The organism is Lacipirellula parvula, assembly GCF_009177095.1.
Classification (GTDB): domain Bacteria; phylum Planctomycetota; class Planctomycetia; order Pirellulales; family Lacipirellulaceae; genus Lacipirellula; species Lacipirellula parvula.
Window position 1 is genome coordinate 3,514,528 of sequence record NZ_AP021861.1, and the last position, 57,671, is coordinate 3,572,198.

The window sequence follows — 57,671 nt, forward strand, 5'->3', positions numbered from 1 at the left end:
GCAAACTCTCGATCGCTGCTACTCGCGCCTCGCTCTAAATATCACCGGGCGCCGCTTCCGTGCTAGTGAGAAGTGCCGCCCCTCCGCGGCCCTCCAACCTCCCCTTCTCCCCCTGGGAGAAGGGCCGGGGATGAAGCGAGCCCTCTCACACGCCCCTCACGACGCATGCATTCACACGCCCCGCAACGCGATCCCCCCGCCACGCTATAATCACTTCCCGCCCAATCCCCTCACTCCACGGAGCCCCTCCCATGAAACCTTTCGCACTTGTTCTCGTTGGCATCGTCCTCGGTTGGGCCGCATCGGGCGTCGACTGGCCCCGCAACGCCGTCGGCCAAGAAGCCTCAATTATCACCGAGCGCTTGGCGCCCCCCGAAGCCGTCGCCACCGCCCCGGCCGAGCCGATGATGATGGCCCCATTCCTCCCCCAAATGTCCGGTCGCTTCCAAATCGCCTCGGAAGCGGGCGCTTGCTACCGCCTCGACACCGTCACGGGCCGCGTGTGGCACATCACCCTCCACATGAAGCCCCGCGTCGTCGCCGAAGCGGTCGAAATGCCCATCATGCAGTAAGCCGGCATGCTTGCCGCCACTCGCTACGCGTTGGCGGCGATCTGCCTCGCGGCTCTGGTGCGCGGTAATTGTCTAAGCACGCCTCGTTTATGTACAATACGGCCCGTCGCTCCGACTGCGCGCTTCTCGCGCCGACTCCTCAGGGGATCACCTCATGACCGCCGAACGCCTCTTGGCAATCGCCGCTCTGACGCTCGTTTCCGCTGTCCCCGCCCACGCAGCGGAAAGCCAAGGCTGGAACCGCACGGTTCGCATCGCCGACCACCTGGAACCAGCGCTGCCGCACCCCGAACAGCAGCAGGCCGTGCTCAAGAAGCTGCAACAGCTCGCCGCGAAGACCGGCCGCAAACCGAACATCCTGATCATCCTCGTCGATGACATGGGCTACGGCGATGTCGGCTGCAACGGCGGCGGCGCGATGGCCGGAGCCCCGACGCCGAACATCGACGCGCTAGCGCAAGGCGGCCTGCGGCTCACTTCCGCCTATGCGACGCCCCTTTGCACGCCGACGCGCGCGGCGCTCAACACCGGCCGCATCCCCGCGCGCAGCGGCCTCACCCGTCCGCTCCTAGCGAGCGATCGCCCAACGAAGAACCCTTGGGCGGACGAAGTCAGCGCCGCGAAGCTGCTCAGCGACAGCGGCTACGTCACGGCGCTCTCCGGCAAGTGGCACGTCGGCGAGGGCGAAGGAATGCAGCCCCATCAGGTCGGCTACGACGAGTTCCACGGGTTCCTCTCCGTCGTGAGCGAGTACACGCAGTACATGATGCCGCGCAAGTACGAGCAGCTCGTCAAAGCCCCCGAGAAGCTCAAAACTTACAAGTCGCTCAGCGAATACAACGCCGTCGTCAGCGGCAAGAAGGGCGAAAAGCTCACGATCGACTACCCGCTCGAAACGTCGAAGCAGATGGGCAACTGCGACCAAGACTTCGCCAATTGGTCCGTCGACTTCATCAAGCGTTCCGCCGAAGCAAAGAAGCCGTTCTACTTGGTCCACGCCTTTGCGAAAGTTCACTTCGACAACTTCGCGGGCGATGGCTACGAAGGTCGCAGCCCCGCCAAGCTGCCGTATAAGGACGCGGTCGTCGAAGTCGACGACATCGTCGGCCGACTCATCGCCACGCTGAAGGAAACCGGGCAGCTTGAAAACACGCTCGTGTTCTTCACGTCCGACAATGGACCGGAAGAAGACAGCTACCCCGACTGCGGCTACACCCCGTTCCGCGGCAGCAAGGGCACCACTTGGGAAGGCGGCGTGCGCGTTCCCGGCGTCGCCTACTGGCCCGGCGTCATCAAGCCCGGACGCGTTAGCGACGGGCTGTTCGACCTGATGGATCTGTTCAACACGTCGCTCGCGCTCGGCGGCATCGTCGACAAGATCCCCACGGAGCGCTACATCGACGGCATCGATCAAACGTCGTTCCTGCTGAACGATGACGGCGAGTCGAACCGGCAAGCAGTGTTCTGCTACAACCAAGCCGACTTCTCAGGACTCCGCTGGGACTCGTTCAAGGCCTACTTCAAGGTGCAGCTGTCCGAACAGCCGTTCACGAACATCAGCATGTCGACCTACGTCCCCGTCGGCGTCTCGCCGTGGGTGTTCGACATTTATCGCGACCCGAAGGAACGTCGCACCATGAGCAACAGCGACTACGAATGGGCCTACGGTCCGGTCCTGCAAATGCAGTCGGAACATGCGAAGACGTTCGTCAAGTATCCTGCAAAAGATATCGGCCTTGGGATTGGTGCGCCTGATACGCATTAACCTACCGACCGCCAACCTGCCCCCTTCTCCCCCCGGGAGAAGGGCTGGGGATGAGGGCGAACCCGCCGTCCAGCCCAACCCTCGCACGCGCCGGTCGACGCTTCGCGACGACTCACCCTCCGTAAGAACGGTCAAAGAACTCCTTGGCCGGCATCACGTTCGTATACCCAGGCCACGTCGCGTTGATCTGGCTGGCTAAACCATAGGCAGGCGATTCCGGCGAGCAAGTGAAGTCGAAGTCGCAGCACGCATCGCGATAGTCGGGCTCCGAATCCTCGATGCAGTACCGCAACAGCCAGTCGTGGGAACTCGGGAAGATCGCCACCCGCACATGCTCGTCCTGATGGCGACTGTCGTACAGAGCGCGCGGGCTGGCGAACCTCTCGAGCAACTCTTCCCACGCAATCGGCGACGGCTCCGTCAGAAAGCCGTCATGCTCGTGCCAATCGTCGCTGACGTAAACGTCCGGAAAGGCGCCCTGCAATCGACCGGCCGCCAGCAGCAGCATTTCTTGCAGGATGCTCGGCCCATGTTCGTCGCACGTCGTCACGACCATGCCGTCGAACGGTGCTGAAGCGGCCTGCCAACGGCGTTGCAGTTCTGGCGTCACGATAGTTCCTTGGCTCCATACGCAGTGCAAAGTGCCAATATACGGCCGCGAAGCCGCTTCCGCTGGGTGCAATGCTCTTGCCCTTCTAGGCATGAGCATGCTGAACTCGGAGCAGACTCCAACTCTCACATCAACATGTCGACGCTCCGCGACGATATGCCACCCGCACGTTACTGGAAATGGTTGTGGCGAATTAAATGATGGAAAAGCCTTTCAGAGACGTTACAACGCATGCTGGGGCTCCCGACTAGGCGACTACCTTTGCGCACTTTCTCCACGCTCGTTTCCACAGTCCTGCTCGTACTGAATTCTGCCCATGCTGCAGACCGCTACCATGTGAGCGTTGTGCCCGACACGCTTGGGATTGGCGTCACCAACCCAATCAACTTCGTGCAATTCCAGGGCGAACTTTACTTTCGCGGGCAGACATCCGCCCATGGTGCCGAACTGTTCAAGTATGACGGGAGCACGCTGCGGCTAGTTGCGGACAACGTGCCTGGTCCACGGGGTGGGAATATTTTTGACCCTATCGTCTTTCAGGACAGCTTGTACTTCACTTCATGGAATGGCTTCTCCGGGTACGAGCTATTCAAATTCGACGGGTCTTCAGCGACTATGGTCGCCGATATCTACCCTGGTGAAATCGGCTCGGCCCCAGACGGAATGCTTGAATATCAAGGCAAGCTTCTGTTCAGTGCGCTCGATCCATCTGGCCGTAGCATGTATTCTTATGACGGTTTGACCCTTACGCCAATTAGAGGCGCAAGTCCCGTTGAAAATTGGTTTAACTTCAGCGGGATTCGGTTTGGTGGAAGGCTACTTGTGACTGCGCAGGGCGATGCCTCAACTGGGGTTGAGCTGTACGAATATAATGACGACTCTATCACGTTAGTAGATGATGTTTGGCCCGGAAATGGTTCCAGTGAGCCGCGATCGTTCTTAGAACTAAATGGCAAAGTGGTTTTCGCGGCTACTTATGGTGTTTCCGGTGACGGCCAATTCGAATACGGCTTATTCGATTACGACGGCGTCTCCGTTGAGCAAGTTCCGCACGATGCGGGATTGTCTTGGTCTGGCGCGAACTGGCCGACTGAGTTCAACAATAACGTGTATTTCACTGCTGACGGCGGGCCCTCGGTAGGATTTGAACTGTTCAAGTATGATGGCAATGTCGTCACCCTAGTTGCGGACATCGCTTCTGGATTTCAAAGTTCAAATCCTTCAGACTTTACAGTATTTGACGGCAACCTATTCTTCACGGCCTCAAGATCCGATGTCGGGAGCGAACTGTTCATGTTCGATGGGCAGACTGTAAGTCTCGTCAAGGACATTCGGACCGGTCGACAGGGTTCGATGCCATCCTTTCTATTCGAGTTTGACGGCGAGCTTTACTTCAAGGCTAATAATGTACTCATGCGAGTTAGCGTCATTCCCGAACCTCGCAGTGCGGCGCTCGGAACGGTGCTGTTGGCTTGCATCGCATTTAGCAGCCGCCGATGCATTAAGGCTGCACGGTTTAAAGCGTATTAAACATCGCCGGGTGCCACTGGCGTGTCGCCAGTGCGAATCGCCGTTGAAGAGTGGTTGCCGCTTCGCCAGCAAGCAGCCTGGAAGATCAGGCAACCAAAACCAGTGGGGCGACAGGAAACTCACCTGTAACGGCGACCAGCGTGGCCGGCAACGTCTCGCAGCAATTCCAGAAAATACCATCTAGAAAATGGCCACTCAATCGTTTATAGTGGTCGCATGTCCACGTTTCGCGCGATCGCTGCGCCCACGCGTTATCCGCCGGGAGAGGGCGATGCTCAACCCGCACTTGCGCCGCGCGTGACGCAGGCAGTCGCCAGCCGGGTTGCCGTCGGTGGGGCAGGGAAGCGAGCCGCACAATCCCCGGCGACGCCTACGCTCCCTCCACGACGCCCCATTCTGTCACTTTTGGCATTTCTGTCGCCGACGGCTTCGCCGCAAACCCAACGAAGCAAACAACTTCCGAATTGTGTCGCCAAAAACGCGTTTGGCGACACAATTCGCCCCGCGACAAAACTCACGCCCCGGCAACAAGAAGTCTCTCGCGTCGACGCGCATCGCCGTGGCCACTGGGCGGAAACAGACGTTCTCTCTGTGCCTCAACATCTACCGCGACGCACAATCTCCGGTCGGCCAGCCGCGGCCAAAATTGCCACCCCCTCGCCGCGCCGCGCATCAAGCGGCAAACTTTCTCGCCCTTCTCCTGTGACATCGCCCCCGCCCGCGCATTATTAGGGGTATGACGCACGATGTCCCCCACTCGCCGAGCGACGACGACGCCTTGCTGGCTCGGGCTCGGACCGATCGCGAGGCCTTTGGCGAGTTGTGCGATCGCTGCTATCCGCCGATTTTTCGCTACTGCCGGCGGCGGCTGTTTCGTTGGGACGACGCCGAGGAAGTAACCGCGGAAGTTTTTCTGAACGTCGCGCGGTCGATGCACGGTTTTTGCGACGGCGGGCATCGCGACTTCATGCGGTGGGTGTACGCCATCGCCGCGAATCAAGTGAACGCCCATTTGCGGAAGAGCGAGCGACGCGACCGGCTGCTGCTGGCGGCGGCCCAAAATGGCGCCGTCAATTCGTCGCCTGAGGCAAAGAACGTCGGCAGCTTCGCGGCGCTCGAGTGGCCGAGCGTCTATCAGTCGCTCCTGCGACTGAGTTTGCGAGATCAATCGATCGTGGTGCTCCGCTACTTCGAAAGTATGCCGCACCGCCAGATTGCTGAAATTTTGAGGATGCGGCCGGGCGCCGTGCGGACGGCGGAGATGCGGGCCATCGAAAAACTGCGACGCGATTTAGGAGTCATCACATGAACGAAGCCAACGACAACTTTGGCGAACTGCTGCAAGGCTGTGCGTTTGACGATTCGATTCGCGAGCAGCATCGTCGCGAGGTCCGCGAACGGGCGATGCAAGCCTTCGACGAAGCGGCGGCGGCGGCGCGGACTTCTGCCGTCGTCGTTGAACGCCCCGCATCAAAGGATTGGACGCAGCGCTGGACGAAGCGGCAACTCGTACGGCGGTCGCTGGCGATGGCCGTGGCGGCGAGCCTCTTGTGGGGACTGAACATGTGGCGGCTGGCGCCGGGCCCCTCGGCTGAGCCGAGCGAGCAACTCATGCAATTGGCTGCCGCGCGATCGAGCGCTCGCGACGCGGCTGATGAGCGGCTGGCGACCGCGATTGATTTGCTGAGCACGTTCAACGACGAGCACGCAGCGCAGGCGTTCGCCCAAGGGATCGACGTCTGCGTGAGCGAACACAACGGCCGGCTGACGGCGATCGAACACTCGTTAGCGGGAGTGGGGAGCTAGCGGGACTGGGGAGTCAGTCGAGCGCTTCACTGCGTGCGGCTGCGAGTTTTTTCACTTACGTAACGGATGAGTAGTCACGGAATTTCATTTGAAGGAGTTGGTTGCCATGAAGTTTGGATTTTTACTGGCTGTGTTGTTGCTTTCGCGTCTGGCGTCGGCCGAGGCCTGGACGCCGCCGAAAGATCCCGATCCGATGCAGATCTTGCAGGAAGTCGACGTCGACACGCAAGCGAAGCGCTACGAAGAGTCGCTCGCGAAGCTGGAATGGTTCTACGAGCACGCGCTGGAGTATCAGCCGTCGCTGACGGGCGTCCGGTTGTCGTTTGCCCTCAGCAACTGGGGTAAGTTGGGCCAATCTTACCCGCCCGCGCTGGTGAAGCTGCGCGAGGTTCGCGACGCCGCCAAGCAGCGCATCACCCCCGAGGAGGGACGGAAGATCGCGTTCGAGGACTTCCAGGAGTTTACGAGCATCAACCGCGAGCTAGGCGACGAGGAGCAGACAGTGGACGCCTTCCGCGCCATCGACGCCACCGATACTGACGCGGCGCAACGGGTCTTCGCGTTGGCTGAACCTGCGCTCATTCGAGCGAAGGATTATGAACTGTGCGGGAAGTACATCGACGCCGATGAATCGCTTGAGCAGATTCTCAACAGCTACAAGATGGCCGAGAAGTTGGCGAAGAACCCAAAAATAGGTGATTCGTATATTAAATATGCCAACAAGAAGTTTCTCAATGACTCGGCGACGCTGGTGGCTTTGCTCGTGGTCAACGATCGGACCGCCGAAGCCGAAGAAGTGATGCACGAACTGAAGAAGGTCGAAGGCGACGGCAAGCTGCACGCCAAGCTAACGAAGGAGCTGGATACGGCGATTCAGGGCGTCGTGCCGAAGCCTTGGCCCTAACAGCGTCTGGCCCGCTGCCTGGGCGTCGCGTGGAAGCTGTGGCTATTCGCCGCCGCTAGCCTCCGCGACGCCCGACGCTCCGCCTTCGACCGCCACTGGCGCGGCCGAAGGCGCCGTCGTTGGGGCAGGGGAGGGCGCCGCCGCTGGAGCAGTAGCGCCGGCAAAGCCAACGCCGCCGCTCCCGCCGAAGTCGATCCCCTCCTCGCCGCGGATGAAGTTCCGGGGATCGCTCCGCGGCAAGTCGCCCGGCAAGCTCGCCGCCCCCGCGATCTTCGGCGGCGGAGTCATTGGATCGAGCGTTGGATAAAACGGATTGAATCGCAATCGCTTTGCGTCGAGCGCCGAGGCAATCTCCGCCCGCCGCCCCTGTTGCCGCTCTTGCGTGAGGAACCGCTCGACGTCGAACCGCGATTGCAGCCACTCGGCGCTACGGCCTTGCCACTGACGGACGCTTTGCCGCGCGGCCTCTTGCTCGCGCAGCAGGGCGAGCGCCTCCTCTCGCTGTGCCTCGCGCGCTTCGTCCTCGACGGCCCGTTGCACCGCGATGCCGCGCCGCTGCGCCTGCAACCGCTGCAGCCACGTGGTCATCTGCTCCGCCGAAAGGGCGCTCAGGCGGTTCAAGAACGCCTGCGCCTCGCGCTCGCTCGACCGCGCGGAGCGCTTGCCGACCTCGAGCACATACCGCCGCGCTTCGAGCATCTCCTCGCTGTTCCAGACGGCGAACCGCGCGGCTTCTTCGCGCTCCGCATCGGTTGGACCGCCGTTGGCAGTCGCATCGGGTTGCCGATACTGTGCGTCGATTCTGCTCCCCGGCTGACTCGCCGCCCGGGCCAGCGCCGCCACCGCCGCAGCCTGCCGATCATCGTTGGGCGACGCCCCCGTCGCCCGAGTAAGTGCCGGGACCATCGCATGCGGAACTTCATCCGGCGGCGCGGCCGTAGCTTGGCCGCACAGAACTCCGCAGAAGATTGCCAGTCGAGTTGCGATTCGATCCATGCGATCTCCCCAGTCCTGTTACCGCGCGAGCGTGGCCGCCTCCCCCCACCGCAGTGTAAGCGAAACGACAAGCTTCCGCCCGCAGGCAGCAAACCTCTGCGGATATCGAGTCGCCGAACGGGCCAGCATTGCCTCGCGTTCTAGGCGTTGACGCCGCAGGCGGCAGCATCTTCTTATTCGACAGTGCTGCCACGCTTCGCCTAATCCCCCACACTCCCAGCGATCACCGGGCATATCATCGCTTCGCCGGCCAATTAGGCTTACCGCCTCTTGTAACTATTTCTTCGCCTACGCACAATCAGCTCTGATAGTCGCCGACATCTGCAAAAGCTCTCGTCAACGCTTCCTGGCGGCACGGCATGTTGCTCTCTAAAGGCCGGACACATTGGACGCATCGCTCTTTTCTCGCCCTCCGCTTCGTTCCACTTTCGAAGTGACGGCCGACCGACTCAAGCCGGCAGGCAACGACGAGGAATTCGCGTTGCACCGCGCGGCGCTCGAGTGGAGCCTGGCCGATCCGATCGTTATTCACAGCATTGAGGACGTCAAATCGCGAACCGAGTGGCGTGAAGGATTCGCCCCCTTCGAGCATCAGGTTCAAAACCTTATTACGTTCTGCCGATGCTTGCCGGTGACGCTGCTCGCCGACGACGTCGGCCTCGGCAAAACGATCAGCGCCGCACTGATTTTGTGCGAGTTGATGAAGCGCCATCGCATCTCGCGGACGCTGGTGCTGTGCCCCAGCATTCTTTGCGAGCAGTGGGGCGAGGAACTCGAGACGAAGGTCGGCATCTTTGCGCGCACGGCGAAAGGGGCGGACCTCGATCGTGAACTGCGGGGGCAATGTCCCGTCGTGGTCACCACGTACGAATCGGGCGTACGGCGCCTCGCCTCTGTCCCCGCGGGTGCGTTCGACATGCTCATCCTCGACGAAGCCCACAAGCTGCGGAACCTCCACGGTACGGCGCAACCGCCCAAGATGGCGCAGAAGCTTCACAAGGCGCTTGAGCAACGGCTGTTCAAATACGTGCTGATGCTGACAGCCACGCCCATTCACAACCGGCTCTGGGATCTCTACTCGCTAATTTCGTGTCTGACGATCGCTAAAGGGCACAAAAACCCGCTGGGTGAACCGGCCCAATTCTCTGCTCGCTACATTGCCGACGCCCCGGCGGCGCGGCGCCTACGCGACGGAACGCAGGAGCCGTTCAAGGAAATCTTGCGACAGTACGTCGTCCGCACCCGCCGCCAAGACGCCGGTTTGGTGTTTCCAGATCGACGAGTCGATCTCCAGTCGGTAGCCGCGACGTCCGAAGAGATCGAGATGCAGCGACTTGTCGCGGAGCACCTCGACGGGATGAACGGCCTGCTGCAAACATCGATCCTGACCGCGCTAATGAGCAGTCCGCAGGCGCTGCTCGCTCAGCTGAACAATATGGCGGAGCGAAACCCCTTCTTCGCGGAACTCAGGGATGCAATTCGTAGGCTCGTCGATCCCAACAGGAACTTCGCGAAGGCTGAAGGCCTGCGGTTGATCATTCAGGAACTGCGCGAAAAGCGTCCCGACGACTGGCGCGTCCTGGTGTTCACCGGCCGCAAAGAAACGCAAGCCGCGATTGGCCGCATGCTGGAGCGCGAAGGCGTGAAGTTCGGCTTCATCTCCGGCGGCGAAGCGAACGCCAACATGCGGACGATTAAACAGTTCATGAACGATCGGCCCGAAGTTTCGGTCGTCGTCTCGACGGACTCAGGCGCCGAGGGCGTCAACCTGCAAAAATGCAATGTGCTGGTCAACTACGATCTGCCGTGGAACCCGATGGTCGTCGAACAGCGCATCGGTCGTATTCAGCGTCTGTCTTCGGTCCACCGCTTTGTGACCGTATTCAATTTGTGCCTGGCAGGCAGCCCCGAGCAGCGCGTCGTCGCGCGGCTGATGGAGAAGCTGCAAACAATCTCCGCGACCGTCGGCGATATCGAAGCCATTCTTGAAACGACCTACGGCGAATCGAAAGACACGGCTGAATCGTTCGCCGTCCAGGTGCGGAGGCTCGTCGTCGAGTCGCTATCAGGGCAGGACGTCGAGCTAGCGATGAAGAAGACTGAAGCTAGCCTAGAAAAGGGCAAGCAGTTGCTTAAAAAACGCGCCGGCGAACTCGATCGCACGTTAGGCAGATTGGACGCGCTTCACAAAACCGGCCCAGCAGCCCCCAAGGTCGCTCGCACCGAACCGCGGCTACCCCATCGCCAATTTGTCGAGCGAGCGCTCGCTGCACGGGGCGCCACGCTATCCAGCGCTAGCAACGGCGTTTTCTTAGCGTCCTACGCTGATCGTCCAAACGAAGAGTTGACCTTCGATGAAGAGATTTGGCGGTCGCGCGCCACCGACGGCGTGTTTCAGGGTCGCGCGCCAAAGCTTTACTTGCCCGGCAAGCCCGATTTCGAGCGTCTAGTCCAGCACTGGATCGACCACGCCAGTCATCGCGTGAAACCGGCCGACAGCGCCTGCAAGGCGGAGGCCGAGCAGCTCGCAACTAACTGGCTAACGCGAATTCCGCAGGCCCAGCTAACAGGGGTTGAGTACACGCCCAGCGCCCGGCAGTTCGCCGGCACGGCCACCGTAAAAGCCGCCGTCCACAATGCGGTCGATAGCTACGAGAAGCTTATCGACGCGCCCATCATGGCTAACGACGGGTTGGTGAGCGAAACTTTTCGCACCGATCAGGCGGGGTACGTGAACGACGCCCTCGAACCCGCCGGCGTGGCCGCCGATATCCGCAGCGTCGTGAGATCGTCGATCGAGACCGATCAAGACGTCATTGCGTTCAGCGACTTTTACGAGCGACGGCTGCGGGAAGAGCTAGCCAAAACTGCCGGCGATGCGCCGATGGAAAAGAAGATCATCGGCGACTTCCAGCCGACGATCCATGGCTATGTTTTGAGTTTGGAAGGCAACTTCCGCACCAGCGGCCAACTCGTCGTGAAGTTCTCGATCGACGGCCAAGGCGACTACGAAGCGATGCTCGAGGGGCGTCCCGCGACGGGCGAGGTCGTCACGGCGCCGGCGTTCGCGAATTGCCAAGAGACGGGAGCCGCCGTGCCAGAGAACTGCCTCACGCGGTGCCAACTGACGCGCAAGTTGGTCCTCAAGCATTTGCTCGTCGAGTCGGCGGAATCTGGAAAGCTCGGGCTTAAAAAGCTCTGCCAGGCATGCCAAGAAACCGGCCGCCTCGTTTTCCCGGACGAACTCGCCCGTTGCGAGATCACCGGCAACCGCGTCGCGCGCAGCACCGTGCAACTATCGGCCATGTCTGGCCGCCTTGGCTTGCAGCGGTTAATGGAGACGTGCGACTTCACAGGCGCGCGGGTGCTTCCGGCAGAAATCCTCGCTAGTCAAATCAGCGGCAAGAGATATCGCGCAGACGAAGGAGCCGAATCGAGCGTTTCGAATCAGCGCGGACATCGCAGCGAGTTCATTCAATGCGAACTGACGCGAGAACCAATCCTGGCAAGCGAGTCGGTCGTCAGCGACGTCAGCGGTCGCAACGTTCGATACGATGCGACCGTCGTTTCCGAAAAACCGCCTCACCGGCAAGGCGCCAGCGACGAAGCGGTTCAATGCGACGCCACCGGCCGGCGCCTGCTCGTTGACGAGGCAAAACAGTCGGCGGCGTCGGGTCGAATGGTCGACGTCGAATTGCTAGTCCCTTCGGAGGAAAGCGGCCGCCTGGCGCTGGCTGATGAGATGGTCGTCTGCGAGCAGTCCGGCAAGCGAATCTTGCCCGACGAAGCCGGCCAATCAGACGTCTCCGGGCAAACGATCTGCCAATCGCTCCTGTTTCGCTCGCCGATTGACGGACGCCGGGGACGCGGAAGCGAAACGGCAGTCTGCGAGTTTTCCTCAGACCGCATCCTCGCCGACGAGTTGGTCGTCAGCGACTATTCCGGCAAGCGGCTACGGAAGGATCGCGCCGTCGCGTCGCAGCTTTCGGAGCGCATCGGCGATCGCTCCGAAGCGGTGCAGTGCGAGTACACCGGCGTCATCGTTCTTCCCGACGAGGCGGGGCGATCCGCGCTCACTCAGAAACGCGCCGCGCTGAGGGCCTTAACGCCTTCCGAAAAATCGGGACGCGTCGGCGTCGCCTCGGCCGGGGAACTCGTTCGTTGCGAACTCACGGGCAAGCTGCTTCTGCGCGATGAGACAGCCGCCTCGGTCATCTCCCACAAAGTCGTCGATCGAGAACTGCTCACCCCCTCCGACGAAAGCGGCCGGCTGGCGCTGGCGGAAGAAATGTTCGTGTGCACCGCCACGGGCAAGCCCATCCTTCCCGCCGAAGCGGCCCGTTCCGAGGTTTCGGGCGCCATCGTTCGGCGTCGTTTGCTGCAAGCGTCAGCCATCGGCGGACGCCTCGGCCTCGCAGAAGAAACCGTCGCGTGCGAGCTGACGGGCGCCAGCGTCCTCCGCGACGAGCTGTCCGTAAGCGAAGTTTCCGGAGCCCGTTATAGAAATGATCAATCGGTGGTTTCCGAAGTCTCCGGCCGCCGCGGACATGCTTCCGAGGGCGTCGAATGCGGCTACACCGGTCGCCTGCTCTTGCGCGACGAGGCGGCTCAGTCCGCAGTGAGCGGCAAGTGGGCGCTGCTTGCCGAACTAACGCCGTCGGAGAAATCTCAACGCTTGGGACGCGCGGCCTCAGGCGAATTCACGCACTGTGAAACGACGGGACGCCAGTTGCTCAGCGACGAGATCGCCGCCTGCGAAGTCACCGGCAAGCAAGTCGACGTCGATTTGCTGGTCGCCTCCGCGGCAAGCGGCCGCCGAGCCCTGGCCGAATGCTTGCGCTCGTGCGAAGCCACGGGCCAGCGGGTTCTGCCCGACGAACTGGCGCTATCAGACGCATCGGGCAAGTCGGTCCTCGCTACGCATCTACGCAAGTCTGCCGCCAGCGACCGTCGCTGCCTGCAAGCGGAGATGAAGCAGTGCGCGTTCACCGACGCCTGGGTGTTGCCCGATGAAATTCAAGTCAGTCAGTATTCCGCGAAACCGTTTCGCAGCGACGAAGCGATCGCTTCGGCGATTTCCAGCAGAACGGGCCATGCGTCGGAGTTTGTGACGTGCGACTACTCGCGCCGCAAATTGCTGCCCGATGAGACGAGCCCGTCGGATGCAACGGGCCGGCTTGCCGGCGTCGATCTACTCGCCCAATCCGAACACTCGAAACGAAAGGGAGTGCAACTGGCAGGCGAAGTCTGCCAGTGCGAATCGACCGGCAAGAGAGTGCTATGGGATGAAACTGCGATCTGCGCCGCGACGGGTAAGCGAGTCGTCTCGGAATTGCTCGTTTCGTCTGAAGCATCAGGCTTGAAAGGCCTCCCTGAAGCGATGGTCCGCTGTGAAAAGTCGGGAGCCCGTTTGCTCCCCAGCGAAACATCGCACTGCGAAGTTTCTCAACAGCGGGTCGATTCGCGACTGACGATCGCCAGCGGTATTTCAGGACGGCACTGCTTGAAAGAGTACGCGATCACCTGCAGCGTGACGCGGAAAACGGGATTGCCCGATGAGGTCCGTATCTGCGAAAGCTCTCAACTGCCGGTCGTCGTTTCCAAGCTGAAGCAATGTTTTGCGACTGGCAAGGTCACCAACGAAGACCTCATGTTACGCAGCAACGAATCAGGAAATTGGCTGCTGAAACAGCACGCCCGGCAATCAAAGATTGTGCCCGGGTATTACGCCGCCCACGAACTCGTGCAATGCCAATGGCTGGAGGAAGAAATTCCGCTCAGCCACACCGCCGAATGCCAATGGACCGGATTGAGATTTGCCGCGAGCCAACTTGAAGCATCGCACCACTTGTCTGCCCTGAGCGATTTGATGTCGGGCAAACTCGCCTACAGCGGCGGTGCGCACCTCGGGGACTGGCTGAAGCAGTTGCATCCCGAGCTGTTCAGCGGGCTCCACTCAGTGCAAATCGCCGGCTCACCCAAGAAAGGCGTCTACGCTTTCGTGTGCGAGATGCATCGCGCGTTCGGCTTTAAGAAACGCGTTGCCGCGTTCCTGGCCTCAAACCACGATCCGAAACGGATCATCGGCAAGATCGCCCTGTTCCGCCTGGAGCGGAAGGAGCTGACGTTCCAAGAGGCGGTCGCTGCCTCACAGTGAACGCCGCAACCCATTCAGTGCAAGGGAGTTACATTGTTAGGCGGGCGTAGCTTTCGGCGATGGGTGATGGTCTTTCTCCGTACTGTGGGCGATCTTTCCCGTTCGAATGATCCGCTCCTACACACCGCCCAAACGCCCATTTCCCCCGTTGCGGTCTGACGTAACTTCCGTATACTAAGCCGTTTACCCTACAACGACCGATCAATACTGGTCGCCCACGGGCACGCTTCTGCGAGCCTCAGCCAGCGGTCATCGGATGGCCCGGCCTCACTCGCGGCGATCAGACACATAGCGTTTTTTGAGAAGTACACAGGATCGATCATGGCCAGAAAGTGCGAAGTCTGCGGCAAGGGCCCTCAGGTTGGTAACCAGGTCACCATCCGCGGTAAGAAGAAGTACCTCGGCGGCGTCGGTACTAAGATTACCGGCATCACCAAGCGGACGTTCAAGCCGAATCTGCAGCGGGTCAACGTCGTGACCGCCGGCGGCGCCAACAAGAGCCAGCTCGTTTGCACCCAGTGCATCCGCTCGGGCGGCGTGAAGAAGATCGTCCGCGTCGCTCCGTTCAAGCTGCCCGTCGGCGCTGCGAAGGCCTAAGCCCGATGGCGCTCACGCGTGCCGACGTTGAAAAGGTCGCGCTCCTCGCCCGGCTCCGGCTCACCGAACCCGAGCTGGGGACCATGACGGAGCAGCTTACCCAAATCGTCGGCTACGTCGACCAGCTTGCCGAAGTCGACACCGAAGGCGTTGAGCCGATGGCTCATGCGGTCGAGGTGACGAACGTTTTTGCCGACGATGTCGTCGCACCAAGCTTGCCGCGCGAGGCGGCTCTCGCTAACGCACCGCGGCAAAATGGCCGCGGCTATTTGGTGCCGCCGGTGTTGGGCGAGTAGCGAGTCAGCGTTCAGCCGTCAGCGTTCAGCAGTCAGCCCGACGGCGTCGCGTGCATGTCTGGCTGACTGCTGAACGCTGAAGCTGAGAGCTTGCCGCCCATGTCTATCGTCGATCGACCTGCCAGTGAGCTTCGCAAATCGCTGGCTTCCGGCGAACTCACGTCCGTCGAACTGACGCAGGCGTGCCTCGATCGCATCGTCGCGCATGATCAGTCGATCGGCGCCTTTCTTCGCGTCGATGGCGAGCGCGCCCTGGAGCAAGCGAAGTCCGTCGACAAGCGGCGCGCTGCGGGCGAAAAGCTCGGCCCGCTCGCCGGGATTCCAGTCGCGGTGAAGGACGTGCTGTGCGACTCGCAGGCGATCACCACGTGCGCGTCGCGGATGCTGGCCGAGTTCCGCCCGCCGTATGATTCGACGGTCGTGGCGCGGTTGAAGCAGGCCGATGCGGTGCTGCTCGGCCGCACGAACATGGACGAGTTTGCCATGGGCGGCTCGACCGAGAACTCGGCGTTCCAACCGACGCGCAACCCGTGGGACACGACGCGGACGCCGGGCGGTTCGAGCGGCGGTTCGGCGGCGGCCGTCGCGGCGCGATTCGCTCCGCTGGCGATCGGCACTGACACCGGCGGCTCGATTCGTCAACCAGCCGGACTCTGCGGCATCGTCGGGATGAAGCCCACCTACGGCCGCGTCAGTCGTTACGGACTCGTCGCGTTTGCGAGCAGTCTCGACCAAGTCGGCCCGTTCGCGACGACGACTGAAGACGCCGCACTGTTGCTCGAAGCCGTCGCCGGTCACGATCCGCGCGATTCGACGTCGATCAATCGCCCGACGCCGGCCTACACAGAATCGATCAACAAGCCGCTCGCCGGTTTAAAACTTGGCATCGTGCCAGAGCATTTTGGCGCGGGACTCGATCCCGAAGTTTCTACCGCGGTGAAGTCGGCGATCGAAGTCTACAAGTCGCTCGGCGCCGAAGTGAAAGAGGTCGCCCTGCCGCACGGCAAGTATGGCGTGGCCGCTTACTATGTGATCGCTCCGAGCGAAGCTTCAAGTAACCTCGCTCGCTACGATGGCGTGCACTACGGCTTCCGTGCGGATCAATCGTCGGCGCTCGCGGATCTCGCCGCCGAACGCCAAGCCTTCGTTGCCGCGGGCAACGCCGCCGCGGCCGACAACGTCGACTCGCCGCTGGTGCGGATGTATCGCAGCACCCGCGAAGCAGGCTTCGGGCCTGAAGTAAAACGCCGCATCATGCTCGGCGCCTACGCCCTGAGCGCCGGCTACTATGACGCTTACTACCTGAAGGCGCTGAAGGTGCGTCGGCTCATTCGCCGCGACTTCGACGAAGCGTTCAAGCAAGTCGATCTCATTGTCGGCCCCGTCACCGCGGGCCCGGCGTTCAAGCTCGGCGAGATGGTTGACGATCCGCTGGCGATGTACTTGGTCGACCTCTACACCGTGAGCGCGAACCTCGCCGGCATCCCCGCGATCAGCCTCCCGTGCGGGATGACTAAAGCAGGTCTTCCCATCGGCTTGCAACTCCAAGGCCCGCCGCTGGAAGAAGACCGCCTCCTCCGTGGGGCGCGGATGTTTGAAGCGGCAACTGATTGGCACACGAAGCAACCCACGCTTGCGGGGGCGAAATGAGCGACGTTCCCTACACCACCGTCATCGGCCTTGAAGTTCACGTCCAGCTGGCGACGCAGAGCAAGCTGTTTTGCCGCTGCAGCACGCAGTTTGGCGCCGAGCCGAATACGCAGACGTGCCCCGTTTGCATTGGCATGCCAGGTTCGCTGCCGGTGATGAATCGCCGCGCGTTCGAGCTCTCGCTGAAGACGGCCGTCGCGCTCAACTGCAACATCCCCGAGTTCACCAAGTGGGATCGCAAGCAGTACTACTACCCCGACCTGCCGAAGGGTTATCAGATCAGCCAGTTCGATTTGCCGATGTCGGCCGACGGCTATCTGGAAATCAGCGATCCGAAGGACAAGTTCGAGCCCAAACGCATCGGCATCATCCGCGCGCACCTCGAAGAAGACGCTGGCAAAAGCGTCCATGACGAAGCGCACGGCAAAGCCGACAGCGAGATCGATCTCAACCGCACCGGCACGCCGCTGCTGGAGATCGTCTCGCAGCCCGACATGCGCAGCTCCGCCGAGGCGCGAGCCTTTCTCGACGAACTGAAACTGCTGCTGACCTACATCGCGGTCTCCGATTGCAACATGCAGGAGGGAAGCCTCCGCGTCGACGCGAACGTCAATCTTCATCTTGAGAAGGATGGAAAGAAGATCGCGACACCGATCGTCGAAATCAAGAACATGAACAGCTTCCGCGCCGTCGAACGGGCGCTGGAGTACGAGGCGCCGCGGCAGTATCGCGAGTGGCAAGAGACGGGCCGGCAACTCGGCGAGGCGCCGAAGCAGACCCGCGGTTGGGACGACGTCGCCGGCGTCACGCGCGGCCAGCGGAGCAAGGAAGAGTCGAGCGACTATCGCTACTTCCCCGATCCTGACTTGGCGCCGGTGATCACCTCTGCCGCCGAGGTGGAAGCGGTGCGTGAGTCACTCGGCGAACTCCCCGACGATCTGCGCACGCGGCTCACCGAAGGTTACAACCTCTCACCCTACGACGCCGACGTGCTCGTGAACCAAGGTCGCGCGGTAATCGACTACTACCTCGCCGTTGCCGGCGAGTCGGGAGACCCGAAGCTCGCCTGCAATTGGGTCACCCAGCAGGTGCTCCGCGAATTGAAAGAACGCGAGCAAGCGATCGATGCGTTCGGCATTAGCGCCACGAAGCTGGCGGGATTGATCACTGCCGTGAATGACGGCCTGCTTCCTTCGACGCGCGCTCCGGAAGCGTTCCAATTGATGCTCGCCCAAGGCTGCGACATCACCGCCGCGCTCGCGGAGTTGAAAATCGAGCGGGTCGACGAGTCGGCCCTCGTCGAGTTGGTAAAAGAGTTGCTGGCTGCCAACCCGAAGACGGTCGCCGACATTCAGGGGGGCAAACTCCAAGCCGCCGCCTCGCTGATCGGTCAGGCGAAGAAAAAGAACCCCAACGTCGACCCGAACCGGGTCCGCGAGCTGGCGATCGAGTTGGCCACGGCCGGCAACTAGCCCCGGGCTCCGCCCGGGGGTCGGTTTCCGTCACAGCAGACGTCGCCTCACGTAACGCCACCCCCGGGCGGAGCCCGGGGCTAGAGCGCGAAACGCCCACTTTTCTCGGCTATTCTCACAATTTCCCGAATTCCAAAATTCTTCCCGTAACCGCCGTCGCGCCGCCGTTAAGTAACTGAGGCTCATCAGGCGCGAGTTCTTCCCGGCGGCACTTTTCTGGGGAAACGGCCCGCCTGCAGTCGCGATCAGACATGCGGAGAATCCAGGCGTTGCGGCATTGCCCGTAGCGCCTGGGTTCGACCGCCAGCGGCGTGCGGACTCCTGTTCAGGCGTCCCGAAACATCAGCTTTGCAACACTCGTCTCGACATCTGGGAGTAACGCTACTGTGAACATCCGCAATCGATTCTCGCGCCTGCTCGGCGCGGGGGCGGCCCTCTGCCTGGTCGCCGCTCCGCTTCATGGAGCCAACATCTACTGGCAGGGGACGAACGTCTCGGGCAACCTCATGGGGCCCAATTACACCGACGGCGTCACCAACAATCTCACGCCCACCGCGAGCGACGTCGTTCACGTCGGCGGCGGCGGAACGGCTTCTTACTCGACGCCAGGCACGGTGAGCCTGCAGAAGCTGCGCGTCGGCCACAATACGGTGGCGCCTGCCAATCCAGGCACGGGCATCGTCAATCTCAGCAACGGCGCCAAGATCGATCTGACCGTTGGCGGCGCCGGCGGCGCCAACGCCTCGTTGTGGGTCGGCAACGTGCAGAACGGCACGCTCAATATCGACGGCGCCGGCACCAGTGTCACCGCGGCCCGCTTCATCGCGATCGGCTACGGCAACAACGTCGCCCGTATGGGTACGGTGAACATCACCAACGGCGGCTCCCTGATCGCCACGCTGGGGAACATCAATCTCGGCGAATCGAACAACGCCATGAACGGCGTGCAGGGGCACGTCAACGTCGACGGTACGGTCTCGGCGATGAGCGCCGGCGCCGACCTGGTCGTCGGCGTCTACGGCGCCAAGTCGACGTTCACGCAAACGGGCGGCCTGGTCTCGATCGACGATTCGATCGAAGTCGGCGCCAGCACGAGCCTTATCGCCAACGTCGGTTCCAGCTACAGCATCTCCGGCGGCACGACGACCCACAGCGGCAACTTCTTCCTCGGCCGCGGCGCCTCGGTAAACGCCACCGCCAACATTTCTGGCACGGCGATCCTCAACACCGGCAACCGCTTCCTGATGGGCGCCGGCACGGCGACCGGCGTCGTCACCAACCACTCGGGCGGCACGCTCAACACGACGCTTGATCTCCGCGTCGGCGACTCGGGCAGCGGCGACACGACCTACAACCTGAGTGGCACAGGCGTCATTAACTCGACCACCGGCGGCATCGTCGGTCGGCAAGGAGCCGCCAAGTTCTTCCAAACTGGCGGCGTCGCCAACTTCAACGGCACGCTGTCGATCGGCAACCGCGAAACGGCCACCGGCGCCAACAGCGGCTTGTACAAGATCTCGGCCGGCGATCTGAACATTGCCACCGCGCTCAACGTCGCCAACAACGGCGTCGGCGAGTTCCGCGTCGTCGGCGACGACGCCACGATCGACGTCACCGGCAACATGCTCGTCGGCAACACGGCCAACGGCCTCGGCACGCTCGCCTTCGAACTCGAAACGGGCGACATCCTCTCGCAACTGGCCGTCACCGGCACGGCGACGTTTAGCTCCGGCGCCGCGCTGGTGTTCGATGCGACGAATGCCGCACCGACGCAGAACGTGTATAATCTGCTCACCGCGGCGAGCATCGTCGACAGCGGCATCGCCTTCACCGCCCCAACGGGTTGGAGCTACCAGATCGTCAGCGGCGGCAACGGGCAGATCCTGCAGGCCGTGATGGCCGTGCCGGAACCGAGCACGATTGGCTTGGCGCTGCTGGCGGGCATTGGGTTGGTTCGTCGTCGTCGCTAACGACGACGAATCGCGGCAATCGCCGCGACTAGTTGACTCTTCATCACTAGCCCCCGGTCGCTGACCGGGGGCTAGTTTTTTGCGCCGACGTCGCCGCATACTCACGCCGCTACGCCAAACTCCCGGGTCACTGCCGCCATGTGTTAAACTTCAACTATTCACTTCGATAGATTCCCTCCCGCCGCCCCTGCAGTTCGCCTCGCCGCTCACATGCCCACCGAAACAGAAGTCCTCATCGTCGGCGCCGGGCCGACTGGTTTGCTCCTAGCCGCCGAACTCCAGCGCCGCGGCGTTGCTTGCCGGCTGATCGACGCCAATCCCGAACCGCTCCACTGGGATCGCGCCACCGTCGTGCACCCTCGCTCGCTCGAAATTTTCGAGTCGCTCGGCATCGTCGAGCCGCTGCTCGCTGCGGGCGTGAAGCAGCGCCGCGCCCTCATCCACTCGGCCGGCAGCGTGCTTGGCGATATTGATCTTGCCATCTGCGGTAGCCGCTATGGATTTAATATTGGCATCTCGGAGGAAGTGACCGAGACAATCCTCACCGGGTATTTGGAGCAGCTCGGCGGCCATGTGCAGCGTGCGTCGCGGTTGATTAATCTCGAACAACATGCCGACGGCGTGCTGGCGACCGTCGATCACAACGGCGCGACGGAGCAAATCACCGCCAAGTGGGCCGTCGGCTGCGACGGCGTTCGCAGCGTCACGCGGCAGCTGAGCGGCATCGAACTCACTGGCCACGATCAGCCCGATCCCTGGGCCGTGTTCGACACGACGATCGCCGGCTGGCCTCACTCCTACGAGGCGAACTACGCCTACCTCGACCAACCGCCAGTGATTCTCACGGCGCTGGCCGGCCGGCGATGGCGCGTTTACTTGCGGCCGACTTCCGAGCAGTCGGACCTCGAAACCGATGCGGCGGCGACGTTGCAGCAATACTTGCCGCAGATTTCGTTCACAGACGTTTCGCACCCGACGCGATTCCACTGCCACACGAAGGTCGCATCGCACTACCGATCGGGCCGCGTCTTCCTCGCCGGTGATTCGGCCCATGTCTGCTCGCCTTCGCAAGGCCACGGCATGAACAGCGGCCTGCAAGACGCTTTTAATTTAGCGTGGAAATTGGCACTCGTTTGCCAAGGCCGCGCGGCCGAGAGCATCCTCGACAGTTACGAAGCCGAACGCCGCCCGGTCGCCGAGATGATCACCGCTTCCGGCTACGCCTTTGAGCAAGCCCAGTCGATCACCGACCCCGCCGAACGCCGCGCGCGCGACGAGGAACTCCGCAATATCTTCTCAAACCCGACCACTCGCCACCATGAATCGATTGCCGAGGCGGAACTCGACATCGAATACTGCGCCTCGCCGATCGTGATGGGCGACCGGCACGACGCGCTCGCGCCGGGCCACCGCCTCCCCGACACAATCAAAATCCGACACGGGAACGGCGCCGCGGCCCTGCTGCACGAGTTGGCCCATCGCCCCGGCCACACGGCGATCGTCATCGCTGCATCGCCGACAGCCGCTGAACGTGCAGTGCAACTCGCCGCGACGATCGAGAGCAACGGCGGAAGTTTACTAGTCGAATCGACGGCAACGTTCATCGCCAGCGACACAGACTTGCACTCGCACGCGCAACTCACTGCCGCTGCCGCCAGCCAACTCGGCGTGAACGACCTCACCCTGCTGCTCATCCGCCCCGACGGCCACGTCGGCCTGCGGGCCAATCGCGATCATCTTGAGGCGTTACGCGCCTACATCGAGCTACTTGGGTCGGGACGCGACAGTCCGGCGCCAGCGCGGCGCGACCGCCCACGCCGCCGCTAACCACAACACAGCGGGCTCCGGCACCAACGTTACCGAAACATTATCAATCGCCGGCCCGCGCGTGGAATTGAATGGATCGAGGCTCGCAAAGAGAAGCCGCTCCGTGGCGTTCGTTGCGACGAATATCATGTTTTCGGTCCGCCATCCCATGTTCGGAACCAACGCCGGCGTAGGCCAATGGTAGGGTGCGACGTCGAACTCAAGATCTGTACTTACGCCAGCAATCGAGACGCGCAGATTTTTCACGTTGTCCGCCGTTCCTACTGGGTCGCCATTAACATACGGGTTGCCGCTCAACGCGAAGCTCAACAGGTAGGAGCTGCCAACGTTCAGACCGCCGACGTCTTGATACATCGAAGCATTCGTCACCCCGTTCAGGTCGATGCTCCGACTCCCGTCCGCAGCCGGCCATTCGACGTTAGTGACGATCTCAAGATCGTTGCTGGCCACGGTCCAGCCTGGCAGAGTCGATCCGTCGGGTGCATTGATTGTGAGCAGTCGACCTGGGATGGGAGGTCCTTGCTCGAAGCTGCCGTTCGTCACCAGATTCGCTCCCAATGCATTTCCGGTTGCAAGGACCGCCGTGAACAGCAGTGATCGTATCGCCGTCTTCATGAGCGTACTCCTGTGAGAAGCCAACAATCTGATCGCCGCGCGAAGACGTCGATCAATTTTGGGAAGTAGCAACCACGGCAAGCCCCTCAGCCGGAAGATAAAACGGTTCCTCGAGAGAGTGCATCGCCGTCGCTATTTTTACTTCACCAATCACTTAGTCAAGTAACCCGACTTTTAACTCGCCTATTGTCACAACAATAATTTCTGAGACTGCTAAAGCTATAAAGGAATCGCACTAGCGTCATCACCCCTCAGTGAATGGTTACGGCTAACGCTGAGACAAGTCAGCACTTAGTACCTGTCGGCTGCTTCGATCGCGCGCCGCTGCGCGAGATGCGATTAGGGAAATAGGCAGCATGGGTACAACGGCCAAATTGCAGTCTGTCGCAAAATACGCCACCACACACTGTCGATCCGATCGACACGCAACCATTCTCCGTCGGCTCCTTGCTCATTAGATATGCGCAGCAAGGCCTGAACTCTGCGCAACGCTTGCGCATCCGCTCGTTGCGACTTCTTTACAACATCGCGCGACGCCTTCATCGTGCGCCACTCCGCTTTCAGCTCACGTCGCTGACTCGCGGCCAACAGACCATCGGCGCCGCTGGCGACGCAGCGTCACAATCGTCGCCGCTGCCGCTCAGCATATAATTGGCGCCGGATATCTCTTATACGCGCATACCCGCAATCGACGATAGCTCGCTTCGCGTAACGGCGAGCGTACTGTTAGGGCATCGCCAAGCTATTGAGCTGCGATTCAATTCACTGTTCGCCGTGGCAATCCATCGATTGCCCGGTTCGCTCGCGGCGTGCGCTTGCGACGGCGAACGGTAAACGGAGGATGCGATGCAAGACGACTATTCGGCCGCAGAGTTGGATTTGGCCCGAGAAAACGGGCAGTTTTTAACTTTTACCCTTCAGAGCGAGGAATACGGGATTGAGATCCTACAGGTGCAGGAAATCAAGGGCTTCTCGAAGATCACGCCGATTCCGAACGCTCCGCCGTTCGTGCGCGGCGTGATGAATCTACGCGGCACCGTGGTGCCGATCATCGATCTTCGCGCTCGGTTCGCGATGACGGCGAAGGAGTACGACCAGTTCACCTGCATCATCGTGGTGAACGTCGGTGCGCGCGTCGTCGGCCTGGTGGTCGACACCGTTTCCGACGTGTTAAACATCCCCCATGGTTCCATCTCCGATCCGCCGGAGTTGACCGCCGTCGGCGATGCGTCTTGCATCACCGGTATGGGGAAGTTGGGCGATCGCATCGTGATGTTGCTCGACACTGGGCGACTCGTTGGAGTCGAAGAAGCCGGGTTGCCGGCGCTTGAGGCCGCATAGCGTTTGCGTTGCAAATTTTTCGGTTTTTTTCTCTCACTCGATACAGGATTATTGTCATGAGTTGGTTTAAACGGTTGAGCGTCGGCGCCAAGCTGTTCTCCGCGTTTCTGGCGCTCTTGCTGCTCATGGGCGTCATGGGCTCAGTTTCCATTTGGAAGATGGGCGCTCTCAACGGCAATTGCACGGAACTTTCGACGAACTGGATGCCTGGCATCAGCGCGGCCAACGCTCTAAACACGGCGACCTCCGACTTCCGCATTCAAGAGTATCGCCACCTTGCCGCTGCGACCCCGGAAGCAACGGCTCAGGTCGACAAGAATCTCGGCGAACTCCAAGCCACCTGCGAGAAGAGCATGGAGAACCTCGTCGCTGCTTGCACGCTGGAGGCGGAGCGAAAAATCCTCGACGAACTGAAAGGCGTGTTGAACGCCTACTTCGCCGAAAGCGCTCGCATCATGAGCCTCTCGCGCGAAGACAAGAAGGAAGAAGCAGGGGCCGCTCTCGACGGGCAGTCGCAGCAGCTGGTGGCCAAGCTGAACACGCTCATCGCCGACGACATCAAATTCAATCAGCAAGGGGGCGATGAAGAAGTCGTCAAAGCGCAGGCCGGTTACACCGTCGGCCGCAACGTGACGTTGATCGTCTTGGCGGTCAACGTCGTTCTTGGGCTGGGCCTCGCGATCTGTATCAGCCGCTGGTTCACCAAAGCGATCGTCGAGGTCGACGACATCTCGAACAGCGTCGCCTCCGCCTCGCAGCAACTGGCCGCGGCGAGCGAACAGCTGAGCTCTGGCGCCCAGCAATCGGCTTCGAGCCTGGAAGAAACCGCTTCGTCGCTGGAAGAAATTACCGCGACCGTCCGCCAAAACGCCGACAACGCCGACCAGGCCAACCAACTCGCGAACAGCTCGCGTGAAACGGCCGAAAAGGGTGGCGCCGTCGTCGCTCAGGCCGTCGACGCCATGAGTGAAATCAACCGCTCGTCGCGGAAGATTGCCGACATCATCACGACGATCGACGAGATCGCGTTCCAAACGAACCTGCTCGCTCTCAACGCCGCGGTCGAGGCCGCTCGTGCCGGCGAACAAGGTCGTGGCTTCGCGGTCGTCGCCGGCGAAGTTCGCAACCTGGCTCAGCGTTCGGCGACTGCCGCCCGCGAGATCAAGGGACTCATCGAAGACTCGGTGCAGAAGGTTGAAACTGGTTCGGAACTGGTCAACAAGTCGGGCGAGACCTTGGGCATGATCGTTACGAGCGTGAAGCGCGTGACCGACATCGTCGCCGAGATTGCCGCTGCCAGCCGTGAGCAAACGGTCGGCATCGAGCAGATCAACAAGGCGGTCGCTCAGATGGACCAAGTGACGCAGTCGAACGCCTCGCAAACCGAAGAGATGAGCGGCACCGCCGTAGCTCTGTCGGGGCAAGCGGAGCAGCTGCAAATGGTCGTGGCTCAGTTCAACCTGAACCGCGATGCGAAGCAGACGACGAAGCCCAGCTACGCCCCGCAGGCGACCGCTGCCAAGCCAAAAGCCCCAAGCTATTCGACGCCGAGCAAGCCGGCCAAGCGGAAGGCTGTCAAGGCGACCAGCAGTCGGGCGGAAGAGTTCGAACTGGTCGGCGCCGGCGCTGGGCACGGCGGGTTTGAAGAGTTCTGAGCCGAGTAAGTTCTTCCTCAGCAACGTCGACCCTCGGTCCGCTCGCTCGCGGGCCGAGGGTTTTTTATTCGCCGTTCGATGGAAGTCACTGTCTCCGCCGGCAGACGGCGAGAAATACGGCCAACCTGCATTTCGTCCACCGGCAGAGCTGGTGGTTTTATGGGGACAGTCCCGATCGTGAACATTTCCTGCATTACCAGCCGCCCCGCCGCGACAGCCGCCATCGATGCGATGTTGTCGAAGGCGCGTACCAGCTACTTCACCACGTTCAATCTATCAACCGCGGCTTCACACGCGAATCAGCGAGCACGCCAATCCGGGCCGCCCACTACCGCGGTTTCGCAAGGACTAGGGAAATCTTGTTGACTCCTCCGTTGAGCAGTTCGCCCCTTCGATAGCGGCGGCCGCTCGTCGAAATTACCCGGCGCCGGCATCTCCATTTCCGCCGTCGGCTGCTGGCGAAGGAAACGCCGGCCACGCCGGTGCGCGCCGGCGTGCTCGTTTCTGCAGGCGTGTGAACTAGCACCGCATGCTGCCAGCGGTCGCGCCTCCGGGTGATGGTTAGCCCCAGTTGCCGCCCTGGTAGGCGAGTACGCCGACTTGAGCCACCCGCCGCCCGCATACTCTCCCCAGCTTCGCATCCGCGTCTGCAGCCACTCAGTCGCCGGCCAAACCGCAACGTTTCCCCCATTTTCTGCTGGCGACCCCCGATTCCCGCCTGTTAGGTTATAGGAACCGCCGTCGCCTCGCTCGCGCTGCTAATTCCCATGCGGCCGCGGGGCGCACCACCTCCCATGCTCCCTCGGGAACATCGCCTGTGCTCACCAACCTTCTGAATGGCGCCGCCGGGATTTCGAATCATCTGGCCGTCGTCATTGGCGTCAGCATGGTCTTCTTTGCCGTTCAAACGATTCTCAGCATGAAGCTCTACGCTCAGGCGTGGGATCAGAACCGGATGCTTCGCCAGTTGCTACGCGAGCTCGACAATGGCGAGAGCGGCCGGCCGCTGGCGAATGAGGCGGTCGTCGACTTCGCCTGGCTCGACTGGGTGCTGCGGGTCTTCCCGGCGAGCGGCGAACAACGGCCGACGAACTTCACGCGCGAAAACGCCCTCGAAGAACTCGACACCCGCGTCGGAAGCGAGTGGGCCTACCTGCTGCTCCAGCGGATGGGCATCATGGCGCCGCTGCTCGGCGTGGTGCTCACCGTCATCGGGTTCTACTGGCTCGAAGTCGACAACGCTGGCGACCAATCGCTGCAGACGATTCTTGCCGCCGTGACGCCGCTCATTTGCGGCGTTGGCGCCGGGGCCATTCTCGCGTTGATCAATCAAGTGCTGCTGCAAGGCGTCGGCGGACGGATCGAGCGGCTCCGCATGTCGGCCCGCACCTGGTTCGACGCCGTCATTTGGCGGAACGTCGCCCACGGAGCGCCGAGCGAGGCGATGCGGGCGATCGGCGAGATGGAAACGTTTGCCAGCATCCTCGTCGGCACGGCCAAGCGGCATGCCGAGAGTTCGGAGCAAATCGGCCACTCGACCGCGCTGCTCCAACAGGCGGCGGCGCAGTTCGAGCGAATCATCGGCGGCATGAAGGGCGAGATGCAAGGCATCCCCGCCGCGCTCGGCGTCATTCGCGACGCAACGGCCGCGTCGGCTCAAGCGTTGCAAGATTTGGCGCCTGCCGGCGAACGGGCCGTCGCCAACCTCGACGTGTCGGTCGCCGCGTTCCGCACGACGATCGACCAGCAATTCAACGAAGCGGCGAAACTCCACCACGCGGCAAGTCAGTCGCTCGCCGCGTCGGTGGCTCACATTCACTCGTCGAGCGAAGCCCTCGCCGCTCGCACCGAGCAGTTCAACGGTTCTGCGGCGGAAACAGCCCGCTCACTCGCACAGATCGATGCGTCGCTCACCAGCGCTGCGACGATGCTCGCCGCCGCGAGCAATCGCATTCAGTATGCGATCGAGCACGACGCCGGCCCGGCACAGTCCGCGCTGCATGGCGCCGCGAGTTCCGTTGCCCAGTCGGCAGAGAAGCTGTCGGGCTTCGTCGAGCATGGCATTCAGCCCGCCGCGCACGATTTGGCGACGCTCCACCGCTCACTGCAGCAACTGCAGGGAACGCTCGCGTCGATCGAACGGTTCAGCGCGTCGCGCGAAGACGTCGACAAGCTGATCGCCGCTCTCGGCCAAGCGGGCAGCATCGCCGACGCGATCGCCGCGCTGCCCGAGCAGATTCGCGAGCTGATGGAACAGAACGTCGAACACCACGGCAGTCTCACCGTCGCTCGTCACAAGAAGACCTGGCTCTACAGCCGTCCCCGCTGATCATTTAACTGTGGGAGGCGTCTCCGACGCCGATTTCGCTTACCACTCGATACCATTCCGATTTACGCACGCCGCTTCGGGGTCGGAGACCCCTCCCACAAATATTCAGGTCGTACGCCTGGAGCACTAAGCATGCATCTTGAACGAGTCACCTCGCGATCGAGCGAAGCCGGCCTGGCTGGTTGGATCGCGAGCAACGACGTGACGCTTTTCACCATGGTGTTGGTCATGGTGATCGCCATCTTTTTGCATTCGAAGCTCAACAAGGGCGCCGCCGAACAGAACGCACTCGCGAATCAGAATACCGCGATCTCCGCAACCCTCGCCGCAACGGCCCGCGAACTCGAATCGGCTCGGCAACTGCTCGCCGAAAGCAAAGACCGGCTGACACTCACCCAAGCGGAGCGCGACCAGTTGCAGGCGAAGCTGGTTGAAAAGCTCACCGCCTTGGCGGAACTCAACGCCAAGCTCGACGCCCTGGTCGCCGAGAAGAGCGAACTCTCCCGCCAGCAGAAGACGCTCCTCGCCCAGAAGGAAGCGCTCGCCAAAGAAAAGCTAGCGATCGAAGGCGCCCGTGATACGGCGAGCGCCACGAACGTTTCGCTGCAGTCCGAACTCGAATCGCTCACCGCGAAACTCGCCGAGAAAATCGCCGCCCTGGAAGAAGTCGAAGCCCAGCGCGACCGGCTCACCAAGCAAGCCACCGAGTTGACGACGCTCGTCACGGCGCTCAAGACGCGCCTCGAAGAGATGAACGTCGACGTAAGCGCTGCAAAGCAACTCGCCGACAAAACAGCTGAGGACCTGCGGGCCCAAGCCGCCGCAGCCGACAAGAAGGCCGAGGACTATCTCGCCGATTTGAAGCGGGCCACCGAGATGCTCGCCACGCTCAAACTGGAAAAGCAGCAACTGCAAACCGAACTCACCGCCGCGGAACGCAAGCGTCAGGCCGAACTCCTCGCCGAAGCGGAAAACAACCGCGCCCTCGTCGGCCTCCGCGGGCCGATGCGGAAAGTGGCGATCCTCTTCGACGCCTCCGGCAGCATGCGGCAAGAGGGCGCCGGCGGCAGCGACCGCTGGAGCGAAGCGCAAGAAATTACCGCCACGTGGCTCAAGCATCTCAACGTTCAAGAGTGCGTGCTGATCGTTTACTCGACCGACGTCCGCACGTTCCCGCAAGACGGCAAGCTCGCTAGCCTTATGGGCGAGCAGGGGGCGCTGATGCGCGACCTGCTGCTGCAACAACTCTCAACCGTCTCTCCCGGCGGCTGGACCGACACGCACGCCGCCTTCCAAAAGGCATACGAATACGACGTCGACACGATCCTGCTCCTCTCCGACGGAGCGCCGAGCAAAGTTGCGTCGGGCGTCTACCAGGACGAACTCGCTCAGCAGATCTACCAACTCTGCCGCCAGCACGCCGGCATCCCGGTCAACACGATCGGCCTCGGCAACTATTTTGACAAAGACATGTCGAACTTCTTGCGAACCGTCGCCAGCCTCACCGGCGGCGCCTTCCGCGGCGAATAGCGGCAACGCCCATCAAAGCCACCGGCTCTTACCAACGCAGCTTCAGTCAAACGCCTTAGCAAGCTCCGCCTCCATCGCACTCCACTCGGTCGTCGACGCCAGCAGCGTTCCGTCGGGCCCAATGAGGTAGTACGTCGGTACGGAGCTGAGCGCCAACTGCTTCGCGAGATCGGACTGGTCCCCGAGATAGTTCTGGGCCCAACTCATCCCTTCGCGCTCAGCGATCCGCTTTCCAGCTTCGGGGTCGCGATCGAGGTTAAGCCCAACCGCCGTAATCGGCTGCTGCGCCAACCGATCGACCGTCGCCTTTAGTTGCGGCATACTCTCCAAGCAGGGCCCGCACCAACTCGCCCACGCATGCATTAACACGTGCCGCCCCTTGAGATCGTTGACGTGCAGCTCTCTCCCGTTCGCATCGACGAACTTGAACGCCGCCATCGATTGCCCAATGCGCGGCCCGCTACGGCAGGGAACTTCGATCTCGCCGATCTCTTTGAGGCCCGCCGCCGCGTCGGCCTCGGTCACCTCCACGGTCACGACCTTCTCGCCAATCGTCTCGACCAAGCACCCGGCGGGCTGCTCGTAGAGCCGCAGCACAAGGTCGTACGTTCCGGGCGGCACGCCGTTGACGCGGAACGCCCCGTCGGGCGTCAGCTTCACAAAATAGCTGCGACGAGTCGACTGCCAGTCGTTGCTGGCGGGGTCGAGAAACCAGCTCGCTTCGACCGGCTTTGTCGGATCGAAACTAGGCCGCGGCAACGCTTCCGGAAACTCGATGCCGTGGTCGCGGCTGATGAGGTAGCTGAGCGACCAATTCTTGTCGAGCTTGTCGTTCTCACGCCCTGTCGCCACGACGCGGCCGGAAATCGCCCCCCCCTCGCCGCCAAGTGCCACCGTGCGGCGTTCGCCTGGTTGCAAATCGAGCGGCTCCGACTGACTGGAGGCAAGCGGCGATTCTCGCCATGGCCCCAGCAGCGCACTGATAGAACTCGGCGCCGGCGCCACTCGCTCAAATTCGAATCGACCATCGCCATCGGTCAGCGCTTGGTAGTTTCCTTGGATACGCGGCTCGCCAAGCGGCGGCTCCCCGATTGCGTACAGGAGGACCCGCTCGTTGGCCACCGGCTTGCCTGCTTGCAGGAGTTGCCCCGAGACGTTCGCCCAAGGTTGTAGGGCGATGGTCCCGATCGGCTCGTCGGGTTCACGGGCGATCTCTGCGAACCCTAGCGAGTCGTGAAATATTCGAAGCAGGTACTTCTCGCTAGTTGCACGCAGCTGAAAGCGTCCTTCGCCATCCGTTTCAATTTGTCGACTGCCGAAATCAACCTTGTTCCGATAGATCGACGGGACGATACTCACCGTTGCTTCGACGACCGTGGCTCCCGCGACCGGCTTGCCCGCTGCGTCGACAACCTCTCCTTGCCGATCTGGTGCAGGCTCCAAGGCGAAGTCCTGCGAGACTTGGCCGTCCTTCACGCCGTAACTCTGCTCGCTCACTTTGGAGCGGTAGCCGTCGGCCTCGACGCGGACGCGGTAACGGTACGAATCGGAACCTCCGCCTTCCAACGGCAACTCGTAGGCGCCGTTGCTTGCCGACTTGAGATGATCGAGTCGCGAACTCAGATGGCCAGGCTGGAACTCAATAACCGGAGCGACCGAGAACTTCTGAATCGGTTCTCCCGTGCCGGCGTCTGTCACCTTTCCCGCAGCGAGTAGCTGCTTTGCCAACTCGACGACGTGCGGTGCGCCCTCCGGCTTGGCGACCAGCGTTGCCGACGTGGCTGTATAACCCTTCGCGGAGACATTGTACGTCACCGCATCCTCCGGCGCCCAATCCCAAACGTAGAGGCCATGTTCGTCCGCGTGCCGCGGGATGTGCGATTCCGGCACGTTCGGATGCTTTTCGTTGTAGATGGCATCGACGCCACGCCACGGACCGATGCCGACGTAGGCATTGGGGATCGGCTTGCCATGCTGATCGACGACCTTAAGCGTCACGCGGTGTCCGGGATTCAGTGTGAAGTGCAAGGGCGGCAACCCCGGGCGTACGCGGACTTGGCGTCGCTGCGGAGCATAACCAGGTGCGAGAACGGTAAGCCATCGTTTTCCCAACTCGAACGGCTCCGTTTCAAACTGACCCTCCTGGCCGATCTGGCATTCGTTCACGCCATCCGCGAAGTAAGTATTATCGCTCCAAATGACCAGTCCCTTGGTCACTGCCCGGCCCTCGAGATCAGTAATCGTTCCCACAACGGGCACGCCGCGCCGCATGACGACCTTCGCCGTCGCGTCTCGCAGCTGAGCAACTGTCACGCCATTAGTTCGCTGCAGCTCGCCCCAGTTTTCGTCGCTGATGTAGTCGTCATGAAGGAATTTCAGTTGGAAATCGAAGTCATCGCCTGGCGTCGCTGCCGGCGCGCAATTGATCGACCAGCGTCCCTCCTGATCGGTCTGAGCGGGCCCGCCGCTAAAGTCCTCATCCGTCAGCCAGGTACAAGTCGTTGCGCGTGGGTTTGGTCCCCAATTTGGTTCGTCGTCTTGAACACTGACGTCAATGCGCACCCCAGCAATCGGCTTGCCATCCACGTCGACGACTTGCCCTCCTAATTTCGTCCCGCGTTGCAGTTTGAAATGGTATTTAGCGGGGATCAGCTTGCCGTCCTCGTGCGTTCCCTCAGCAAAATTCGTAAACGCCGGCACATAGCCGGGCGCTGAAGGGAAAAACCGCAGAATATTCAACTGTTGTGGAACGGCCACTTTCATGACGCCGTCTTTGTCAGCGACATACGTCTTGGTTGGATAGGCTCGCTTCCCTTCCAACTCCCAGATCGATGCCACCATCCTCGCGTCAGGCAACGGCGCCCCCGCTTCATCGGTGATAAGCACCTCCATGATCCGGCCTTCGGGATCGGGGGCTTCGCTCGTTGGCGTTTCTTTCGAATCCGCCGCTGGCGGAGCAGCTGCTGGCGCGTCGTCTTTAGCCGACGACTTGGCTCCGGCAATCTTCGTCGACGCTTCGCGGGCTGCTGTCGTCGCCGTTTCCTCCGCCCGCGATTGCAGGCGAACCGTTCCCACCAGCGTCGCCGCCGCAACGGCAGCGGTAAGGAGCGTGCGAATCGCCCGCTGCGACAGTGCGACGCGGTTGCGGGCGCGATCGAGAATCGCCAGAATCCGCCGCTCGACGTTCGCGCCGCGGGCCATCCCCACCGCCAGCGCCCGCCGGCGATGGCAATAAACGCGAGCCACTTCCAACAGCACGTGGGCGTAGTCGCTCGGCCGCTGGCCGGCGGCGACCACCATATCGTCGCACGCCAGTTCGCGGAGCTTCCGCATTTGCGCGAGCCCGAACCAAGCGATGGGGTTAAAGAAGTGCAGCGTGCCCACCACGCCGGCGATCGTTTGCGTCAGCACGTCGCGCCGCTTCGCGTGCGATAACTCGTGGAGGAGCACCATCTCACACCGCTCGTCGCTCCAAGCAGCGGCGCCCGCCGGTAGCACTACCTTCGAAGCGGCGATCCCCGCCACCAGCGGCCCTTCGGCGCCCGCGGACTCCAGCAGGCGCGCAGCGCCGCCGAACTCCAATCGCCGCGCTGCCGCCGCGAACCGCTCCAGCAATCGTTCGTCAGTCACTGCATGGCACTTGCGTAAGAAGCTGCGCAGCTGCCAGCCGCGCCAACCACTGCGAATCGCAAGCAACGCGACGCCCGCGAGCCAGCAGACAAACGCCAATTGGGTCCAAGAGACTGGCACTGTCTGAGCCCTCGCGAACGCGGGGGAACTGAAGCTTGGCGACGGCGGCGACGCGGAGGGTGCAGGCTCAGCATCCGGCCCACTCGCTGGCAACATGCCGCCCTGTGGGGAGCGCCCTGCAAATCCAATGTCGCGTTGCCGGTCGTTCTGACGTTGCGAATCGGCTCGCTGCGAATCAAATCTCCCAGCCTGCGAATACCCGCCGCTGCTCGCCGCGTTAGTTGGCAACGACGCCGGCAAAATGGCCAAATTCCACCCCGGCGCCGCGAGCGCGATCAACGGCAGCACGAGGCAAACGCAAAACCCCGTCGTCCAAACGCCATGCTGCAGCGCTGCGGAACGACGCCGCAAGCCCCACGCGACTAGCGCCGCCGCGAACAGCACCAGCAGCGACTTCACCGCCACGTCGACAAGCAATTCGCCGCCCACGGCGACGAGGCGGTTGAGCGATAACAAATCACCGACCATGTTCCGTCTCCTCGTGGCGTGCACGTTGAATGGCTTGTTCTAGACGGTCGAGATCTTCCGCCGTCAACTTGGCCGCCGTGTCGTCGATGAGCCCCGCGAGCGCATCGCCCGGCGAACTTGGAAAAAACGTTTCGATTAGTCCCCGCAGCGCCGACCGCCCAACCGATCGCGGCGATTTTACGGGCGAGTAGAGATGCTTCACGCCGGCCCGATCGCGGCGCAAATGGCCCTTGCGCTCCAGATGGCCGATCATCGTTCGCACGGCCGAATAGCTGGGCGGATCGGTGAGCCGCTCCCGCACCTCGGCGACCGACGCCTTGCCGAGCTGGTAGATCACTTCCATGATCTGCTGCTCGCGGGCGGCCAATCCTCGACTCGCTTTCTTCGCCATTTCAGCCTCGCAATTGCGGTGAGAGCGACGCCCGACGAGTGTCACTCAATTAACACGTGCCAATTTATTGACACATTGCGACCGGAGTCAAGGCGATTTGCTGAATTCTGTAGAAATGGCGACCGCGTCAAAACTTACAGCTTTCCGGGTAGAAGCCATCACGAGGTGCTTGCCGACGTGCCCAGTGCTCCGTCCGCCGGCAGAGCCGGTGGCTTCTAATTTCGTTTGAGGCATTGAGCACTCGCCGCTGACCGTAACGTTCGTTCCCAGCAGAGGTTTACTCCGGCCGCAGAATGTCGATCATGGGTTGCTACGGCTCCATGCAAACCCACTCGTTCCACAACAGGTGAGCTATCGTGCCTTCCCTCTTTCGTATCCTCTCTTTGATCGTCGTCATCTCCGCGCCACTGGCCGTCGCTGAGCCAGTCAACGACGGCATCACCGTCGACGCCGCCGACTGGCCCTGGTGGCGCGGCCCGAGCCGCAACGGCGTCGCCAATCCCGACCAAACGCCGCCGACCGAGTGGAGTGCCACGGAAAACGTTGTTTGGAAGACCCCCGTCCCCGGCCGCGGGCATAGTTCGCCAACTGTTTTCGGCGACCACGTCTACCTCGCCACGGCCGACGAAGAAGCAGAAACCCAATCGATCGTCTGCTTCGATCGCACGACCGGTAAGCAGTTATGGGAGACAGTCTGCCATCGCGGCGGCTTGATGCGCAAGAACGAAAAGTCGTCGGCCGCATCAGGCACCGTCGCCTGCGATGGCGAAAGCCTCTTCATCTGCTTCGCCAACAGCGACGCCGTATTCGTGACGGCGCTCGCCCTCGACGGAGAGCGGCGCTGGCAAGAAAAGATCTGCGATTACAAGATTCACCAGGGTTTCGGCGCCTCGCCGGCGATCTACCAATCGCTGGTCATCGCCTCAGCCGACAGCCACGCCGGCGGGGTTCTCGCCGCGCTTGATCGCAAGTCGGGGAAAGTCGTGTGGAAGCACGATCGCCCGCAAGAACCGAACTATACCTCGCCGATCATTTTGCACGCCGCCGGCAAGGACCAGCTCTTTCTTACGGGTTGCGGCCTCTTCTCCAGCTTTGATCCGCTGACCGGCAACGTGCTGTGGGAAGTCCCCGGCGCCACGATCGAGTGCGTCACCTCGACCGTCACCGATGGCGAGCGCGTCTTTTGCAGCGGCGGCTATCCGAAGAATCATCTCGCCGGCGTTGCGGCCGACGGCTCGGGCGAGCTCGCTTGGGAAACGCGTGACCGCGTGTACGTCCCCTCGCTCATCGAGCGCGACGGTTACCTGTTCGGCGTCCTCGATGCGGGCGTCGCCACTTGCTGGGAGAGCGCCACCGGCGATCAGGCCTGGAAGAAACGGCTCGGCGGCGAGTTCAGCGCTTCACCCGTGCTCGTGGGAGACGTGATTTACGCGACCAGCGAAAAGGGCGAGACGTTTGTCTTCCGGGCAAACACCAAGAAGTACGAAGAAATCGCCGTCAATAAGCTCGGCGACTTGGCGCTGGCGAGCCCCACGATTTGCGGCAGCCGAATTTACATGCGCGTCGTCGAGCAAGTCGACGGCGAACCGCAGGAAATGCTCTACTGTCTCGGGAAGGAGTGAGCCCTCGCGATCGGCCACGATGCCGATCGACTGCCCCGCCGCGTTGATAGACCAGCCTAGCACCTTGGGCGATCCGGAGAGCGTATGCCATCGCCCCCTTCACATGATTCGGCGTCTGACTCGCCGCCGCCGAACACCGCCACGAGCCGCACGCGGTTCGATCACTACCGCGAGTTGGTGCGGACGAAGCAACTGCCGAAAGGGGGCGGCCCACACGGCGAAGGACGCAATCGCGAGGAAAAAGGGCGCGTCCGCTCGGCGCGGCAACTGGCGTGGGCATTCATTCGCCTGCTACGCCCCTTCCGCCTGCAGGTTTTCTGGATCCTCGCCTCGGCAACGATCGCCACGCTCATCGGCCTGCTCCCCCCCGCCGGCACGAAGTTCATCATCGACTACGGCCTCAGCGGCCGGACGCTTCCCGAGCCGTGGCGCAGCCGCTTCCCGCAACTCGCTGATCCGCACCGGCTGCTGTTAGCAACCGTGGTCGCGGTGGTCATCGTGTCCCTCGTAAAAATCGTCATCTACCTGTGGGGCCGGTGGTACGCGACGAAGATCTCAAAGCAAATTCAACTCAATGTCCGGCAGCGCGTCTTCGAACATGCCGTGCGATTGCCGCTCCATCGCGTGCAGCAAATTCGCTCGGGCGGCGTCGCGTCGATCTTGCGCGAAGACGGCGGCGCCGTCGGCGAGTTGATGTTCGGCATGATCTTCAACCCCTGGCGAGCGGTCATCCAGCTCGTCGGCAGCCTCGCGATTCTGGCTTGGGTCGATTGGAAGCTGCTCACCGGCGCCGTCATCTTGCTGCCCGTCGTGTTCTTCACGCACCGGGCCTGGATTAGCAACATCCGGCCGCAGTTCCGCGTCATTCGCAAGCAACGCGAGCAAATCGACGCCGGCGCCGCCGAATCGTTTGCCGGCATGCGCGTCGTGCGAGCGTTTAGCCGGCAGCGTCGTGAGACGGCCCGCTTCGTCACCGACAACAACCTCATGGCGCGGCAGGAACTTTACGCCTGGTGGTGGATGCGCGGCATCGAGATGGTGTGGGAAGCGCTCATTCCCATCGCGAGCGCGGCGCTGCTGTTTTACGGCGGTTGGCAGGTCCTCGCCGGGCAAATCACCGTCGGCGACCTGATGATGTTCCTCGTCTACCTCCTGATGCTGCTCGAACCGCTCGCCACGTTGGTTTCCAGCGCTACGCAATTTCAGAACAGCCTCAGCGGCCTTGATCGAGTGCTCGACCTGCTCGACGAAGCCCGCGAGATGCCCGCTTCGCCGAACTCGATCAAAGTCGATCACCGCGCGATTGCCGGCGCCATCGAGTTCGACAACGTCACCTTTGCCTATCCCGGCGGCGAAGCGCCGGCGCTCAGCGACGTGAACCTGAAAGTGCAGGCGGGGCAAACGGTCGCGCTCGTCGGCCCCAGCGGCGCCGGCAAAACGACGCTCAGCAATCTGGTGGCGCGGTTCTACGATCCCACCGCCGGCCGCGTGCTGCTCGATGGCCGCGACCTCCGCGACTACGACGTCGAATCGTTCCGCGCGATCCTCGGCATTGTTGAACAGGACGTGTTTCTGTTCGACGGGACGATTGCCGCCAACATCTCTTACTCCCGCCGCGACGCAACAGAGGGCGAGATTCGCGCCGCCGCCGAAACGGCTAACGCCGCCGAGTTCATCGACCGGCTCCCCGACGGACTGCAAACCGTCATCGGCGAACGCGGCGTCCGCCTCAGTGGCGGGCAGCGGCAACGCCTCGCGATCGCACGGGCCGTCCTCGCCGATCCGAAACTGCTGATTCTCGACGAAGCGACAAGCAACCTCGACACCGACAGCGAGCAACTTATCCAGCAAAGCCTGGCGACGCTCATGCAAGGCCGCACAAGTTTCGTCATCGCCCACCGCCTCAGCACGATCGCCGGCGCCGACCTCATCGTCGTGGTCGAAGGGGGCCGCATCAGCCAGACTGGCACGCATGCAGAACTGATGGCCCAAGGGGGTAAATACCGCAGCATGGTCGAGCAGCAGATTCACATGACGCTCGGCAGCATGGCCCCCGGCGGCTAACGCATGAGATAGAATATGCGCGCCGTGCGAAAAGCCTGTGGGAGGGGTCTCTGACCCCGAAGCGGCGTTGCGCTGCCAGAATCGCTGGCAGTGGTGACCGGCATCGGCGTCGGAGACGCCTCCCACAGAAAACTTGCTGAAAAAATAATTCGATGCCCCCCATCCCCGTCATCACGCTCACGACCGACTTCGGCGAGGGGAGCCCTTACATCGCCGCGATGAAGGGCGTCATCCTCTCCATCAACCCCGCGATGCAAATCGTCGACGTCACGCACGCCATCGCTCCGCAAGACGTCCGCGGCGGGGCGATCATTCTCGACGAAATCACCCCGCTATATCTGAGCGGATCGCTGCATATTGCGGTCGTCGATCCGGGCGTCGGCTCGGCCCGGGCGCTCGTTTACGCCGAGATCGGCGATCAGCGATACATCGGCCCCGATAACGGACTGTTCTCGCGGTTGGCGAGTCGGCTCGGCGCGTCTAAGATACGTGCTATCACCGAGGAGCGGTGGTTCCGGCAGCCCGTGGCGCCGACGTTCCACGGTCGCGATATCATGGCGCCGGCGGCAGCGCATCTCAGTCTCGGGGCAAATCCCGACGACCTGGGCCCGCCCTTTGCGCAGCTCGTTGAACTCGTCTGGCCGGGAGCAGTGAAAGTGGCAAATCGCATCGACGGCCAGGTGACGGCGATCGACTCGTTCGGCAACCTGATCACCGACATCACCCGCGAAATGCTCGCCGGCGTCCCGACCGACGAGACAGTCGGCATCTTCTGCGACGAGCACGAAACCCGCTGCATTTTCAACGCCTACGCCGATCAGCCCCCAATGACGCTGATCGCGCTCATTGGCTCGAACGACTGCCTCGAATTGGCAATCGTCGAGGACAGTGCGAAGATCATGCTCGGCGTCCGCGTCGGCACGCCGGTGCAGGTTAAATGGTAGCTGACGCTACGTCAGTGGTCCGTTGTCAGTCGTCAGTTGCTGCTGCCGCTCGTTCAAGCTCCCCGCCTACGCTCCCTCCCCGTATTCGCAACTGACAACTGACTACGGACCACTGACACTCCAGATCACCATGGCAACCGCGGCGGAACTAACTGACTGGGATCTTCGCCACTTCTGGCACTCGTTCACGCAAATGAGCGAGTACGAGTCGATGATCATCGAGCGGGCCGAAGGGTGCTGGCTCGTCGACGTCCATGGCCGCCGTTACCTCGATGGCGTCAGCAGCTTGTGGTGCAACCTACTAGGGCACCGACATCCGCGGATCGAAGCGGCCGTCGCCGAACAGCTCGGCCGGCTGCCGCACGCGACGACGCTTGGCATGGGGAACGTCCCCGCGGTGGAACTTTCTCGCCGGCTCGCGGAACTCGCTCCCGGCGACCTCAACCGCGTCTTCTACGCCAGCGACGGCGCCTGTGCGGTCGAGGCGGCGCTGAAGATCGCCTTCCAATACTGGCTGCAATGCCCGCAGCCGCGCTCTGGCAAAACGAAATACCTCGCCTACGATAGCGCCTACCACGGCGATACCCTCGGCAGCACCGCAGTTGGCGGCATCGAGCGGTTTCACGCCCTCTACCGGCCGCTGCTGTTCGACGTGCTGCGATTGCCGCCGCCGGACGCCCGCACCGGCGACGCGGCGTTTCATTTGGCGAAGCTGGAGGCAATTCTCCAGCAGCATCACGCCGAGATCGCAGCGCTGGTGATCGAACCGCTGCTACAAGGCGCCGCCGGGATGGTGATGCAACCTCCGGGTTACCTCCGCGGCGTTCGCGAGCTCACCAAGAAGTACGACGTGCTGCTGATCGCCGACGAAATCGTCACCGGCTTCTGCCGCACCGGCCGGATGTTCGCCTGCGAGCATGAGGGGGTGACGCCCGATATGCTCTGCCTCGGCAAAAGCATCACCTCCGGCACGCTGCCGCTTGCCGCGACGATTGCCACGGACGAAGTTTACGCGGCGTTTCTCGGCGATTACACCACCGGCTGCACGTTCCATCACGGCCACACGTACGCTGGCAACCCGATGGCGGCGGCCGCGGCCTGCGCGACGCTCGACGTCATCGGCGATGAACGCGTCCTGGAAGAAACAGTCCCGCGACTCACGGAACGCCTGGCCCGCGCCCTCGCGCCGCTGCAAGAACATCCGCATGTCGGCGACATTCGGCAACTCGGCACGATCGTCGGCGTCGAGCTGTGCGCCGATCGCGCGACAGGCGCGCTCTACCCGCCCCAGGAACGCCACGGCTACCACGTCTGCAAGCGAGCAACGGGGCAGGGGGTCTGGCTGCGGCCACTGGGCGACGTGATCGTCGTGATGCCGCCGCTCTCGATCAGCGACGCTGAGTTAGAACTGCTCGTCAGCGTCCTCACGCAAAGCATCGACGCCGTCTGCAAGTAACCGCGACTGCAGCCGCCGGTCAACGACCGGCCGGAGCGTCCCTGCAAACGCTCGCCAAACCGCCGAATGCTCGTAAAATCATTGCGTAGCGCTTCGCAGCGAAATGGAACTCGCTCCGGCGGCTCGTTGAGCCGCGGCTCCCCGAACGCGAGCTCGCGCGACGCCCTAGTACGTCAGCGTCGGAGTCCGCTTCTTGAACACGCCCGCCGGCTGCACCGTCTTGCGCGGCAGTTGCTCGCCGAGTTTTTCAGGCGGGAAATCTTCCGCCCGCGAGCCGTAGCCCATGACGACCGAGCGGTTGTCGACGCGCCAGCCCATCAGCTTGATGAATTCATCGAGCGGAATCGTCTCAATGCCCAGCCGTCCTGCGTCTTCGCTGAGCGTATTCCAGGTGTCGCGGATCGCCTGATCGCGAGCCTGCGTCCCGTCGGGATATTCGCCCAGCACGAGGTAGCGAGTTTCGAGCTTCAGGTCGCCTTCAAGTTTACCCGCGTCGTCGATCGCCGCGTCGACCCGGCCGTTGCTGGCGGCAATGATGTTCTTCAGCTTCTGCAGGTCGTCCTTGCCGTCTTTATCGAGATCAATCTCGCCGGCAATGGCGAACCCAACCGTCCGGCCGCGATCCCAAACCTGGCTGAAGACGCGATCGCCCGTGAGGATCGGATTCTTCGGATCGTCGGATGTGATCTGAGCCTCGGCCATGTGGCCGTCGATGATGCGGGTGATCTCGATGCTCCCCTTCTTGGCGGCGGCCTCGGCGTCGGCGTTTCCTTCGCCGGCGACGCTGAACGTCACCTGCGGGCGCAGGCCGTCGTCCGAACCGAGATCAATCCACACCTTGCCGTGCCGCTGGTTGACCCAGGTGATTCGGCCGTCGGCCGGCTGGGCGAAGGCGTCGACCTTCGGCAAGCCTTCCTGAAGCTTCGAGATCATCCGCTCTTGCTTGTCGCTCGCGTTCTTTGCGGCCGATTTTTCGGCTTCGAGCTTCGACATCGCCTCGGCGTGCGTCGCGCGATCCTTCTCCATGCTCGCCGCGATAGCGTTGTTCTTCGCACTAATCTCGTCGTATTGCTGCTTCGACTTCGCCTGGACGTCGGCAAGATCTTGCTTCGCTTTTTCTAAGGCGGCGAGATGCTCCTTCACGCGGGCGTCTTTCTCCGCTTCCAGAGCGACCAGCTTCTCCTTGAGGCTCTTCACCTCAGCCTTGGTATTCACTTCGTTCTTGACGAGCTTTTCCTTCTCTTCGAAGACGTTTTCCAGCATCGTCTTGTAGTGCTTGCTGGCTTCGTCGTCGCCGATGCCGAACCGCTTCATGTCTTCGTCGAATTGCGGCTGCAGCGATTCGAAGAGCGCGTCTTCCTTGAAGCCAATCCAGTTCTTGTAGTTGCCCGCTTCCGCTTCGGCCTTGGCAACTTTGGAGTTAGCCTCATTGAGTTCGGTTCGCGATGCATCGCGTTCCGCGATCGCCGTTTTTCGCCAATTGTTGACGACCACCAATCCCACGACAAAGAGCAGGAGGAAAATCGTCAGGACGATGACGACGGCTTGAAGACCTTGATTCTCTTTCGCGGCCATGCGGCGACCTCAGTGTGCTTAATCTGCGCTAACTTCTTCTGTTCTCTAACAACGCTCTCGCTAACTTCTCAAACAATCGAGCGGGCGGGAGCGACGAGTCGGCGGGAAAAGATCTCGGTGGGAAAAGATCAACGCGGCGACTCGACCAACGCTTCCGCGCGGCGACCTCGGGCGATAGAATCGCCGTAAGTCGAGCTTAATTGCGGGATTAGGGTGTGTCAAACACCTGCTGGACCAGGGCCGTGGCGACCCCGCCGAACCGGTTGAGCAAGCCTCTCGCCTCTCCATCACTATTTTATGGCCGGGATTCGCCGGGCCCAGAGAAAATCGCCGACAATGGCCAAAAGAGCTCGCCAAACGACGTTCCCGGGCATGGACGAACCGGAACCGCAGCCCGCCGCCAAAGCGAGTCGCGCCGCTGCGGGGTTGGTGGTAAACCACGCCGCCGCGCCAGCCGAGGATTCGACGCCAGCCGGCCCTCTCGCCATCTGCGATTGGACGATTTATGTCGTCGACTCCTACTCGCTGATTTTCCAGGTCTTCCACGCGATGTCGGGCTCGGAGCTAACCAGCCCCCGCGGCGAACCGGTCGGCGCCGTCTATGGCTTCACCCGCGATCTGGTCCAGCTGATGGAGCGGAAGCAGCCGACGGCTCTCCTCTGCGCGTTTGACCTCTCGGGGCCGACATTTCGTCACGAAATGTACGACTCCTACAAAGCCGACCGCAGCGAGATGCCCGAATCGCTCTCGGCTCAGATCCCGAAAATCCGCGAAGTCGTCCAGGCGATGGGCATCCCGGTGGTCGACTACCCCGGCTTCGAGGCCGACGACGTGATGGCCACCGTTGCCCGCCTGTGCGAAGAAGGGGGGGCCCGCTGCCTGCTCGTTACGGCCGATAAGGACTGCCGGCAACTCCTCACCAGCCAAACCGCGATCTACAACATCCGCAAAGACCTCGAATACGGCGCCACCGAACTCTACGGTGATTGGGGCATCGCCCCCGAACAGGTCGTCGACTTCCAGTCACTCGTGGGCGACAAAATCGACAACGTCCCCGGCGTCCCGCTCATCGGGCCGAAGATCGCCAAGGAACTGCTCGAAAAGTACGGCTCGCTCGAAAACGTCCTCGATCACGCCGGCGAACTTGGCGGCAAGCGGAGCCAGAACCTCATCGAGCATCGCGAAGCCGCGCTCCTCTCGCGCAAGCTGGTCGAACTCGACAAGAACGTGCCGATTGCCATCGACTGGAGCTCGGCCCGCATCGGCGGCTTCGACGAAGCGCGGCTCGCCGACCTCTTCCGCGACTACGGCTTCCGGGGCCTCGCCGAGCGGGTGATGGCTGTCGCCGGCGCGAACACCGTGAAGACGCCGGGCCAGTTGATTCCCGCAGTCAGCGACTGGGACGGCGACTATCAGGTCGTCGACACCCCCGAAGCGCTCGCGGTGCTCATCAGCCAGATGGAGCAGCAGGAGCAGCTCTCAATCGACACCGAAACGACCGCGATCTCGCCGCGAATCGCCGAGGTCGTCGGTTATTCGTTCGCGTGGCGGCCAGGGCAGGCGTTTTATGTACCGGTGCGGGGCCCCGAGGGCGACCGCGTCCTCGACCCTGCGGAGACCGCCGCCGCCCTGAAACCGATCTTCGAAAACCCCGCGATCGCGAAGATCGGCCAGAACATCAAGTACGACATCATCGTGCTCCGCACGGTTGGGATCGAACTGCGCGGCGTCGCCTTCGACACGATGGTCGCCGACTATCTGATCGACTCGGGCGAGCGGACGCACAACCTCGACCACCTCTCGCTCAAGTACCTCGGTCACGAAACGATCCGCATCGGCGAGATCATCGGCTCGGGCAAGAACCAGCTCCGCATGGATCAGGCCCCCGTCGCCGCCGTCGGCGAATATGCGGCCGAAGACGCCGACGTGCCGCTGCGGCTGATGCCGCTCCTTGTCGACCGCCTCTCCGCGGACAACCTCGCCGAGCTCAACGAAACGATCGAAGTCCCGCTGATCGATGTCCTCGCCGACCTCGAGTACCTCGGCGTCAGCGTCGACGTCGCTCGGCTGAAGGAACTGAGCGTCGAATACGGCGAGCGGCTGCAGCAGCTAAAGATCGAGATCGAAGAACTCGCCAGCCGGCCGCTGAACATCGACTCGCCCAAACAGCTCGCCGAGCTGCTATTTACCGACCTGAAGCTGCCGGTCATCAAAAAGACGAAAACCGGCGCGAGCACCGACGCCAGTGTGCTGGAAGAACTTGCCCCGCTCCACCCGCTGCCGGCCAAGATTGTCGAGTACCGCCAATACTCAAAACTGCTCGGCACCTACATCGATGCCCTGCCGGAACTGGTGAATCCCGCCACCGGCCGCGTCCACGCCTCGCTCAACCAGGTCGTCGCCGCCACCGGCCGGCTCAGTTCCAGCAACCCGAACTTGCAAAACATCCCCATCCGCACCCGCGAAGGCCGTGAAATCCGCTCGGCGTTCAAAGCGGGAGAACCGGGCTGGGTGCTGCTCGCCGCCGACTATTCGCAAATCGAGCTCCGCGTCCTCGCCCACTACTGCGGCGACCCCAGCCTGCGGCAGGCGTTCGAAAACGACGAAGACATCCATCGCCTCGTCGCCAGCCAAGTAAACGGCGTGTCGATGGACGAGGTGACCAACGAAATGCGTCGCGGCGCCAAGGCGGTCAACTTCGGCATCATCTACGGCCAAAGCCCGTTCGGCTTAGCGAAGGGACTCGGCATCTCCAAGGAAGAGGCGTCCGACTTCATCGAGAAGTACTTCGCCACCTACCCGGGCGTGATGGATTACCTGATCGACACGCTCACCCTCTGCCGCGAGCAAGGATACGTCACCACGCTGTTCAACCGCCGCCGCGCGATCGACGGCGTCCGCCCCGTGCCGCCGGGGCTGCGCGAAAAGTCGGGCGCCCTCCGCTTCCTCAACGTGCCCGAACGAACCGCGGTGAACGCCGTCATCCAGGGAACCGCCGCCGATCTCATCAAGGTCGCGATGATCCGCATCCAAGACCGCCTCAAGCAAGAAAAGTTGCCCGGCCGGATGCTGCTGCAAATCCACGACGAACTACTATTCGAAACGCCGCCCGAAGCTGCCGCGGAACTCGCCGCGCTCGTCCGGCAAGAAATGTCGACCGTCGCCGAGCTCGCCGTGCCACTAAAGGTCGACGTGAAAGTCGGCCCCAACTGGGCAGCATGCGAAGCCTGGGAAGAATGATTCACGGTCCCTCGTGGCAAACTAATTCAACGAGTAACGGTCGCATGCTCAAGCATACTCAACTGTGAGGTTCCCTCCCCTTGAGGGGGAGGGTTAGGGAGGGGTGAAAGCAGCGGGTACCAGCGTTCACTCCCCCCTCCCCAGCCCTCCCCTCCAGGGGGAGCGAGCCAAAACATTTCCAATGGCTGAGCTGGCTCTCAACCAAGTGCAGTGACGCTCGCCACAAACGAGATTTTGCCGCGTCCGCTACCACTGAAACCCAACACCTGAACCCCAACACCTGAACCCCAACACCTTCGATGCTCACCATCGGCCTTATCGGCGGCATCGCTAGCGGCAAGTCAGCGGTTGCTGCTGCGCTTGCCAAGCGCGGGGCCGTCATCTTCGACGCCGACCGAATCGGCCACGCGGTTCTCCAGCGCTCCGCCGTTCGCGACGAACTCGTCGCCTTGTGGGGCGCCGGCATCCTCGACGGGGCAGGGGGGCTCTCACGACCCGCAATCGCGAAGCTCGTCTTCGGCGATACCCCCGCAGCGAAGGCCAACCGCCAGCATCTCGAAGAGCTTCTCCACCCCCTGATTCGGGCCCAAATCGAAGCCGAAATCCGCCAACTCCCCGACACCGACGTGCCCGCCGTGGTCATCGACGCTCCGCTGCTGCTCGAGTCGGGCTGGAACGAGGTCTGCCAGGCGGTCGCGTTCGTCGACGCCCCCCGCGAGCAGCGACTCGCCCGCGCCGAACAAAATCGTGGCTGGTCGGCCGAAGAATTCGCTCGCAGAGAAGCCTCCCAAATGCCGATAGAGCAGAAGAAGGGTTGGTCGACCCACATCATCCGCAACGACGGCTCGCTGTCGGAATTGGATGCCGAGGTCGACCGATTCTGGACCGCGGTTAGGCGTCGCTAGCTTGGTAAAAGCCGCAAATCTGTACCAAACTGCTTCCCCTGACTGCGGACGCTTGCCATACTAAAGGTCGCTTTTGTACGGAGTTTGGCCGAGGTCCCCGCCTTTACCTTGGCATTGAGTCCAGCGTCGCCGATTCCTGGCGAGGCTCGACAGAGAACGACTTCCTAATGTTTCCCGTTTCGTAGCGTGTTGCGCGGTAGTCCTGGCACGGGACTGCAGCGTCGTATCGTCGTGCACCAATCCCTCCCGTTGGCGCGTTTCATGCGCCGACGACTCTCCCTCTTTTCCGATTTCAGGAGTTTGTAGCCATGGCAGAGACCGGCAACCGCGGGCCGCGGTACAGTCGGCCCCAACAGCCCTTCCCCCGTCAACGTCGTTCGTACGACGAAGGCGTGGCCCCGATCGATCGCCAACGCTTGGCGGAGCTCGAGCAGGAAGAACCGCTGTCGTTCGCCGAAGAACTCGACAAGGCCGCCGAGCGCGTTCGCCGCGTCGGCAGCAGCATCGAACGGACCGACAAGCCCGATCCGAACATCCACATCGCCGCCCTTCAGCGATTGAGCATGCCCGAGCTCATCGAGATGGCGGAAGAAGAAAACATCGAAGAAGCGAGCGGCCTGAAGAAGCAGGACCTCATCTTCCGCATCCTCAAGTCGCGGGTGAAGTTCAACGGCATGATGTCGGGCGAAGGGACGCTCGAAATCCTCCCGGACGGCTTCGGCTTCCTCCGCTCGCCCGACTACCACTACCTTTCCTGCCCGGACGACATCTACGTCTCGCCGAGCCAGATCCGCCGCTTCGGTCTCCACACCGGCGCCACGGTCTCCGGCACGATTCGTCCGCCGAAGGAAAACGAGCGCTACTTCGCGTTGCTACGGGTCGAGTCGATCAACGGCCTCGATCCGAACATGGTCAACAAGAAGGTCATGTTCGATAACCTAACCCCGGTTCACCCCGACGAGCGGATCCGCATGGAAACGACGCCGGAAGAAATCGGCATGCGGGTGGTCGACATGATCGTCCCCATCGGCTTCGGCCAGCGCGGTCTCATCGTCAGTCCCCCGCGGGCCGGCAAGACCGTCCTCATGCAGAAGATGGCCAAGTCGGTCCTCGCCAACTATCCCGACGCTTACGTCATCATGCTGTTGATCGACGAGCGGCCGGAAGAAGTGACCGACATGGAGCGCCAAGTGAAGGGCCCCAATTGCGAGGTCATTTCTAGCACCTTCGACGAAACCTCCGCCCGCCACGTCCAGGTCGCCGAAATGGTGATCGAAAAGGCGAAGCGGATGGTCGAGTACGGCCGCGACGTGGTGATCTTCCTCGATTCGATCACACGCCTGGCCCGTGCCTGGAACAGCGAATGCCCCAGTTCGGGCAAGCTGCTCTCCGGCGGCATCGACGCCAATGCGATGCAGCGCCCGAAGCGGTTCTTCGGCTCGGCTCGTAAGGTCGAAGAGGGGGGCTCGCTCACCATCATCGCGACGGCGCTCGTCGACACCGGCAGCCGCATGGACGAAGTGATCTTCGAAGAGTTCAAGGGGACCGGCAACCAGGAGATCGTCCTCGATCGCCGCCTAGTAGACCGCCGCATTTGGCCCGCCATCGACATCACCAAGAGCGGCACCCGCCGCGAAGAGATGCTGATGGATCCCGAAGAGTACCGCCGCGTGAGCCTGCTGCGTCGCGTCCTCAACGAGATGAACGGCCCCGATGCGATGGAACTGCTCGGCACCCGGCTCCGCAAGACCGGCTCGAACGCCGAGTTCTTGATGAGCATTAAGGACTAGCCCGCCATTCAAAGCGGAGAGTGGAAAGCCGAGAGCGGAGTGTCCCCGCAGGACGCCGCCTTCCGCTTTCTGCTCTCCGCTTTTTTATTTTTTGGAACTGATGCCGAACGATTCCGCCACTCCCTGGTCCGAATTCACCGCCGTCGGCGCTGACAAAATTCAGCGTCACCTGTTTCTCTGCGCCGACCAAACGAAGCCGAAGTGCATCGATAAGGAGTCGAGCCTCGAGTCGTGGGATTACCTGAAGCGCCGACTGAAGGAACTGAAGCTCACCGGCGACGGCGGCGTCTTCCGCACGAAGGCCAACTGCCTGCAAGTTTGCGCCCGCGGACCGATCGCAGTCGTTTACCCTGAGGGGGTCTGGTATCACTCCTGCACCGTCGCGGTGCTCGAGCGGATCATTCAAGAACACCTTATCGGCGGGCAGATTGTGGAAGAGTTTCACTACGCTCCGCCGGAAGCCGTGTAGCCATCGTCAGTTGTCCGTGGTCATTAGCCGCTGAAAGGCAAACTGCTTCCGATCACGGATCCCCGATCACCGATCCCAAACTCATGCCTAACGAAATCCAACCCGCTCCTGCTGACGCCCACGACCGCTACGCGATCGTCGTCGCCCAGTGGAACCAGTCGGTCACCGGCGTCTTGCTCGAAGGCGCCGTTGCCACGCTCCGCGGCGCAGGCGTCGCCGACGACCACATCGACGTCGCGTGGGTCCCCGGTTCTTGGGAGTTGCCGCTCGTCGCCCAGCGGTTTGCCGAGGGGGGCGAGCACGCGGCGGTGATTTGTCTCGGCGTCGTCGTCCGCGGTGAAACCTCCCATGATCAGCACATCAACCGCGGCGTGAGCCTCGCGATGAGCCAAATTTCGCTGCAATTCGACATTCCCGTTCTGTTCGGCGTCCTCACCTGCGAATCGATGGAACAAGCCGTCGACCGCGCCGGCGGAGCCCACGGCCACAAGGGCCAGGAGTGCGCCGAGGCCGCCCTCCACATGGTTGGATTGCTCAAGAACCTTCCAGCGTCGTAGAATACTCCTGAATGACGAAGCCCGAATGACGAATGACCAAATTCGGGTAGCTTACGCATCGTCGCCGCCATTCGTCATTCGCTCATTCGCTCATTCGTCATTTAAGCATTCCCACCGCCATGTCCCGCCGTAGCCGCGCCCGAGAAATCGCCCTCCAGGCCCTCTTTCAAGAAGACCTGAACCCCGAAAACGCCCTGGGTAACCTCGGCGTGTTCCTCGCCGCGCGCCTGCAAGAAGAAGAGCAACGCGAATTCGCCAAGCTGCTCGTCCTCGGCGTCAAACGCAATCAGGCGGAACTCGACGCCCTCCTCGCCGACAAGGCCGAGCACTGGTCGGTCGGCCGCATGCCCGCCACCGACCGCAACCTGCTCCGCCTCGGCGCCTACGAAATCCGCTACTCGGATACGCCCCACCGCGTCGCGATTAACGAAGCGGTCGAACTTGCCAAGCGCTACGGTACCGCGAACTCGCCGCAGTTCATCAACGGCATCCTCGACAAGCTGATTCAACGGCCCGCGGCGTCGTAGCGAGCGATTCCTTGGATCCGCAACCGTTCGCCCGCATGCCTGCGCGCACGGCTGCGCGAGCAGCGATAAATGTGAACTTTGAGGTCCCCTCCCCTTGAGGGGGAGGGTTAGGGAGGGGTGAAAGCAGCGGGTACCAGCGTTCACTTCCCCCTCCCCAGCCCTCCCCTCCAGGAGGAGGGGGCCAGAACATTTATTTATTAGTTGCAGTTGCGCGCTCGCTATGCAACTCTATCGGTGCGCGAAACTCTACCGCTCGCTCCCAGCGAACCGAGCGTAACGTCTATTCCGCCCCATGCGGAATCGTGCATCGCGCGTTCCCGCATCTGTCGATCTTTCCGTCCAGTCGAGGTACGGACTGCCTCGCACACGCGTGCTTCCAATGCACACGGCTAGCGATCAACGGAGTGGCGGATGTCGACGGTGTTGCGTGGCGCTGCGGCGCTCTTTCTCGGCGTGAGCATGATCGGCGCGGCTCAAGCTCGCCCCGCACTCGACGCGGCGCTCGACGCCCCCGCGTGGGATGAATCAGCCGCCGCCGTCGCACAAGACGTAACGCTGACGAACCCGCTCGTCGCCGACGCGATCCAACTCGCCAGCGCGGACGAACCGACGCTCGCCACATGCGACAGCGGTCTCGCCTGCGACGCCGCCGTCGACTGCACCGACGATGTGAATTGCGGCGACCTCTGCGGCTGCGGCCCCAAGTGGTACGCTTCCGTCGGCGCCGTGTTCCTCAAACGCGACCGCCCCGATGCGGGCACGGTCGTCGCCGCGAACCCCGCCGGCACGCTATTCTCCAGTGCCAGCGATTTCTCGTTCAACTACGACGCCGGCGTCGACGTCGGCCTCGCTCGCCGCTTCGCCAGCGGCACGATCGTCGAAGCCCGCTACTTCGGCGTCGACTCGACCGATACGAACCAATTCGTGACGCCCGGCGGCTTCATCGGCGCCGGCTTCACCGGCCCCGCGAATACGAGCTTCAACGGCAAGTATCTCACGATGCTCGACAGCACCGAGATCAACCTCCGCCGTCCGCTGAACGACCGCCTCTCAATCCTCGGCGGCTTCCGCTGGGTCGAGCTCAAGGACGAAATGTCCTATAAGATCAACGGCAACGTCGCCACCGGCACCTACGAATACAACAACCGCCTTTACGGCGCCCAAATCGGCGCCAACTACTCGCTCGCGCGCCCGACGAACCGTTGGATCGCCAGCGCTGAAACCAAGGTCGGCATGTACGGCAACGTCGCCGACGGCGGCATCTTCGAATACCAAGGCAACAACTTCATCGGCGGCTTCGCCGACGGCCACACCACCACCGCCTTCGTCGGCGAGATCGACCTCACGCTCGGCTACCGTCTGACGAAACACATCGTCGTCCGCGGCGGCTACCAAATGCTGTGGATGGACAACGTCGCCCTCGCCGGCAACGCCGCGAGCCGCAGCCTGCTCAACCCGAGCCTGCTACGCGACATCGACTTCAACAGCCTGTTCTACCAAGGCGCCACGAGCGGGATCGATTTCACTTGGTAGTGCGAGGAACGCACTCCAGCAGCACTCACTCAAAAGTTCGGCCTCAGTCTCTTCAGCGACCAGGCGCGCACTACCAAACGCCCAGCATATTCATCAAAGCGTCGTACTCTCGCCCCCGCGAGAGTACGACGCTTTTTTTTCTTTCGAGTCTCGTGTCCCGAATCAAGCGACATCGACGCTCGACAATCCGCCCATTTGGTGTGATTTACCCGAAAAACAGCGACTCTTTTTATGGCCTATACTTTCCAGTAACTATTCTCCAGTACGCCCGCAGCCTCCTGTTCCTGCGACGCGCGATGCTCTCGATTCGCCGAAAAATCGTTGGCGTTCCCTACAGCCAAACCTTTGTGGGCAAGAACGGTGCGGCCGTGGCCTGGACGAAGGCGGTCGTTGCCCAAACAGCCGACCTGCCGCTCGTCATTCGCCCTTGCCTGATGCGCGTCACGTTCCTGCTGCCTCCCAGTAAGTTCGCCACGAACCCGGTCGGCAACGACTTAGACAACTTGCTGAAGCGATTTTGCGACGCCCTCGTCAAAACGGTCTCCGCAAAGCCAAAGGGCAAGACGGTATCGTCATGTCGCTGGAGGCGACGAAGACCCGCGTCGAGTCCGACGCCGAAGCAGGCGCCGAACTCGAACTCATTTGCTGGCCCGCAACCTAGCGCACAGCTAGTACAGCACCCCATGATCGGGCTGGATGACTGGCGGCAACGGGCTTTCACCCAGCACCTGCTCCAGATTCCGCTCGATCGTCCGCGCCAACGAGGTCAGCGGCACGTCGTCCACGCGATTCTCGAACGGATCTTCCGTGCGCGAGCCAATTAGGTCCAACGATAAAAACACGAAGCTTACGGTCATCGAGAGCGGAATCATGATCCAACCAAACGCCGCGCTAATCGCAAACGGCAGCAGCGTCCCGTGAATCCGCACGAAGACGCGCGTGAAGTAACTGTACGGCCGGGGCAGGGGCGTCTTCTTGATTCGTTCGGAGCGACCCTGCACGTGGTTGAGCTCAACGAGCGTCTGGTCGAGCTGCACCAGTAGGTAGTCGCTCAACCAGTTCCGATCGCGCGCCGCCCGCAAGTCTTGCCCTTGAATCTGCAGAAGTGCGTCAGGCGGATTGTCAGACCGCCGCATCGCGCGAAAATCTTCGTCGCTGATGAATTTTCGGCACTGGTCGTAGTCGTGGCCCGCTTCGCCCGGCTCCTCTTCGGTGTCTTCCAGCGGGAATGACTCGATGGTGCGCAAGTACACGCGAAGTGCGTAGATGAAGGCGATCTGCCGCCGGATGAGCCGCCGCCGCATCGCCTGCAACTCCTCGCGCTCGCCCGGTTCAGCGCTGAGCAGCGTCATCACTTGCCGCGCCCAGGCCCGGCTGTAGTTGACTCCCAACCCCCAAATCGAGCGAGCTTCCCACCACCGGCTGTAGGCTTCGTTGTTCTTGAACCCGAGAAAGATCGCCAAGGCGGTGCCCATGATCAGCACCGGCTCCAACGGAATCTCGAGGTCCAGCGTTTTGAAGCGCGTCCGCGAAACATAGACGCCGCTCGACACCAGCGCAAAATAAAACAAGCTCGGCCAAGCGTAATAAAACGTCCAGGACCAGGGGATATCGCGACGTACGAACATCGGGGCCTCGCGCAGAGATCAGAACGGCGAAAACCTAACAGTAACGATGACGCCGAGGACAAACTAGTCTCGCCGACCCCGTGTCTGCCCCCGCCGTCGGGTGGCATGCTTGTCCCCTTGAGGCATGAGCACGCTGAACCAGCGTACGCCTCGGCCTGAGTCGCTTCAGCGACCAGGCGGCGCCTACGCATCGCGTCGCACCACCGGGCAGCCTGGGTTGACGCAGCCGCAAGAGCTAGGTTGTGTGCCATGCTCTCGCCCCTCAAGGCGTGAGCATGGCGAACCCAAGGTCAAAATCAACCAGCGACTTCACATGTCGACGCTCTGCGACGATACGCTATCGGTCAGGCAGGCCAGTTGACGCCAGCTATCCGCGCAGCGCGGCCACAAGAGACAAGCATTTCGAGATTAAGCGTCAACTTTTTCTTCCTTTGAGGCGTCGGCGCGTCGCCCACTCGCCTCAGTCGAGGCGCCAGCAATCTCTTAGATGCTGCAAGCGCGCTGCGAAACCTTGCGATCGTTTATTCCTCTGCTCCTTTCGCTAAGTAGACATTAGCGCGTCGAAATACACCACAGGCCAGCGTTGACGCTAGCCCAGCTGGGCTAGCGTCAACGCGATCGTCGGGCAATGCCCGACAATAGCGCCCCGACCGACAATCTCGCGAGCCACGTCGCAGCCCGTCGCAACCACTGCGACTTATACAGCGAGAGAAGGCCGGCGGCACAAGCACTGCGAGCAGCCGAGTAATAAATAAAATAGGATCGTTATTTTTTTATATTTAGCAATGCTGTTACTTGTTTTTTGTCGCCAAGAAATGTTACCGTATCCGCAAGTCAAGTTCGATGCCGTCATCCTCTTAAGAATGAGCGGCGACACCGATAACTCTCACACGACTGGAGACTGCAATGAGAAAGACTAGCGTGATCGCGTGGCTTGCTCTCGGCGCCGCCTTGCATGGCGGCGTCGCCCGCGCAGACCTCGAAGTGCACGGCGTCAACGTCGGCGTCGATCCCGACCGATTCGATCGTTTCGGCGGCGGAACTGACTTCATCGGCGACGGCATCGATTGGTCTGGCGTCGGCCGCGTCACGAGTTCCTCGTCCGTACCGGGACCAGGGTTCGCGACGATGATCTCGAAAAGCTTCTTCGTAACTGCCGCGCACACGGTCAATCAGAGCACGAAAGCGGCAGGGGCGACGATGCGCTTCTATCCAACCAATAGTTCGTCGACCAGCGTTGATCGCACAATCAGCGATGGGTGGCTGATTGGCGACGACCTCTGGTTAGGAAAGTTGAGTTCGCCCGTCCCCAACACGATCAAGCCGTTCCCGATTCTCAACATCGAGGATGTCGGCGATTACGTCGGGCAGGAAATTTACCTCATGGGCCAGTCGGCTTCCGCGGGCGTGGCCGATAACAGCTTGCGGCAGCGCATCGGTCGCAACACGATCGACGCTTCAGATCTGACCGTGGCGACAACCGGCGGAACCTATGACAACATGTATAAGTTCACGTTCAACGCTACCCGAGCAGATCTTACGGGCCCCGACGGAGTCGGCGATGGCTTGATCGACCAATGGGATTGGGATGCATTTGAATCCGGCTTCGACCCAGGCCAGCCCGGCAAAGACTACTTTGATGGCGATGTGACGGGCGACGGCTATGTAGACCTAGCCGACGGCAACGCCCTCTTCAACGCAGCTTCCGCTAACGCGAACGGAAAAACCAAAGGATTCGGTTGGGACGAAGCCCACGTCTCTGGCGGTGATTCAGGGGCTCCGAGCTTTCGAATTATCAACGGAAAAGCGGCGTTGGTCGGCACGCATACAGCATCGTCCGGCGCTACGAACGCGTTGGGCGGCGGCAAAGGATACGACAGGCTCACCGCCGCTAGCATCGCGGCGATTAAGAGCCAAGTCAGCTCCTCCTCGTCCGGTAATGAGTCGCCCGCGTCGATAATGGCAGCGCGCGGAACTGCCATCGCTCGCCGTGAAGGACTGACTCTACCTGAAGGGCTGCGCGGTCTTAACCTTTATCGCGGAGACCTGACCGGCGACTACGTTGACGACGACGATGACATCGATCTGCTGAACAAGGAAATCGCAGCTTACGCCGCCGATGCGACTCGCCCAGTTAACTGGGGATTCGATATCGACGGCGACGGAGACGTCGATGCCAGCGACCGCACCGCATTCCTTGAACAGGAAATGGGCACGAAATTCGGCGATCGTGACTTAGACGGGGAGGTTGAGTACACCGACGACGTCCTGCCAGCGTACAACAATGTCACCGTGACGAACGTCGGGTGGGCTGGCGGAGACTTTAACGGCAACGGCGTCGTGTCATTCGTGTCCGACGTCAACGCCGCAACTGCCAACATCGGCTACAAAGGGGTGCGGGCGCTTCCCGACTTGGACTTCGCCGGCAGCGACGACAGCATCACTGCAGACGACATTGATTCGCTGACTGCGGCGTGGCGCAGCGGCCTCAACAATGCTGCTTTCGACCTAACCTTCGACGGCATTGTCGATGAAGACGACTATGTATTCTACATCACCGAGGTTTTGGGCACGCTGCAAGGCGATTTGAACTTTGACGGCAAAGTGAGCTTCAATGGCGACCTTGAGCCCATTCTGACGCTCGGATACGCGACCGGAACCGGCTGGGCGGAAGGCGACGTCAATGGCGACGGCGATACCGATCAAGATGACGTTGACTTTATCCTCGGAGTCATCGGCTCTGGAATGCAATTCGCGCCGGCGCCAGACCTCCCCGTATTGCCTGTACCCGAACCTAACACGGCGTCGATGCTCGCAATCTGCTCCTTAGCGGCCATCCTCTTCCGCCGCGGCCCTGCGTAAGGCATTTTCACCAAGCCGATTTCGTGGACAGGGCGTCGCTGCACTCCAGCGACGCCCTGTTATGCATTGGCGTGATCCTCATCTCTGCAGATTGAGCGTTCGCTTCGAATCGTTGCCAAGTGTCATATAGCTTGCCAGAAAGCGATGGTTCGCGAGCTATCGCAGCAACGTCAATGAAACTTGCTTATCGACGTTCTCGAAAGGACTGGCCGCTCCAGAAACCTCCTCCCCCCTCCGCCGCGGGGTGGCCGAAAGTGGCGGCTAGGATTCGGCCGCTTCTTCCACTACGGTGGAGGTATGTCCACGAACTGCGCTAACGCCGCGAGATGCCGCGAAGCCGTTTGCCGAGTGCCACTCGCCGATTACTACTGGACTGCCGCCAGTGGGAGGAGCCAGTACGGCATAGTAGCCGACCGGCTCGTTAGCAGCTTGAAGGAAGAGCAACCAGCAGCACAGCGCCGAACTGAGCATCTGGCCACACTTCCCGCTGGCGGCACGCCAGTAGCACGCCGAATCCGCCACATAACTCCAACTTCGGCAATCAATCCCCACAGTACTCGCCAAAATTCGATGGTGATAGCTCAAGCCAAACGCAAAAAACGCTCGACATACCTCCGACTGGCTGCAGATCGCGTCACGCCACGTCGACGAAATCGACAGGCTGGTGGCTATACATTATTAACACCCTATTTGTGGGAGTTGCGAGTGAGTCGTCCGCGATGCACACTGCCTGCCGCTTCCATGAACTGCAGCAGGGTGAATTTTGCGAGACATGCTCTTCATTGCCGAGTTGTGCATCGCGGGTCTTGGACAGCAAGTGGTCGTTAGCTGTCACGACGCCGGGGATATCAGCGTGCCTGTCTTTCTCGTAGATCCGGAGTTCTACGATGAGTTCCTCGAGTCTGCCGAGTACATGCACGACACGCCAGCCGCAACAGCTTGCTGCGAATTGTCAGGACGGTGCAATCGGCACGAATGGGAGCTGAGTTACTACGCTCGGTGGCGCGTCGTTTATCAGCCAGGCCCGTTCGACATCGACGTGACGATCGAGCCGGCGCCAACGAAGGTCGTCATGCCGCTGCTCTCGCGCGACAGCATGCCCCCCTTCAAATCTTCCTTCCCCCTCCGCCGCGGGGTGGCCGAAAGTGGCGGCTAGGATTCGGCCGCTTCTTCCACTACGGTGGAGGTATGTCCACGAACTGCGCTAACGCCGCGAGATGCCGCGAAGCCGTTTGCCGAGTGCCACTCGCCGCCACAATGCAACTCCAATCCCGACAACTCGTTCCGAATTGTGTCGCCCAAAACGCGATGACGCGACAAAAAGCAGTCGACGACACAATGCGACGCCGGCCGCAAGTTCGACGACTGCCTCGCGTCGCCTGTCTCCCCACATGTCGCCTCAATTCCCCGCCTGCAACTTCAACCGTCGCAACGACTTTCGCTTAGTGTCGCCAAAAATGAAAAACGCGACACAAAGCGACAGCAATGCGACATGACGAACAAATCGACCGCCAGCTAGAGAGGCCCGCGAATGACGCGAATTAGCGCCAATAGATTAGGGGGAAGCGCGAGGAGAAATCCGGTTCCTCAATCATTCCCCATCCGCGCAAATTCGCGCGATCCGCGGTCAACTCTCCGCATTTTCAATCGCACACAGCTCACTTCACCACATTCCGCCCCCACCCCATTCCGCTAAACTAAAGAGTTTCACCGCCGCTCGTCATTCGCCGGATCGCCGCATGTCGCTCTACCTCGCCCTCGGATCGCCCACCACCGAAATCTCGCTCGACGAGTGCCGCGCGGCGCTGCGCGAAGTCTTCGACCGGCTCGGCGTGCGGCAGCGGGTGCTGCTCGTGCCTCCCGACTACTCGCGGTTTGCCAGCCGCGCCGGCGAGCTGTCGTGCATCGCTCACGACTACTACGGCGAGCGGCTCGTCGACGTCCTCCCCGCGCTCGGCACGCACGAGGAAATGTCGGAGAAGCATCGCATGAAGATGTTCCCCACAATTCCGGCCGAGCTCTTCCGCTACCACAACTGGCGGACCGACGTCGAGACGGTCGGCGACGTGCCGGCGGAGTTCGTCGCGCAGGCGACCGAGGGAATCTACAGCGAGCCGTGGCCGGCGCAGCTCAATCGCCTCATCTCGCGCGGCGGTCACGATCTCATTCTGTCGATCGGGCAGGTGGTGCCGCACGAGGTGATCGGCATGGCCAACTACAATAAAAACCTGTTCGTCGGCGCCGGCGGCGTGAAGGGAATCAACGAGA

39 protein-coding genes (1 of these 39 running past the window's edge) are annotated in these 57,671 nt (G+C 61.9%); 32 read left to right on the plus strand and 7 right to left on the minus strand.

The window, feature by feature from the left end; all coding sequences use genetic code 11:
- The first annotated feature begins 251 nt into the window (after window positions 1-251).
- Together PLANPX_RS13815 and PLANPX_RS13820 are read left to right on the plus strand one after the other, a co-directional pair.
- A complete protein-coding gene (locus PLANPX_RS13815) occupies window positions 252-572 on the plus strand; it encodes a hypothetical protein (protein WP_152099298.1) in 321 nt (106 codons plus the stop codon).
- A gap of 154 nt (window positions 573-726) precedes the next feature.
- On the plus strand, window positions 727-2,337 hold the full coding sequence (locus tag PLANPX_RS13820; RefSeq protein WP_152099299.1) for an arylsulfatase: 1,611 nt from the start codon (window positions 727-729) through the stop codon (window positions 2,335-2,337).
- A 112-nt stretch (window positions 2,338-2,449) separates the two neighbouring features.
- On the opposite strand, the gene PLANPX_RS13825 is transcribed toward PLANPX_RS13820, so the two are convergent.
- Window positions 2,450-2,947 carry a hypothetical protein gene (locus tag PLANPX_RS13825; RefSeq protein WP_152099300.1) on the minus strand — a complete coding sequence of 166 codons (498 nt, stop codon included), beginning with the start codon at window positions 2,945-2,947 and terminating at the stop codon, window positions 2,450-2,452.
- 261 nt (window positions 2,948-3,208) lie between these two features.
- Between PLANPX_RS13825 and PLANPX_RS13830 the strand changes: the two genes are divergently transcribed.
- The 4 genes from PLANPX_RS13830 to PLANPX_RS13845 all read left to right on the plus strand — a co-directional run bounded on the left by PLANPX_RS13830 (window position 3,209) and on the right by PLANPX_RS13845 (window position 7,187).
- Window positions 3,209-4,477: a hypothetical protein gene (locus PLANPX_RS13830; protein WP_232536114.1), complete on the plus strand. Its 1,269-nt coding sequence runs from the start codon at window positions 3,209-3,211 to the stop codon at window positions 4,475-4,477.
- Window positions 4,478-5,213: 736 nt separating this feature from the next.
- Window positions 5,214-5,786, plus strand: a complete 573-nt coding sequence (locus tag PLANPX_RS13835; RefSeq protein WP_152099302.1) for an RNA polymerase sigma factor — start codon at window positions 5,214-5,216, stop codon at window positions 5,784-5,786.
- The gene (locus tag PLANPX_RS13840) at window positions 5,783-6,283 is read left to right on the plus strand and encodes a hypothetical protein (RefSeq protein ID WP_152099303.1); all 501 of its coding nucleotides are present in this window, start codon (window positions 5,783-5,785) and stop codon (window positions 6,281-6,283) included. Before PLANPX_RS13835 ends, PLANPX_RS13840 begins: the two co-directional genes overlap by 4 nt.
- 106 nt (window positions 6,284-6,389) lie before the next feature.
- Window positions 6,390-7,187 carry a hypothetical protein gene (locus PLANPX_RS13845; RefSeq protein WP_152099304.1) on the plus strand — a complete coding sequence of 266 codons (798 nt, stop codon included), beginning with the start codon at window positions 6,390-6,392 and terminating at the stop codon, window positions 7,185-7,187.
- A gap of 42 nt (window positions 7,188-7,229) precedes the next feature.
- Here PLANPX_RS13845 and PLANPX_RS13850 read toward each other — a convergent pair whose 3' ends face one another.
- Window positions 7,230-8,183 carry a hypothetical protein gene (locus PLANPX_RS13850; RefSeq protein WP_152099305.1) on the minus strand — a complete coding sequence of 318 codons (954 nt, stop codon included), beginning with the start codon at window positions 8,181-8,183 and terminating at the stop codon, window positions 7,230-7,232.
- Window positions 8,184-8,616: 433 nt separating this feature from the next.
- Here PLANPX_RS13850 and PLANPX_RS13855 point away from each other — a divergent pair, with 433 nt between their 5' ends.
- The 7 genes from PLANPX_RS13855 to PLANPX_RS13885 all read left to right on the plus strand — a co-directional run bounded on the left by PLANPX_RS13855 (window position 8,617) and on the right by PLANPX_RS13885 (window position 22,152).
- On the plus strand, window positions 8,617-14,340 hold the full coding sequence (locus tag PLANPX_RS13855) for a DEAD/DEAH box helicase (protein WP_172992060.1): 5,724 nt from the start codon (window positions 8,617-8,619) through the stop codon (window positions 14,338-14,340).
- A gap of 321 nt (window positions 14,341-14,661) precedes the next feature.
- Window positions 14,662-14,937 carry a 50S ribosomal protein L28 gene (rpmB, locus tag PLANPX_RS13860; RefSeq protein ID WP_152099307.1) on the plus strand — a complete coding sequence of 92 codons (276 nt, stop codon included), beginning with the start codon at window positions 14,662-14,664 and terminating at the stop codon, window positions 14,935-14,937.
- A 5-nt stretch (window positions 14,938-14,942) separates the two neighbouring features.
- A complete protein-coding gene (gatC, locus tag PLANPX_RS13865) occupies window positions 14,943-15,233 on the plus strand; it encodes an Asp-tRNA(Asn)/Glu-tRNA(Gln) amidotransferase subunit GatC (RefSeq protein ID WP_152099308.1) in 291 nt (96 codons plus the stop codon).
- A 99-nt stretch (window positions 15,234-15,332) separates the two neighbouring features.
- Window positions 15,333-16,883, plus strand: coding sequence for an Asp-tRNA(Asn)/Glu-tRNA(Gln) amidotransferase subunit GatA (locus PLANPX_RS13870; protein ID WP_152099309.1), 1,551 nt, complete (start codon window positions 15,333-15,335; stop codon window positions 16,881-16,883).
- Window positions 16,880-18,355, plus strand: a complete 1,476-nt coding sequence (gene gatB / locus PLANPX_RS13875) for an Asp-tRNA(Asn)/Glu-tRNA(Gln) amidotransferase subunit GatB (RefSeq protein ID WP_152099310.1) — start codon at window positions 16,880-16,882, stop codon at window positions 18,353-18,355. Before PLANPX_RS13870 ends, gatB begins: the two co-directional genes overlap by 4 nt.
- A gap of 386 nt (window positions 18,356-18,741) precedes the next feature.
- On the plus strand, window positions 18,742-20,325 hold the full coding sequence (locus tag PLANPX_RS13880) for a PEP-CTERM sorting domain-containing protein (RefSeq protein WP_152099311.1): 1,584 nt from the start codon (window positions 18,742-18,744) through the stop codon (window positions 20,323-20,325).
- 210 nt (window positions 20,326-20,535) lie between these two features.
- On the plus strand, window positions 20,536-22,152 hold the full coding sequence (locus PLANPX_RS13885) for an FAD-dependent monooxygenase (protein WP_152099312.1): 1,617 nt from the start codon (window positions 20,536-20,538) through the stop codon (window positions 22,150-22,152).
- On the opposite strand, the gene PLANPX_RS13890 is transcribed toward PLANPX_RS13885, so the two are convergent.
- The gene (locus PLANPX_RS13890) at window positions 22,090-22,767 is read right to left on the minus strand and encodes a DUF642 domain-containing protein (RefSeq protein ID WP_152099313.1); all 678 of its coding nucleotides are present in this window, start codon (window positions 22,765-22,767) and stop codon (window positions 22,090-22,092) included. The two genes, PLANPX_RS13885 and PLANPX_RS13890, sit on opposite strands and share 63 nt — an antisense overlap.
- 846 nt (window positions 22,768-23,613) lie before the next feature.
- Between PLANPX_RS13890 and PLANPX_RS13895 the strand changes: the two genes are divergently transcribed.
- From PLANPX_RS13895 to PLANPX_RS13910, 4 genes are all read left to right on the plus strand, one after another.
- On the plus strand, window positions 23,614-24,108 hold the full coding sequence (locus PLANPX_RS13895; RefSeq protein WP_152099314.1) for a chemotaxis protein CheW: 495 nt from the start codon (window positions 23,614-23,616) through the stop codon (window positions 24,106-24,108).
- Window positions 24,109-24,164: 56 nt separating this feature from the next.
- Entirely contained in the window at window positions 24,165-25,763 is a 1,599-nt protein-coding gene (locus tag PLANPX_RS13900) for a methyl-accepting chemotaxis protein (RefSeq protein ID WP_152099315.1), read from the plus strand.
- A gap of 817 nt (window positions 25,764-26,580) precedes the next feature.
- Window positions 26,581-28,092, plus strand: coding sequence for a hypothetical protein (locus tag PLANPX_RS13905; RefSeq protein ID WP_152099316.1), 1,512 nt, complete (start codon window positions 26,581-26,583; stop codon window positions 28,090-28,092).
- A gap of 132 nt (window positions 28,093-28,224) precedes the next feature.
- Window positions 28,225-29,622 carry a vWA domain-containing protein gene (locus PLANPX_RS13910; protein WP_152099317.1) on the plus strand — a complete coding sequence of 466 codons (1,398 nt, stop codon included), beginning with the start codon at window positions 28,225-28,227 and terminating at the stop codon, window positions 29,620-29,622.
- A gap of 42 nt (window positions 29,623-29,664) precedes the next feature.
- Here the strand turns inward: PLANPX_RS13910 and PLANPX_RS13915 are convergent, their stop codons facing one another.
- Both PLANPX_RS13915 and PLANPX_RS13920 read right to left on the minus strand, forming a co-directional pair.
- The gene (locus PLANPX_RS13915) at window positions 29,665-33,840 is read right to left on the minus strand and encodes a M56 family metallopeptidase (protein WP_152099318.1); all 4,176 of its coding nucleotides are present in this window, start codon (window positions 33,838-33,840) and stop codon (window positions 29,665-29,667) included.
- Window positions 33,830-34,231, minus strand: a complete 402-nt coding sequence (locus PLANPX_RS13920; RefSeq protein WP_152099319.1) for a BlaI/MecI/CopY family transcriptional regulator — start codon at window positions 34,229-34,231, stop codon at window positions 33,830-33,832. Before PLANPX_RS13920 ends, PLANPX_RS13915 begins: the two co-directional genes overlap by 11 nt.
- Window positions 34,232-34,587: 356 nt before the next feature.
- Here PLANPX_RS13920 and PLANPX_RS13925 point away from each other — a divergent pair, with 356 nt between their 5' ends.
- From PLANPX_RS13925 to bioA, 4 genes are all read left to right on the plus strand, one after another.
- A complete protein-coding gene (locus PLANPX_RS13925) occupies window positions 34,588-35,853 on the plus strand; it encodes a PQQ-binding-like beta-propeller repeat protein (RefSeq protein ID WP_152099320.1) in 1,266 nt (421 codons plus the stop codon).
- 84 nt (window positions 35,854-35,937) lie between these two features.
- Complete coding sequence (locus tag PLANPX_RS13930) at window positions 35,938-37,917, plus strand: ABC transporter ATP-binding protein (RefSeq protein ID WP_152099321.1); 1,980 nt, start codon at window positions 35,938-35,940, stop codon at window positions 37,915-37,917.
- Between the two features lie 152 nt (window positions 37,918-38,069).
- Window positions 38,070-38,861 carry an SAM hydrolase/SAM-dependent halogenase family protein gene (locus PLANPX_RS13935; protein ID WP_152099322.1) on the plus strand — a complete coding sequence of 264 codons (792 nt, stop codon included), beginning with the start codon at window positions 38,070-38,072 and terminating at the stop codon, window positions 38,859-38,861.
- A gap of 130 nt (window positions 38,862-38,991) precedes the next feature.
- Window positions 38,992-40,317: an adenosylmethionine--8-amino-7-oxononanoate transaminase gene (gene bioA / locus PLANPX_RS13940; protein ID WP_152099323.1), complete on the plus strand. Its 1,326-nt coding sequence runs from the start codon at window positions 38,992-38,994 to the stop codon at window positions 40,315-40,317.
- Between the two features lie 165 nt (window positions 40,318-40,482).
- Here bioA and PLANPX_RS13945 read toward each other — a convergent pair whose 3' ends face one another.
- Window positions 40,483-41,892 carry a hypothetical protein gene (locus PLANPX_RS13945; RefSeq protein WP_152099324.1) on the minus strand — a complete coding sequence of 470 codons (1,410 nt, stop codon included), beginning with the start codon at window positions 41,890-41,892 and terminating at the stop codon, window positions 40,483-40,485.
- 336 nt (window positions 41,893-42,228) lie between these two features.
- Between PLANPX_RS13945 and polA the strand changes: the two genes are divergently transcribed.
- The 8 genes from polA to PLANPX_RS27365 all read left to right on the plus strand — a co-directional run bounded on the left by polA (window position 42,229) and on the right by PLANPX_RS27365 (window position 51,574).
- Window positions 42,229-45,132: a DNA polymerase I gene (gene polA / locus PLANPX_RS13950; protein ID WP_232536115.1), complete on the plus strand. Its 2,904-nt coding sequence runs from the start codon at window positions 42,229-42,231 to the stop codon at window positions 45,130-45,132.
- Between the two features lie 299 nt (window positions 45,133-45,431).
- Entirely contained in the window at window positions 45,432-46,037 is a 606-nt protein-coding gene (coaE, locus tag PLANPX_RS13955; protein WP_152099325.1) for a dephospho-CoA kinase, read from the plus strand.
- A 308-nt stretch (window positions 46,038-46,345) separates the two neighbouring features.
- Window positions 46,346-47,827 (plus strand): transcription termination factor Rho, encoded by a 1,482-nt coding sequence (gene rho / locus PLANPX_RS13960; RefSeq protein ID WP_152099326.1) that lies wholly within the window; start codon window positions 46,346-46,348, stop codon window positions 47,825-47,827.
- A 100-nt stretch (window positions 47,828-47,927) separates the two neighbouring features.
- Window positions 47,928-48,296 carry a (2Fe-2S) ferredoxin domain-containing protein gene (locus PLANPX_RS13965; protein WP_152099327.1) on the plus strand — a complete coding sequence of 123 codons (369 nt, stop codon included), beginning with the start codon at window positions 47,928-47,930 and terminating at the stop codon, window positions 48,294-48,296.
- A gap of 83 nt (window positions 48,297-48,379) precedes the next feature.
- Complete coding sequence (gene ribH / locus PLANPX_RS13970) at window positions 48,380-48,853, plus strand: 6,7-dimethyl-8-ribityllumazine synthase (RefSeq protein WP_152099328.1); 474 nt, start codon at window positions 48,380-48,382, stop codon at window positions 48,851-48,853.
- A gap of 119 nt (window positions 48,854-48,972) precedes the next feature.
- On the plus strand, window positions 48,973-49,380 hold the full coding sequence (nusB, locus tag PLANPX_RS13975) for a transcription antitermination factor NusB (protein WP_152099329.1): 408 nt from the start codon (window positions 48,973-48,975) through the stop codon (window positions 49,378-49,380).
- A 411-nt stretch (window positions 49,381-49,791) separates the two neighbouring features.
- Window positions 49,792-50,913 carry a BBP7 family outer membrane beta-barrel protein gene (locus PLANPX_RS13980; RefSeq protein ID WP_152099330.1) on the plus strand — a complete coding sequence of 374 codons (1,122 nt, stop codon included), beginning with the start codon at window positions 49,792-49,794 and terminating at the stop codon, window positions 50,911-50,913.
- 517 nt (window positions 50,914-51,430) lie between these two features.
- The gene (locus tag PLANPX_RS27365) at window positions 51,431-51,574 is read left to right on the plus strand and encodes a hypothetical protein (protein ID WP_172992061.1); all 144 of its coding nucleotides are present in this window, start codon (window positions 51,431-51,433) and stop codon (window positions 51,572-51,574) included.
- 7 nt (window positions 51,575-51,581) lie between these two features.
- Here PLANPX_RS27365 and PLANPX_RS13985 read toward each other — a convergent pair whose 3' ends face one another.
- Window positions 51,582-52,541: a bestrophin family protein gene (locus PLANPX_RS13985; protein ID WP_152099331.1), complete on the minus strand. Its 960-nt coding sequence runs from the start codon at window positions 52,539-52,541 to the stop codon at window positions 51,582-51,584.
- A gap of 906 nt (window positions 52,542-53,447) precedes the next feature.
- Here PLANPX_RS13985 and PLANPX_RS13990 point away from each other — a divergent pair.
- From PLANPX_RS13990 to PLANPX_RS14000, 3 genes are all read left to right on the plus strand, one after another.
- Window positions 53,448-55,403 carry a hypothetical protein gene (locus PLANPX_RS13990; RefSeq protein WP_152099332.1) on the plus strand — a complete coding sequence of 652 codons (1,956 nt, stop codon included), beginning with the start codon at window positions 53,448-53,450 and terminating at the stop codon, window positions 55,401-55,403.
- An 853-nt stretch (window positions 55,404-56,256) separates the two neighbouring features.
- A complete protein-coding gene (locus tag PLANPX_RS13995) occupies window positions 56,257-56,559 on the plus strand; it encodes a hypothetical protein (RefSeq protein WP_152099333.1) in 303 nt (100 codons plus the stop codon).
- 583 nt (window positions 56,560-57,142) lie between these two features.
- On the plus strand, window positions 57,143-57,671 hold the 5' portion of the coding sequence (locus PLANPX_RS14000) for a D-mannonate epimerase (RefSeq protein ID WP_152099334.1). Its footprint extends 734 nt past the window's final position; only the first 529 of its 1,263 coding nucleotides appear in the window; it begins with the start codon at window positions 57,143-57,145; its stop codon lies beyond the right edge, outside the window.

Bases quoted from the DNA above. Each gene is read 5' to 3' on its own strand.
- bioA (WP_152099323.1), top strand. From the start codon at position 38,992: ATGGCAACCGCGGCGGAACTAACTGACTGGGATCTTCGCCACTTCTGG.
- PLANPX_RS13990 (WP_152099332.1), top strand. From the start codon at position 53,448: ATGAGAAAGACTAGCGTGATCGCGTGGCTTGCTCTCGGCGCCGCCTTG.
- PLANPX_RS13945 (WP_152099324.1), bottom strand. From the start codon at position 41,892: ATGGCCGCGAAAGAGAATCAAGGTCTTCAAGCCGTCGTCATCGTCCTG.
- ribH (WP_152099328.1), top strand. From the start codon at position 48,380: ATGCCTAACGAAATCCAACCCGCTCCTGCTGACGCCCACGACCGCTAC.
- PLANPX_RS13900 (WP_152099315.1), top strand. From the start codon at position 24,165: ATGAGTTGGTTTAAACGGTTGAGCGTCGGCGCCAAGCTGTTCTCCGCG.
- coaE (WP_152099325.1), top strand. From the start codon at position 45,432: ATGCTCACCATCGGCCTTATCGGCGGCATCGCTAGCGGCAAGTCAGCG.
- PLANPX_RS13815 (WP_152099298.1), top strand. From the start codon at position 252: ATGAAACCTTTCGCACTTGTTCTCGTTGGCATCGTCCTCGGTTGGGCC.
- PLANPX_RS13920 (WP_152099319.1), bottom strand. From the start codon at position 34,231: ATGGCGAAGAAAGCGAGTCGAGGATTGGCCGCCCGCGAGCAGCAGATC.
- PLANPX_RS13885 (WP_152099312.1), top strand. From the start codon at position 20,536: ATGCCCACCGAAACAGAAGTCCTCATCGTCGGCGCCGGGCCGACTGGT.
- PLANPX_RS13980 (WP_152099330.1), top strand. From the start codon at position 49,792: ATGTCGACGGTGTTGCGTGGCGCTGCGGCGCTCTTTCTCGGCGTGAGC.
- PLANPX_RS13890 (WP_152099313.1), bottom strand. From the start codon at position 22,767: ATGAAGACGGCGATACGATCACTGCTGTTCACGGCGGTCCTTGCAACC.
- PLANPX_RS13965 (WP_152099327.1), top strand. From the start codon at position 47,928: ATGCCGAACGATTCCGCCACTCCCTGGTCCGAATTCACCGCCGTCGGC.
- PLANPX_RS13845 (WP_152099304.1), top strand. From the start codon at position 6,390: ATGAAGTTTGGATTTTTACTGGCTGTGTTGTTGCTTTCGCGTCTGGCG.
- PLANPX_RS13820 (WP_152099299.1), top strand. From the start codon at position 727: ATGACCGCCGAACGCCTCTTGGCAATCGCCGCTCTGACGCTCGTTTCC.
- rho (WP_152099326.1), top strand. From the start codon at position 46,346: ATGGCAGAGACCGGCAACCGCGGGCCGCGGTACAGTCGGCCCCAACAG.
- PLANPX_RS13840 (WP_152099303.1), top strand. From the start codon at position 5,783: ATGAACGAAGCCAACGACAACTTTGGCGAACTGCTGCAAGGCTGTGCG.
- gatB (WP_152099310.1), top strand. From the start codon at position 16,880: ATGAGCGACGTTCCCTACACCACCGTCATCGGCCTTGAAGTTCACGTC.
- PLANPX_RS13870 (WP_152099309.1), top strand. From the start codon at position 15,333: ATGTCTATCGTCGATCGACCTGCCAGTGAGCTTCGCAAATCGCTGGCT.
- PLANPX_RS13850 (WP_152099305.1), bottom strand. From the start codon at position 8,183: ATGGATCGAATCGCAACTCGACTGGCAATCTTCTGCGGAGTTCTGTGC.
- polA (WP_232536115.1), top strand. From the start codon at position 42,229: ATGGCCAAAAGAGCTCGCCAAACGACGTTCCCGGGCATGGACGAACCG.
- PLANPX_RS13985 (WP_152099331.1), bottom strand. From the start codon at position 52,541: ATGTTCGTACGTCGCGATATCCCCTGGTCCTGGACGTTTTATTACGCT.
- PLANPX_RS13895 (WP_152099314.1), top strand. From the start codon at position 23,614: ATGCAAGACGACTATTCGGCCGCAGAGTTGGATTTGGCCCGAGAAAAC.
- PLANPX_RS13935 (WP_152099322.1), top strand. From the start codon at position 38,070: ATGCCCCCCATCCCCGTCATCACGCTCACGACCGACTTCGGCGAGGGG.
- PLANPX_RS13910 (WP_152099317.1), top strand. From the start codon at position 28,225: ATGCATCTTGAACGAGTCACCTCGCGATCGAGCGAAGCCGGCCTGGCT.
- PLANPX_RS13915 (WP_152099318.1), bottom strand. From the start codon at position 33,840: ATGGTCGGTGATTTGTTATCGCTCAACCGCCTCGTCGCCGTGGGCGGC.
- gatC (WP_152099308.1), top strand. From the start codon at position 14,943: ATGGCGCTCACGCGTGCCGACGTTGAAAAGGTCGCGCTCCTCGCCCGG.
- PLANPX_RS13835 (WP_152099302.1), top strand. From the start codon at position 5,214: ATGACGCACGATGTCCCCCACTCGCCGAGCGACGACGACGCCTTGCTG.
- nusB (WP_152099329.1), top strand. From the start codon at position 48,973: ATGTCCCGCCGTAGCCGCGCCCGAGAAATCGCCCTCCAGGCCCTCTTT.
- rpmB (WP_152099307.1), top strand. From the start codon at position 14,662: ATGGCCAGAAAGTGCGAAGTCTGCGGCAAGGGCCCTCAGGTTGGTAAC.
- PLANPX_RS13930 (WP_152099321.1), top strand. From the start codon at position 35,938: ATGCCATCGCCCCCTTCACATGATTCGGCGTCTGACTCGCCGCCGCCG.